Below are 57030 nucleotides of genomic sequence, written 5' to 3'. Positions count from 1 at the left end.
GGGCCGTGTTCGGGGTTCGCGGGGTGCTGGCGCCCAGCCGCACCGACGGCGAGCACGGGCGCCTGTTCCACCTCGACGCCGACTGGCCATGGGCGATGTGGGTCGCGGGCGCGGACTGCCTGCTGTTCCCGCTCCTCGAACACTGGCAGGTCACCGGGGACGACGAGTTCCTGGCCGACGTGCTGGCGCCGTGGCTGGTCGAGGCGGCGCTGTTCTTCGAGGACTTCCTGGTGCGCGAGGACGAGCACGGCTGCAAGGTGCTCGTCCCGTCCTACTCGCCGGAAGCGGGTCCGGGCGGGCGCGCCGGGGTGGCGGCCGTGAACGCCACGATGGACATCGCGGCCGCCCGGCACGCGCTGTCGGCGGCCGTCGAGGCGTGCGCCCTGCTCGGTACGGAGGAAGCGGCGGTCGCGCGCTGGCAGACCCTGCTGAAGCAACTGCCGCCCTATCTCGTGGACTCCCGCGGCGCGCTGGCCGAGTGGGCGTGGCCGGGCCTCGCGACCCCGGAGGACCACCGGCACGTCAGCCACCTCTACCCGGTCTGGCCGCTGCACGAGATCACCCCGGACGGCACGCCCCAGCTGGCCGCGGCCGCACGTCGGGCGCTGGTGCTGCGCGGCGACGAGAACCTCTCGGCACACGGGAGCCTGCACCGGGCCCTGTGCGCCGCCCGGTTGAAGGACGCGGCCCTCGTCGAGCAGAACCTGGGCAAGATCCTGGGCAACGACATGGTCTTCCGCTCGCTGATGACCTCGCACGACCCCGGGCGGGAGACCTACAACGCCGACGCGGCGCACGCGATCCCGGCGGTGGTCCTCGAGGCGCTGGTCGACTCGCGCCCGGGGCTGATCGAGCTGCTCCCGGCGCTGCCCCGTCGGTGGGCGCGCGGCCGCGTCGGCGGGGTCCGCTGCCGGAACCGGGTCACCGTCGTCGAGTTGGCGTGGGACCTCGAGCGAGCGCGCGCGCACGCCGTCCTGCGATCCGAGGTCGACGTGACGGTGTCGGTGCGGTGCGCGGGAGCCCTAGGGTCGATCCGTCGGGGTGAGCCGCTGTCGGTGAGCGCAGGCGAGCCGGTGCGTGTCGAGTTCGAGCTGGAGGAGCGAAGTCCTTGAAGATCACTCAAGTGCTGCCGTGGCTGGTCGAGTCCGAGGGCACGGGATGGGGCGAGTACCTGTTCGTGGAGGTGCGCACCGACGAGGGGATCAGCGGCTGGGGCGAGATCACCACGACCACGCCCACGGCCAACCGCGGCATCGCGGCCATGGTCAGGCAGATGACCGACCTGCTCGCGGGCGACGACCCGGCGCGGATCGAGGACACCTGGCACAAGATCTTCCGGGCGTTCACCTACACGGGCAGCCGCGGAGCGGGCACGAACGTGGTGAGCGCGGTCGACATCGCGCTCTGGGACATCCGCGGCAAGGTCCTCGGCCAGCCGATCTGCGAGCTGCTCGGCGGCCGGGTCCGGGACGACCTGCTGATCTACACCCACCCCGACCAGCGACGGTTCAGCACCCCGGAGGGGGTGGCCGAGGAGATCCGCGCGATCGTCGACTCCGGTCACACCGGCATCAAGTTCGACCCGTTCCCGAGCCGGCCCGGCGTGCCGACGGCCGACGACCGCTACCTCGACGGCGGGATGAGCCGCGCCGACGAGCGGCGGGCGATGGAGCTGACCGCGCTGGTCCGGGAGGCCGCGGGACCCGACGTCGAGCTGCTCATCGATGCCCACGGCCGGTTCGACGTGCCGACCGCGATCCGGATGGGCCAGGCGCTCGACGATGTCGGCGACATCCACTGGTACGAGGAGCCGGTGCCGCCGGAGAGCTACCACGCCCTCGCGCAGGTGCGTGAGCGCGTGCGCGTCCCGATCTCGGTGGGCGAGCGCCTGCACACCCGGTGGGACTTCGTCCCGGTCCTCGAGAACCGGCTCGCCGACTTCGTGATGCCCGATGTGACCTGGACCGGCGGGATCTCCGAGCTGAAGAAGATCGCCACCATGGCGGAGGCCTACTACGTGCCGATCTCGCCGCACGACGCGGCGGGCCCGGTGAACCTCGTCGCGGGCGGACACGTGATGGCGACGGTGCCGAACTTCTACCGGATCGAGTCGAGCCGTCACGACCTGAGCAGCTACAACCAGTTCCTGACCGCCCCGCTGGACAACAGCGGCGGACGGCTCACGCTCCCCCCGGGGCCCGGGCTGGGGCTCGACTTCGACGTGGACCACCTGCGCGCCAAGGCACGGGACGGGTTCCACGGCTGATCCGGGCGGCCTCGCATCAGGCCTGTCGGATGGAACGAACCCGATCCTCGCGGGTGACGCGCTCGAACTCGGACTCCTGCGCCGGCCGCTCCACGGCCCCGTCGGGCAGCCGGCGGACCGACTCGAACGTGTGGAAGGACGCCAGCTCGGCGAGCGCCGGGTCGACCTGCGCGAGCAGGTGGCGGAACCGTCGGGCCGCCGGTTCGCCGAGCTGGTCGTAGATGTCCGTGCAGCACTCGCGGGCACGGGCACGCGGCCAGTCCGGCGGGAGCAGCTCTGCCGGCAGCCGGGGGTCGGTCAGCTCGGCGCGGCGCCACTCGGCGGTCAGCTCCGTCCGCACGCGCAGGGCCTCGCGCGGCGCCAGCTCTCCCGCGTGCACCCGCGCCCGCAGCGGTTCGTACCGGTCGGCGAAGCTGCGGTAGCGCTGTGCCGGATCGCTCAGGTCGAACGCGCGCGCGACGATCGCCTCGGGCGACAGGCCGTCCAGCTCCGCCCGGAAGACCGACCCCGCATCCACCGCATGCCGCTCCAGCGCGGCGCGGGCCTGCGCCCGTCGCTCACGGGGCGAGACCCACAAGCCGTCGAAGAGCGGGCCGAAGCCCTGCAGCCGCAGGTCGTCGCGTAGGTTGCGGCGCGACTCCCGCTCCTTCTCGGGCACCGAGAAGGCCACGCCCGTCCAGCGGCCGTCCCACGGTTCGTCCTGGTCGGCGTCGAAGAGCGCCCTCAGCCGGGCCACGATGACCGGGCTCGGTCGCGGCGGGATGCCGTAGGACGTGGTGCGCCCGACCTTGGTCCGTTGCACCAGCCCACGCCGGGTCAGGCGGCGTATCGCCACCCGCGCGCTCGCCGGGGTGATCGCGAACTCCCCGAGCACGGCGATCAATGCCTGCGACGGGATCGGTTCCGCACGCCAGTACCAGTAGTCGCCGAGCACGATGATCAGCAGGCGCTGGGGTTCGGGGCCGAGCCGAGGTCGCGGCGGCGTGCGCGGGGCGGTGTCCTCAGCCACCCCGGGAACCTACCGGTCGCGGGCACGGGGCCCCGGTCACGGCGATACGAAGCGGAGGTCGGCGGAGACGATGCCGAGCTCGGGCATGCGTGCCCCTTCCCGGGCGCCGACCGCGGTGAAGGACCGGGTGCGTGCGAGCAGCTCCTCCACCGCGATCCTCAGCATCAGCCGCGCCATCGGGGCACCGGGGCACCGGTGGCGGCCCCGGCCGAAGGCGAGGTGGTCGGCGATGTTCTCCCGGTCCAGCCGGAAGTCGTCCGGGGCGTCGAACACGGTGGCGTCCCGGTTGGCCGACGCGTAGGTGAGCGTGACCGGCTCCCCCGGGAGGATCTCCCGGCCGAGCACGACGGTCGGCTCCACGACGGTGCGCGCGAAGCCCCGGTAGGGCGCGTAGAGGCGCAGGAACTCCTCGAGAGCACCGGGGACGAGTCCCGGTTCGGCGCGCAGCCGAGCCTGCAGCTCCTGGTCCGTGCCGAGGTGGGTCGCGATCGAGCCGATGACGATCGGGGGCGCGACCATGCCGACCACGAGCGACTGGCGCAGCGCGCCCACGATCTGCTCGGTCTCCAGCGGTTCGCCGTCGGCGCGTTCGGCGAGCAGCGAGCTGGCCGGGTCCTCCTCGACGGGGCGCGGGTGCGCGCGGCGGTCCGCGACGAGCTCGCGGGCCATCTCGTACATGCGCTCGCTCATGGCGTTGACGACCGGTCGGTCCTGCTGCCGCCACGCGCGCACCCAGCGGGCCGCCGTCTCGGCGAGCAGGGGGGCGAGCTCGGGGTCGAGGTTCAGCCACTCCGTGGTCACCCACGCCGGGAAGAGGGCCCCGAACTCCTGCGCGATGTCCCCGGAGCCCCGCTCGAGCATCGGGGTGAGCACCCGGACCGCGTGCGCGCGCAGCACGGGCTCCAGGCCGGCGATCCGGCGACGGGACAAGGCGGCGTCCAGCGCCCTGCGGTAGGGGGTGTGGCGGGGCGCGTCGAAGTTGAGCGGCGGGCGGCGCAGTCCCCGCGGGTCGCTGGGCACCACTGCTTTCACCGACGAGATGTAGCGGGAGTCGTCGAGGGCCGCGGCCCTGATCTCCGGGTAGGTCGTCAACGCCCAGAAACCGCCGTGGGAGTCGGTGTGGGCGACCGGGCAGCGGGTGCGCAGGTCCCGGTAGAGCGCGTGCACCTCGTCGGGGTCGTCGGTCGCGCCGGGGTCGAAGTCTTCCAAGATGTGCCGGTCGGGATCGGTCATCGGGTCCTCCGGTCGAGGGCGGCGGGTGTCGGCAGCGGCGGTCGGCTCCACGGGGCGTCCGCGAGCTCTGCCGCGGTCTCGGCGAGCCAGCGCTCGGCGTCCACCGCGAGGTAGTGGCCCTGGCCGACCAGCCGGTGCAGGTGCCCGCGCGCCGCGGCCAGGTACGCCGCCGCGTCGCCGTAGCGCGCTCGCAGTGCGGCCACCGACGCGAACTCGTGGCCGTGCAGCCACTCGGAGCCCGGGGAGATCACCGCGATGCGCGCCAGCGGCAGCTCGACGGCGGGCAGCCGCAGGCCGCCGCGCGCGTGGCCCGTCGCGTCGCGGACCAGCAGTCCGCGGGTGTCGGTCTCCAGCAGCGGGGCCGGCACCGGCTCCCGTCCGTCGCGGAGCCAGGTGACCAGCGCCTCGAGCGCCGCGTGGACGACGTGGGCGTGCGGGAAGCGGCTCCAGCGGGAGCCGGGCGGCGGTGGGACCGCGGGTGCCCGCTCGCGGGTGCCGATGTGCGCCATCCCGGGCACCTCGTAGCACCGGTACGACGGGCTGCGGCAGTCCCGGTGCGCAAGGTCCCGCCCCTGGCCGGGGAGGCCGGCCGCGGACCGGACCGACTCGATGTCCGACTCGGCCAGCAGCTCGACGGTCGGCAGGTCGAGGTCGTCCGGCAGCGCGGCGCCGCCGCTGTGCAGCGCCAGCAGGCCGTCGGGCCCGACGGTGCCCGCCAGCGGGCCGCCGGGGGCGGCGAGCGCTGCATAGCGGCGGACGACGCCGCCGGTCTGCGACGCGCCCGCGAGGACCACCACCTCCGCCCGCACGTCCGGGACGCCGCCGTCGCGCAGCAGCGCGAACACCGAGCCCAGGATCCCGAAGAGCTGCGGGCTGGTGGCCCACCACTCCCGGGCGAACGCGTCCGACGCCCGGCGCGGGTCGGCGCCGGGCGCGATCTCCGGTCGCCGGTCGGACGGCGTGCCGGCGAGCCGGACGCGCGCGTACCGGTGCGGGTCGCTCGCCACCATCCGCCGGTACGCGGGCGTGGTCTGGCAGGCGACCTCGATCCAGGTGTGGCCACCGCGCAGCAACTGGGCGTGCGCGTGGTCCCACACCGGCCGGCCGCCCGCGAAGTGCATCGGCTCCACCACGACCACGCCGCCGGCCCGCTCGTGCTCGGCGGGCCTGCGCAGGAGGAGCCGGGTCCGGAACGGCTCCCCGGCGGCGGTACCCGCGAGGAGGTACTCCTCCTGGACGTAGCCGGCCGGGGCGAGCCCGTCGACGCCGACGTCGTCGGCCCCGAACGCCCGCTCGGCGCCCGGCAGCGCCTCGATGTTCTGCTGCCCGGTCATCCGGCGGTTGTCGCCGCGAACGCCCGCCCCCACGGATCGGTTCGCCCGGAGGTCGACACCCCGCGCCACCAGCCGACCCGGTCGTCGACGATCCGGCTGGTCGCCTCGAACCCGTCGTCGCCGAAGCGCAGCTGGGTACGGGCGGTGGGCTCGTACGCAGGCCACTCGACCCCCGTGGCGGCGAGCCCGTCGTTCGGGTCGCCCGTGCGGGCGAAGGCGGCCAGCGCGCCGCCCATCACGGCCGCGGCGCGGTCCAGGGCGGGCCCGGCGGCGGGGATCGGGCCGATGCCGACGTTGCGGAAGAAGACGGGGACCTCGATCCCGTGGAACGCCCCGAGCGGCTCGGCGTGGTCGAGGTCGCACAGGTAGCTGTGGACCGGGCCGCCGCCGGCTCGGTGGGCGTCGGCGAGCCGCGCGGTGCGCACGGTGAACTGGTCGCTGAGCGCGTCCATCAGGACGTCGACGGCATGCGTCCCGCCGGCGGCCCTGGCCCGGTAACCGGCGACGAGGCCCTCGGCCGTACCGGCGTCGTCGACGCCCCCCGCGACGAGACGGATCAGGGTGGCGTCGTCGATGTCGACGTCCCGCTCCAGCCAGCGTGGCCGGTCGGCGATCATGAAGCGCGCCTCGTCCAGCGCCGTGCCGGTCAGCAGCGGGATGCCCGCGGCGACGCCGGCGGCGAGCGACTCCTCGGGGTAGGCGGGCACCGAGGGCGTGCCCACGACCGGCGCGAACCGCATGCTGTGCTCGGTCGGCCCCCGGCCGACGCCCAGGCGGCCCTGCACGTCGAGCAGCCGGTCGAGCGGGACGTTCTGCAGGGCCGTGGGATCGGCGCGGTCCAGGTCGAGCATGTGCAGCGCCTGCTCGGCGATGAGCGTGGCGCGGCCCGCGTCCTTCAGGCCGAACGGTGGCCCGCCGAGGACGCCGGCCCGGCTGAACAGGCCGCGCGCGGCCGGTGAGGTCAGCAACGAGGTGACCTTGCCGCCCCCACCGGAGTGGCCGAAGATCGTCACGTTGGAGGGATCGCCGCCGAACCCCGCGATGTTGTCGCGCACCCACTCCAGGGCGGCCACGAGGTCGAGGAGGCTGGGGTTGGCCTCGAACCCCCAGTCCGCCCCGCCCAGCTCGGCGAGGTGGAGGAAGCCCAGCAGGCCCAGCCGGTGGTTCAGCGACACCACGACCACGTCCTCGCTCTGGGCGAGGGCCGTCCCGGCGGTGTGCGGTGCGTAGCCGGTGCCGGTGAAGAACCCACCGCCGTGGATCCACACCAGCACCGGCCGGTCGCCGGTGACGGCGGGCGTCCACACGTTGAGGACCAGGCAGTCCTCGGCCGGCTCGGCCAGTGGCGTGCGGCCCGGCACGGCGAACTGCGGCGCGATCGGACCGGGGGCGACCGCCTCCCGGACGCCGGTCCAGGGCGTCGCCTGCTTCGGCGGCAGGAACCTGCCCGATCCGCTGACCGGGGCGGCGTAGGGGATGCCGAGGTAGCGGAGCGCGCCGTCCTCGACCGTTCCGTCGACCTTGCCCGATGTCGTCTCGACGATGGTCATGCCGCAGGCCTCCAGGTGTGCGTGCCGGTGGGGTCGATCACCGAGAAGTAGGTGGGGACCTTCTCGTGCAGGCTGACGTTGCCGACCCCCGTGGAGAACACCAGCGCGTGCGGGCGGGCCACCGGGGCGAACCAGCCCTTCTCCGCCAGCAGCCGCACCAGGTCCCGCCAGGCCGGTCCCACGGTGTCCCCGGCCGTGAGCTGCGCGAACGCGGCATCGATCTCCGGGTCCACGGTGTCGAAGGGGTTCGCCAGCACGTTCTCGCGGGTGAGCCCGTACGCCGTGCGGAACGCCGGGCCGCCGGACTGGAACAGCACCGCGGGTGCCTCGCCGCTCGCGAACTTCTGATTGAACGCCGAGACCTCCGCCACCTGGTCGATCGTCATGGTGATCCCGACGCCCGCGAGCGAGCCCGCGATCGTCTCGGCGTACGGGCACGTGCCGAGCGTCGAGCTGCAGGTCACCTCGAAGCTGAGGCCATCGCCGTAGCCGGCCTCCGCGAGGAGCTGCCGGGCCTTCTCCGGGTCGTAGGGGTAGATCGTGTCCAGTGCCGGGTCGAAGCCCTCCTGCTGGGGCACGGCCATCTGGGACGTCGGGTCGGCGAAGCCGTCGGGGTTGAGCGCCGCGACGATCGACGCGCGGTCGATGGCGTAGTTGATCGCCTGCCGGACCTTCACGTCGGCGAGCGCCGGCGCGTGCGTGCCGTCGCGGTCGAGCAGGAAGAGCCCGACGACGCGACCGGGGGCGGAGCGGACCTCGATCCCGGAGTCCTCGGCGGCCCTGGCGGTGCTCGGGCTGCCCAGCGCGATGTCGAGCTGTCCCGACGACAGCGCCGACAGGACCGTGTTCGCATCCGAGATGGTGTGGACGACGACCTTCTCGTAGACGATCCCGTTGGGGTTCCAGTAGTGCGGGTTCGGCACGTAGGAGTAGTGGTCACCGGTGACGGTGTCGGCCGGGTCCAGCATGTACGGGCCGGTGCCGATCGTGGCGGCGTCCAGCGATCCTGGCGTGTTCATACCGGCCGGGGCGGCGACGAGCCCGCCGGGGAACTGCTGCGACAGCAGCACCGGGAGATCGGGGCTCGGCTCGCTCAGCGTCATCCGCACCGTCGTCGCGTCGACGGCCACCGCCTCGGTCAGCATCGCCAGGGTGCCGCTCAGGGTGGACTTCGCGTCCCTGAAGTAGTGCAGCCACTGCGCGACGCCCTCGGCGGTCATCGCGGTGCCGTCGCTGAACTTCACCCCCTGGCGCAACGTCAGCTCGAAGACCTGGTGCTGGTCGTCGACCCACTGCCACGACTCCGCGAGATCCGGGACCAGCGTGCCGTCGGGCTGCACGAAGATCAGCGAGTCGTAGGCGAGGGTGCTGTAGATCAGCGATCCGCCACCGCCGGACTTCGCGGGGTCGAGGCCGGTGATCGGTGGTCCGGAGAACTGGACGTCCAGCGTCGTGTCACCGCTCCCCGCGGCCGCTCCGCCGCAGCCGGTGAGCGCGGCGACGGCGAGACCGAGTGCGGCAAGTGCCAGCGCGGGCCGGCTCGTGGACAACTTCATCGTGGCAACTCCACCTGTGATGCGGCGGCCCGGGCGCGCCGTCGACGTTGGGCAGCGGGGTCCGGGAGCGGGGCGGCATCGACGAGCGCCCTCGTGTAGGGGTCCTGCGGTGTTCGGTAGACCTCGTCGGCGGGTCCCGCCTCCACGATGCGGCCGCGGTGCATCACGTACATGCGTGCCGCGAGGTGGTGCACCAACGCCAGGTCGTGGCTGATGACCAGGTAGCTCATCCCGTGGCGCTCCTGCAGGTCCATCAGGAGGTTGGCCACCTGCGCCTGCACGGACAGGTCGAGGGCGCTGGTCGGCTCGTCGGCGATGAGCAGCCGAGGGCGGACCATCATCGCCCGCGCGATCGCGATGCGCTGGCGCTGGCCGCCGGAGAACTCCCGCGGGTAGCGCTCGGTGATCCGGGGGTCGAGCCCGACCTCGTCCAGGACCGCGCGGGCGCGCGCGTCGACCTCGCGGCGCGGCAGCCGGAGGTGGACGGCTGCCTCGGCCAGGATCGCCCGGATCGGCATCGCCGGGTCCAAGGAGCTGTAGGGGCTCTGGAACACCGCCTGCGCCCCGGCCGCGACGGCGCTTCCCCGGTGCGCCGGGTCGATGCGGCGGCCGTTCACGAGGATCCGGCCCGCGCTGGTTGCGACGACGCCCAGAGCGGCCATCGCGATCGAGGTCTTGCCCGAGCCCGACTCCCCGACGAGCCCGACGGTCTCGCCTGCGGCCACGGTGAGCGAGACGTCGTGCACGACACGGGTCCGCCGCTTCGTCGAGCCGTAGTCGATGCAGACCCCCTCGATGTCGAGGGCCAGGTTGTCGAGGGCCGGGTCAGATGTCGGCACGTGCGGCCTCCTCCCAGTGGATGCAGCGCACCTGGCGCCCGTCGGCACAGGTGGTGAGCGGGATGGGGCCGAGGCCGCACTCCTCGGTGGCGAAGCGGCAGCGGTCCTGGAAGCGGCACCCGGTCGGCCACTGCGTGGGGTCGGGTACGCGGCCGGGGAGCGTGGTGAGGCGTTCGCCGGGCCGGCCCGCGGCCGGGTTCGCGGCCATGAGACCGCGGGTGTACGGGTGTCGGGCGCCGGCGAACAGGTCGTCCACCCCGGCGACCTCGACGACCTGGCCCGCGTACATCACCACGCAGCGCGTGGCGATGTCGGCGACCACGCCCCAGTCGTGGGTGACGAACAGGATGCCCAGCCCGGAGCCGGCCTGCCGCTCGCGCAGCAGGTCCAGCACGCCTTCCTGCACGGTGACGTCGAGCGCCGTCGTCGGCTCGTCGGCGATGAGCACCTTCGGGTCGCCGGCGAGCGCCCGGGCGATGCAGACGCGCTGCGCCATGCCACCGGAGAGCTCGTGGGGGTAGCGCTTCAGCACCGCGGCCGCGTCGCGGATGCCGACCTGCTCCAGCAGTTCGAGCGCCCTGGCCCGGGCCGTCGCGCGGTCCGCTCCGGTGTGCCTGCGCACCGACCCGGTGAGGACGGTCTCGACGGTCAGCGAGGGGTCCAGCGCCGCGACCGGTTCCTGGAAGATCACCGCGATGCCCGCGCCGCGCGGCAGCCGGTCGCCCCGCTCGACCAGGTCGTGGGGCGTGCCGTCGAAGACCACCGTTCCGGCGTCGACGTGCGCGGCGGCGGGCAACAGCCCGGCCGCGGCCCGCGCGGTGACGCTCTTGCCGCAGCCCGACTCCCCGAGCAACGCCACCGTCTCGCCGGCCGCGATGCTCAGGGCGACGTCCTGGACGACCGGGGTGGCGTCGGCGCCGTCGCCGAAGCTCACCGTCAGCCCGTCGAGCACCAGGACCCCGGCATCGGCCGGAGGGGCCTGCGTCCCGGCCCCGTCGGGCCGCCGTCCGGTCGGGCGAGCGGTTCCCTTCCGGCGTCGACGGGTGGTGGGCGCGGGCTGCCACCGCTCGGCGAGCGCGTCGCGCAGACCGTCGCCGACCGACCACAGCGCGAGGACGACGAGCGCGATCAGGCCACCGGTCGGCATCAGCAGCCAGGGCTGCTGGTGGATCGCGTCGGCGGCGGTGCTGACCAGGTTGCCCCAGGTCGGTGTGGGCGGCTGCGGGCCGAGGCCGAGGAACTCCAGGCCGCTCTGGGCGAGGATCGCGACGCCCGCCACCAGCGTCAGCTGGACCACGACGACGCCGGCGAGCTTGGAGCGCACGTGCCGCCACATGATCCCGACGTCGCCGATGCCGCTCACCCGGGCGACGTCGATGTACTGCTCCGCGCGCACGCCGAGCACCACCGACCGCACGACCTTGGCGACCGGAGGCGAGATCAGCAGGCCGAAGAACGCCATCGCCACCACGAGGTCGTGCGGGAAGACGGCGAGCACGGCGAGCAGGAAGATCATCGAAGGGACCGACATGACCCCGTCGAGGACCCACCCGACGATCCGGTCCAGCCGGCCGCCCCTGAAGCCCGACGCCATGCCGACCGGCACGCCCACGACGCCGGCGATCACCACCGCCAGCAGCGCGGGGCCGAGGGTGTGGGCGCCGCCGTGGAGCAGCCGGCTGAAGATGTCGTAGCCGCGCCGGTCGGTGCCCAGCCAGTGCGCGGCCGAAGGGCCCGACGACGCGTCCGCCAGCACGGCCTCGCTCGCACCGTAGGGCGCGACGACGGGCGCCGCCAGGCACGCGAGGGCCAGCAGGACGAGGAACACCGCGGCGACGACCGCGCCCGGCTTGCGGAGGAACCGCCGCAGGAGGCCGGAGCGGCGGGTCGGAGCCGGGTCAGCGGCCTTCTCCGGCACCTGCTGCGCTGCGCCGATCACGGTGTCGGACGTCGGGGCGTTCACCCGACCACCACCTTCGGGTTGATCCGCCGGTACGTCAGGTCCAGCACGAGGTTCACCAGGACGACCAGGATCGCGAAGTAGAGGACGACGCCCTGGATCGTGGGGATGTCGTGGGTGGCGGTCGAGGTCACCGCGAGCCCGCCCAGGCCGGGTAGCCCGAAGATGCTCTCGACCAGGACGGTCCCACCCAGGGCACCGACGAAACCGAGACCGACGATCGCGATGATCGGGGCGGCCGAGTTGCGCAGGACGTGCCGGTAGACGATGGTGCGCTCGGCGACGCCGTCGGCGCGGTGGGCCAGGGTGTACTCGGCGGACAACCCGGTGAGCATGGCGTCGCGGGTCTGTTTCGCGGTGCCGGCGAGCCCCCCGATCACCATGCTGAGCACCGGGAGCGTGATCGAGCGCACCCAGCCCGGCGGGGACTCGGTCAGCTCGACGTAGCCGATCGCCGGGAAGACCGGGAACGTGACCGCGAGCAGTGTCACGACGATCAGCGCCACCCAGAAGTTCGGCAGCGCGTTGCCGACCACCGCCGCGAGGTCCACGAGCCGGGCGAGGGCGCCGCCGCGGTGGGCGCTGACACAGCCGATCAGGATGCCGAGCAGCGAGGAGAGGACGATCGCCGGCACGACGATCGACAGGGTCACGCCGAGGCGCTGGTTGAGCGCCTGCGCGACGTCCTGACCGTTGACGATCGACGTCCCGAGGTCGCCCTGCAGCGCCCCGGAGAGCCAGTGCCAGTACTGCACGACGAACGGGTCGTCGAGACCGAGCTGCGCGCGCAGGGCCTGGTACTCGGCGGGCGTCGCCTCGGGGCCGGCGAGCACGCGCGCGGCGTCGCCCGGCGCGATCGCGATCAGCGTGAACGTCACCAGCGAGACGGCGAACAGCAGCGGGATCGCGAACACCAGCCGCCGGAGCACGATCATTCCCACGGGCGCGACCTCCTTGTCGGACGGGCGGGACGGGTCATCGTTCGAGGAAGTTGACGTGGGTGTCACGCCGGACGAACTCGGCGGACAGCCCGGCATCGGCCGTGATGCGTGCGACGTACTCGATCGTGGGATCCGCGTCGGCGCCCCGCAGCGGCACGGGGATCGCATCGGTGTCCAGGTGGCAGGGCACGAACCCGGCCTCGACCAGCCCGTCGCCGTCGACCGTGACCCGGGCGATCATCGTGTGCCGGGAGTCCCGGGGGAACGGGAAGGGCGCCCGCCCGGTGTCGGGGGTGAAGAAGCCGAGGCTCGGGGCGTTCCTGGGGCGCGGCCGTGAGCCGTGGTGACCGAGCGGGTCCGTCTCGTCGGTGTACGCGGGCACGAAGTGGTTGATCCCGTGGAAGATCGGGCGCCCGCGGTGGACCTCCACGCCTCGCAGGATGTGGGCGTGGTGCCCGATCACGACGTCGGCGCCCGCGTCGACGGCGGCCCGCGCGAGGGGTCGCTCGTAGGCCGCCAGCGCGGCGTGCACGAAGCCCATTCCCTTGTGGATCGAGACGCACACGATGTCGACGCGTGCCGCGAGCGCCGCGATGTCCGCCCGCATCGCCTCCTCGGACTCCTGCTCGAGGCTGGTGAACTCCGCCGGCGCGCTGCCCGGCGAGGCGACGTCGAGCTCGTAGTGGTTGACCACGCGGACCGGGGCGACCCCGGCCTTGACCGGTGTCGCCCACGACTGCCGTGGCCCGACCGCGTTGTAGCTGAGGAAGCCGAAGGTGATCCCGCCCCGTTCCACGACCGCCGGTCGCCGCGCCTCCGCGATCGTCATGCCCGCTCCGACCGGTTCCATGCCGCGGGCGCGCAGTGCGGCGACCGAGTCGGCGACACCGTGCGGCCCCTGGTCGAACATGTGGTTGCCCGCCAGGGTGACCACGCCGAACCCGGCATCCGCGAGGGCGTCGAGGTGGCCCGGCGGGTTCGCCGGGGCGGGGATGTCCACCACGCACACCTGACCCCGTTCGGTGTGCGGCCACTCCAAGTGGCCGACGGCGAGGTCGGCGCCGGCGAGGATCTCGCGCGACGTGGCGAAGAACCTCTCCGGCTCCGGCGCCGAGAGCATCAGGTCCCCGACGAACAGCACTTCGACCGGCATGGTCACCAGCTCTCGATCTCGGTTTCCGGGAACAGGCTCACGAGCAGGGTGCGCACCGAGGGCGCCGCACCGATGTCCAGCAGCTGCGTGGCGACGCGCTCGGGAGAGCCGACCGAGTGCAGCGCGTGCCCGGCGCAGTCGATGAACTTCTCCACCAGCCGCGCGGTGCTCATCGGCGCGTCCGGCCCACCCGGTGGCCGGGCGACCTCGAGCGTCCGCTCGCGCCCGTCGGCGAGCCGGACGCAGAGCCGCCCGGAGGTCATCCGGGCCGGCGTGTCCCAGGTCGGCTCCGGGCGGAAGGCCACCTTCCGGGCCACGACGAGCAGGTCGGGGCGGACCAGCCGGTCGGGGGCGAAGGAGCCGAGCTCGACGACGCCGTCGACGAGCGCGAGCGCCACGGTGAACGGGAGGCTGAACTTCGCGTCGATGGCGGTGCGGGGAGCCCGCTTGGCCGCGAGCGGCTCGGCGAGCATCCGGTTGACGGGCGCGCCGACGAGGTCGATCGCCGCGACGGCGTCGAGGTCCACCTCGGTCCGCAACCGCAGCGCGGCCTCGATGAAGGAGTGGGTCCCCCGGCAGCTCGGCCACGCCTTGACGCTGACCTCGGTGCCCCAGAAGTCCTGGCCCAGCCCGTCGACGAGCGGGGCCGGGTCGAGGTCGGCGCCCGCGTAGGTGGCGAGGAAGCCGGCCCTGCCCTCCAGCGGGGCCGCGAACCCGCGGATGCCCCGGCCCGCGAGCTGCACGGCGCGGACCGCCGCGTGCGCGGCGAACGCGTCCCGGACCCCGCGGATCAGGCTGTCGGGGCTGTGCTTCACCTCGCCGCTGGCCGTGGTCTGCGACACCGCCAGCGACAGCGCGTCGAGCACCTGCGCGGTGTCCAGCCGGGCGAGCATCGCCCCTGCCACCGTGGCGCCGATCGCTCCCGCGATGGGCGGCGGGTACCACCCGCGCGCGGACATGCGCTCGCCCGCGAGATCGGCGACCCGGCAGGTGATGTCGCAGCCGACGGCCATGCTCGCCAGCAGCTCGGCCCCGGTGGCGTCGTACTCCTCGGCGAGCGCCAGCGCCGCGGGGACCACCTGCGCGTTCGGATGCGCGGCCAGGCCGTCGACGGCGTCCTCGAAGTCCAGGGCGTGGGCGAGGGCACCGTTGGCGAAGGCCGCAGGAGCGGCCGGGAGCCGGGTGCCGTCCCACAGCAGGGTGCTCGCGCCCCGGCCGGACTCCTCCTGGGCCAGGTCGGCGAAGGCCGCGGTGCCCTCGCCCAGCCCGGTCGCGGCCAACGAGACCCCGACGGCGTCGAGCAACGAGCGGGCCGCGGCGACCGTTGCGGCCTCGGGCACCTCACGCCGCGCGAAGCCCGCCACGTACTCGGCGAGACGCCAGGAGACGCCCTGCACGGTGTCCACGCCCATGTGGCAACCCCTCAGCAACGAGTCGATGCTCCGCCTATGTATCAGGAACCCTGATACAGGTTGCCGGTGTGTAAACGTGGTTGTCAACGGTTCGACCGGACGAACTTCTGTCGCCTATCGTGATCCGGCCATGTGCCGACGCAGTGGGGTCGGGAAAGATGCCGACCTTGGTGGCCGCTGTCGCGGCGGCCGGGCACTCCATAGAGTGGGTTGCGTCACGCGAGGGGGAGGGGCGACGAATGGCACGGGTGCTGGTCCTGACGGGCGATGCCGCCGAAGAGCTCGACTCGATGTACCCGGTGTTCCGGCTGCGGGAGGGCGGCCACGAGGCGGTGGTCGCCGCGCGGACGTCGCGCGCGGTGAAGCTCGTGGTCCACGACTTCGAGCCCGACTGCGACGCCTACACCGAGAAGCCCGGCCACCGGCTCCCCGTGGACGTGGTGTTCGGTGAGGTGGATCCCGCGGACTACGACGCGCTGGTCATCCCGGGAGGGCGGGCGCCGGAGTACATCCGCGCGGACCCCGACGTGGCGCGCATCGTCACGTACTTCTTCGACCGGGGCCTCCCGGTCGGCACGATCTGCCACGGCGCCCAGGTGCCGGCTGCGTTGGGGCTGCTGCGCGGCCGCTCGACGGCAGCGTTCCCGCCGTTGAAGGCCGACATGGAGCAGGCGGGCGCCACGTTCGTCGACGCGCCCGACGTCGTGGACGGTCCGATGGTGTCCTGCCGTGGCTGGCCCGACCTCCCCGAGTGGTCGCGTGCCTTCATGCAGGTGCTGGAGCGCGCGAGCGTCCCCGCTTGACCGGCTGCCTCCCGATCAGCCCGGGTAGGGCCGGTTGAACGCCGGCGGGGTGAAGCGCAGGTACCGCGGGTCGGTATCGGTGCCCAGCTCGCGCGCGCGGGTGTTCATCGCGCGCTCATCGGTGGCGGGCCAGCCGCCGGTGTCGAGGCGTTCGACGATGACGCGCAGGGCGGCCTGCTGCTCGGCCGGTGAGAACGTGCAGTGGCCCACCGACTCGACGTAGGTCTGGCGCAGCAGCGCGTTCTTCCCGGCGCGGCGCACGGTCTCGCCGTAGGCCTGTTGTTGGGCCACGGTGGAGATCTGGTCGCCGGTGCCCGAGACCGTGAGCACCGGGATGCGCAGGTCGCCGTCGAAGACGAGGCCTTGCGCGAAGCGTTCGACGGCGGCCTGGTCGGCCGCGATCCGCGGCTCGGCGGCCAGGGCGTCGAGGTCGGCCCGCAGGTCGAGACCTGCCGTGTCGTACAGGGCGTGCACCGCCCGTAGCAGCGCGGGGTCGGCGGCCCGCAGCTGCGCGGCGTAGTCGACACCGGTGTTCCACGAGGGGTTGCCGCCCGCGACCTCGGTGAGCCGGCCCCTGCTGCTCATCGCCTGCCCGATGTAGGGCAGGCTCCCGCCGGCGAGGGCGAGGTAGGCACCTTCCTGCAGCGCCGTCGCGTCTCGCCGGTCCGGTAGCGGGGTGGGCGAGCCGTCGGGGTTCGTGCCCCACGCCGGCACCTGTCCGATCGCGGCGGCGAGGGCGACGCGAGCGCGTCCTTCCGGGGTCTGCTGAGCCCGCGTCAGCGCGTCGATCCAGGCCTGCTGGGCGCCCGGGACGTCGGCCGGGATGTCGATCACGGGCTGTCCGGGGGCGACGAGCCGTTCGAGGACGAAGACGGTGTCGAGCTTCTGGTTCCACTGCCCGACGGACCCACCGAGCCCGCCGCAGAACGGCACGGCGGCGTCGAACACGTCCGGGTGCAGCTGGGCCGCGCCTGCGGACACGAAACCGCCCATCGAGCTGCCCGAGGCGATCGCGCGCCGGGCCGGGCCGTAGGCCTGCTCGAAGCGGGCGAGCGCCTCGGCCTGGTTGTCGATGGCGTCGCGGATGTGCCACCCGGTCACGGTCCGGGTGGTGCCGCCGCGCGCGACCCCGTCGGCGAGCAGTCGCTCCGTCAGGGGCTCGGAGTCGCCGCCGTCGGCGTAGTCGAGCGCGACGACGACCGCGCCGTTCCAGTCGGCAGGCACGGCGAAGGCGTACGGCGTGCCGTCGGCGAGGCTGCCGGAGATGCAGGTGGGCCGGGCGGCGGAGTCGGGCATGCAGGGTTCCCCTCCCGGAGAGGCGGCCACGGCGACCCCGGCGCCGGCGAGCGTGGTCAGGGCGACCACGGCACCGATGGCGATACGGGGGATCACAGCACGGGGGATCACAGCACAGCCCTTTCGACGATGGTCAGGCCGAGACGATCGGGAGATGCACGAGCGAGGGCCGGGTGGCGTCGGTGAGCACCTCGACGCGCGCGCCGCGGGCGTCCGGCAGCGGGGCGCTCGCCCGGTGGTCCGCGCCGGTGACGGTCAGCTGTATGCGGTGCCCGGCGCGCACGAGGTAGGAGGTGGGGAGGAGTCCGAAACGCAGCCGGGCGACCTCGCCCGCGGCGAGCGGGGCCGCGTCCTGCGCGTGGGCCCGGTGCCAGGGGACGCCCTCGGGCAGTGCGTACGGGGACGGGTGCTCGGCCCGCAGCGACGCCGCCACCCTGCCCTCGGTGATCACCGTGACCGCGCCGTCGGGGGCGACGTCCTCGAGGTAGGCGAACACGTGGGCGTCGGGCCGGTCGACGCGGACGTGGAGATCGGCGACGGGTGAGCCGGTCAGCTCGGTGTCCCGATCGAGCACCGGGCCGGTCCAGGCGGCCCCCGCGCCCGGGACGTGGCAGGGCTGGGCGAACGGCCCCGTACCGGAGTCCGGGCAGATGACGTCGGCGCCGACGGTGAACGCCCTCCCGCCCGCGGCGTCCGAACCGAGGACGCCGTCCCCGCCCAGCGGCACGGGCGTGGGCGTCACACCCGCCGGGGGCCAGGTGCCCGCGGTGCGCCACGGCAGGCCCGTCGCGTCGGGAACATCGGAGTCCGGGGTCGCGTAGTGCACGCGTGGCTGCGCGTCGAGGCCGGTGTCGAGCCCCTTCATGTGCTGGTCGAAGAACCGGTGCGCCTCCTGCACGAGGGCGAAGCCCGCGTTCTCGCAGTGCTGCCACGGCCCGACGAGCAGCCGGGAGCCGGGCACGTTCAGCAGCGTGGCGACGCCCTGCCCGCGCAGCTCGTCGCGCCAGCCGCCGACGACGTAGAGCGGCACCCCGGACGCGCGGATCTGGTCGGAGTAGGAGCCGGCACTGCCCTCGGACCAGAACCGGGACTGCACCAGCGGCGAGAAGCTGTCCCGGTACGGCATGCCGCGCCACATCTCGGCGAGCGGGGGTGAGAGCTGGTGCTCGAGCGCCGCCTGGTGCAGCAGCTGCTTGCCCTCGTCCCCCTGCACGGGCGCGTTGGCCATGTCCTGCTCGACCGTCCGGGACGGGCCGACGCCCCACTGGGCCGCGATCCCACCGACCCGCCACGCGTCGTACTTGTCCCAGGAGAAGCAGCCGGCGAAGGCGGCCGCGAGGTGCGGCGGGCGCACGGTGAGGGCGTGCATCGCCGCGTCGCCGGTGTTCGAGCAGCCGTAGATGCCGACCTTGCCCGTCGACCACGGCTGCGTGGCGAGCCATTCGGTGACCTCGTAGGCGTCGTGGGCCTCGATGCGGTCGTTGTAGCCGCGGCGCACGCCGAACGACTGGCCGTTGCCGCGCCGCGCGACCTGCGCGACGACGTACCCGTGCCCGGTCAGCCCCGGGATGGCGGAGAAGCCGCCCGCACCCGGGCCGGCGCCGTCCTCGGGCTTGCTGTCGATCGACAGCGTGTGGTGCCACAGCACCGGGAACGGGCCCGGCGCCGCCGCCCCGTCGACCGCCGGCCGGTCCAGCCGCACCGCCAGCCTGGTGCCGTCGCGCATCGGCAGGTAGAAGGTCTCGGTGGTGTGTCCGGTGAACGCCGGTACGGGCCGGTAGTTCCCGAACGACGCCTCGATTGCGGGGGGACCGGCGGGTTCGCGCAGTGGCGCGGTCAGCAGCGTGGCGGCCACCGCGACGACCGCGAGCGCCGCGGCGGTAACGCCGACGTGGACAGGTCGGACCATCGGGATCCTCCGGGCGACGGGACGGGTAGCGGCGCTCAGCGGCCGCCGGCCGCGCGCGGCGCGACCACGGAGTCGAGCCACTCGCGCACGTGCCGGTCCAGCGTGTCCGGGTCGCTGGCGCGGGCGTCGACGTTGTCGGCGTGCAGTTCGAGCACCGGGAAGCCCGCGGCCTCGAGGCCGCGCGTGGTGAACCAGCTGCCCCGCGGGTCGTCGGAGACGAGGTGCACGACCCCGTCCACGCCGTGGTGGCGGGCTTCCTTCACGTACCACTCGACCGACCAGGGCGGGGTGTAGAGCTGGTCGGAGAACGTGGCGAACCGCGCGGCGAGGGCGCGCAGCGGGTCGTCGCCGTAGCGGAGGTAGCCGTCGGCGGCGATCGCGAGGTACATGGACCAGACGAACACCGCGCCGTGGCTGTCCTGGAACCGCCGGTAGAAGTCCAGGTCGAACCACAGCCCGCGGCCGATCCACATCAGCCGGGCCCGCTCGTCGACGCCCACCCCCGTGCCTGCCGCGACGCGTTCCGCGACCTCGTCGTGGAACGCCTTCGCCGCGTCGACGCCCCACGCGGTGCCGCGGTGCCACTGCGGCACCATCACGCTCGGGATGCTGTCGGTGACTTCGATCGGGCACGGCCGCGCCGCCGCGACGAGGTCGCGCGTGCGCCGGTTCCACTCCTCCTGCTCGTTGACCAGGTCCATGACCTCCCGGAACCGGGTCTCGGAGAACACCCGCCCGGTGGTCGTCTCCAGGAACCGGATGAGCCCTTCCAGCTCCCCGACGAGCAGGTCGAGCCGGTCGGAGCCGATGGCCTCCTCCCACCGGTGCGGCATCAGCTCCCACCAGTTCGCCGGCACGGCGTTCTCGGCGGCGCTCTCCAGCGCGTAGAACGTGGTGCCCGGCTGCTCGTCCCAGACGTCGAAGACCTTGCGCGAGGCGTCGCCGGTGGTCTCGCCGAGCACGATCGTCGGCCGGGGGAGCCCGCCCCACGGCTCCGAACCCGGGTCGGGGTGGAGCACGCCGGCGAGCGGCAGGGCGTTGTACTGCTCGCTGTCGTCGGGGTAGCCGTGGGCGCGGACGCGGCGGAGGTGGTCCTGGCCCAGCCGCTTCGCGGTGATGATCGAGGCCCACCACTGGTTGACGACGTACGGGATGCCCATCGCCCGGAAGATCTCCTGGGGAGCGTCGGCGTTCACCAACGCGAGCGGGAGCCCCGTGTCGACCTCGGCGCGCAGGTCCTCGAACCACTGCCGCTGGTGGCGGGTGGCGCGGCGGGCGCTGTCGAGGCGGGTCATGCCGCCACCCCGGGCGTGCGCAGCGCGGCGAGTGCGCCGAGGTCGATCCGTCCGTAGGGCTGGCGGTCGACGAGCGCGGCCGGGAGGCCGGTGGCGGCGCGCTGGGCGGGGGAGTCCCAGCGCGGGGCGTCGTCGTGGACGCGGACGTAGGACAGCAGTGCCTCGGCCCCGCACGTCCGGGCCGCGGCCGCGGTGTGGGCGGCCCGCTGCCGGATGGACGCGGCCGCCGCGCCGGGCCCGTTGTGCTGGTACCGCTCGGCGAGCGCGAGCTCGAGCAGCGCCGGGTCCGGCGGCGGGGCGACGGGGCGGTGGTGCAGGAGGTCGCCCCAGTCGTGGTCCTCGCCGACGACGAGCAGCCCGGCCTCCTGCAGCGCGGTGTAGACGCCGGGGTGGTCGTGGCTGCTGCCGGTGAGGAACACCCGCCTGCCGGTGGCCTCGGGCAGGTCGCCGGCCTCGGCGAGCAGCCCTTCCAGCAGCCCGGCCGCGCGTTCCGGGGGCAGTGCGGTGGTCGCGGCGACGACGGTGAGCGCCTGGGTTCCCGTGAGGTGCGCCGGCCGGGTCCGGCGCAACGCCGCGACGCGCCCGAGCAGCGACCGCACCCGGTCGTGCGCCGCGACGGCCCCGGCGAGGTCCTCGTCGGTGACGGGGCCGCCCGCCCAGCGCTCGACCTGCGCGCGGAACTGCCGGATCTTCGCCAGCACGTAGCGCGTGGTGCTCCGGTGCGGCAGGTGCAGCACGTCGACCAGGTGCACCGGGGGCAGCCCGTTCCCCGGCTCGGTGCGGTGCAGCTCGCGCACCGCGTAGAACAGCCGCAGCGACGCCTCGCAGTCGTGCGACACGACGAGGGCGTCCAACCGCCCGTACGCCCCGGCGAGCAGCCGGGTGAGCACGGAGCGGGCCACCGGGTCGAGGCCGCGGCCGAGGTAGCGGTCCCCGGCGACGGGGGGTGCCACGGGGTCGCCGGTCAGCCGGACGGGCAGGAAGCCCGCGGCGGTGAGGACCTCCACCGGGACGTCGGCGCCGACGTAGCCGGCCACGGGCCGTCCGGCGGCCGACCACTCCTGGGCGACGGCGGTGCGGTCGGCGGCGAGCGCGGTGAGCTCGGCGAGCGCCGCCATCAGATGACGGCCTGCTCGGCCAGTTCGGCGAGCTCCTCGGGGCTGTAGCCGAGCAGCTCGCGGTAGACGTGGTCGTTGTGCTCCCCGAGCCCGGGTGCCGGTCGGTCCAGCGTGGCGCGCGCGGCCGAGAACCGGATCGGCACCCCGGTGGCCACGATGTCGGTGATCGCACCGAGCTGGGGGTGGACCAGCGGGACGACCTCCTCGCGCTGCTGCACGAGCGGGTCGCGGACCGCCTCGGCAGGCTCCCGCACGGGCGCCGCGGGCACCCCCTCGGCGGTGAAGGCGGCCACGATCTCCTCCACGCTCCGGTCCCGGCACCAGTCGGCGATGAGCGCGTGCAGGTCGTCCGCGTTCCGGACGCGGGCATCGCGTTGGCGGAAGCGGTCGTCGTCGCCGAGGTCGGGGCGGCCCATCGCGCGGAACACGCCGGCCGCGAACGTGTCGGTGGGGGCGCAGAGCGCGAGGTGCCCGTCGGCCGCCTCCAGGATCCCGAACGGGGCCAGCCGGGGCACCATCGACCCGGTGCGCTGGGGGAGACCGACGGCCTCGAGCGCGTCGAAGGGCTCGCACGCCATCAGGGAGGTGAGCGCACCGAGCATGGAGACGTCGACGTGCTGCCCCTCGCCGGTCTGCTCGGCCTGCAGCAGCGCGGACACGGTGCCGACCACGGCGAACAGCGGGGCGAGCAGGTCGCCGATCGGCAACCCGAAGCGCACCGGCCCCTCCCCGGGCTCGCCCGCGGTCATCATGACCCCGGACAGGGCCTGCACGATGGAGTCCATCGCCTTGCCCGAGCCCGGTCCGCCCTGGGCGCCGAACCCGCTGATCGAGGTGTAGACGATCCGCGGGTTGATCTCGCGCACCGCGGCGTAGTCGATACCGAGGCGCTGCGTGACGCCGGGGGAGTAGTTCTCGACGACGATGTCGGCGTCGCGGACGAGGTCGGCGAACACGGCCCGGGCTCGCGGTTCCTTGAGGTTGAGCGTCACGGACAGCTTGCCGCGGCCGCGCACCAGCATCGACAGGCTCATGTCGTCGGCGTGGGTGCGGTCCAGCGCCAGCCCGCCCGGCCCGTAGTAGGGGGAGTTCGTGCGCGCGACGTCCCCGCCTTCGGGCTTCTCCACCTTGATGACGGTGGCGCCGAGCCCCGCCAGCAGGAGGGTGGCGTAGGGGCCCGACAGCGCGGTGGTCAGGTCGATCACGGTGCGGCCGGCGAGGGGCTGGTCGGTCATGCGGTGCTCTCCTTCGTGGGGCCGACTTTGGTGGTCCCGACGCCGGCGACGAGGACCTCGGCGCCGTGGCGGACGAACTCGCCGTTCAGCCCGGCGGTGCGGGTGATCTGCGCGACGTACTCGGCGACGCGCCTGTTCTCCGGCCCGTCGGGCAGCGGGACGGGTCGCCCCGCGTCGTCGATCCAGCAGGGTGCGAAGCCGGCCTCGACGAGGCCGTCCGCGTCGAAGCGGCACAGCGCCACGATCGTGTTGCGGCTCTCGGGATGGAACGGGTAGTAGGGCATCGTCGGGTCCGGGGCGAAGCCGTAGAGCGTCTTGCGGCGCTCCGCCCACGCCGCGCGCTCAGGGCTGTCGGCACCTTCGCCCGGGGTGAGCGCACGGGTGACGGTGGCGAAGTTGCCCAGCCCGTGGAAGATCGGACGGCCGCGGTGGACCTCGATGCCGCGCATGATGTGCGCGTGGTGGCCGAAGACGGCGTCGGCGCCCGCGTCGATCGCCGCGCGGGCCACCGGCTTCTCGTACATCGCGACCGCCGCCGGGGTGTGGCCGATGCCCTTGTGCAGTGACACCAGCACGACGTCGGCCCGGGCGCGCAGCTGCTCCACGTCCGCGGCCATCGCGTCGAGCGAGTCCGGGGCGGCGAACGTGTAGATCGTGGGCGGGCTGCCGGGGGCGGCGACGTCGAGCTCGTAGTGGCTCAGCACGTGCACGTAGGCGCAGCCCGGTTTGCGCGAGGTCGCCCACGACTCGCGGGGCCCCACGCAGTTGTAGGACAGCACGCCGACCCGCAGCCCCCCGCGCTCGACGACGGCGGGCGTGCGCGCCTGCGCCAGGTCGGCCCCCGCGCCGGTGGGCACGAGCCCGGCGGCCCGGGAGTGCGCCACCGTGTCGAGGACGCCGACCGGTCCGAGATCGGCGATGTGGTTGCCGGCGAGGGTGACGATGTCGAAGCCGGCGTCGGCGATCGCCGGGAGCGCCGCCGGATCCGCGGGTGGCGCCGGGACGTCGGTGCTGGCCTCCGTGCCGGCCGTGGTGTGCGGGACCTCGACGTGCCCGATCGTCACGTCCGCGGAGCGCAGCAGGGAGGCGGCCGGGGCGAGGAACGCGGCGGGATCCGGCTCGTCGAGGATCAGATCTCCCACCGAGGCAACGGTGATCATGCCCTTGGTCACGCAGGGCTCCTTCCGGATGCGGTGTGGCGGGACAGGAATGCCTGCAGCCGTGAGCTGCGGGGGCGGCCGAAGAACTCCTCCGGCGGGCTGGTCTCCACGACCCGGCCGGCCTCCATGAACACGCACCGGTCGGCGACCTCGCGGGCGAACGCCATCTCGTGGGTGACGACGACCATGGTCATCCCGTCGGCGGCGAGACCCCGCACGACGGCCAGCACCTCGTCGACGAGCTCGGGGTCCAGGGCGCTGGTGGGCTCGTCGAACAGCATGACCCGCGGCCGGGTGGCGAGCGCGCGGGCGATGGCCACCCGCTGCTGCTGGCCGCCCGAGAGCTGGCGCGGGTAGTGGTGGGCGCGGTCGCGCAGGCCGACGCGGTCGAGCAGTTCGAGGGCTTCGGCCTCGGCGTCCGCGCGGCGGCGCCCGTGCACCCGCACCGGCGCCTCGGTGACGTTGCGCAGCGCCGTGAAGTGGGGGAACAGGTGGAACTGCTGGAACACCATGCCGATCCGGCGCCTCTGCGCGGCGGCGCCGCGCTCGGTGAGCGGGCGCAACCCGTCGCGGTGGTGCTCGTGGCCGAGCAGCTCCCCGTCGAGGTACATCGCACCCGCATCGATGTTCTCGAGCTGGTGCACGCACCGCACGAGCGTCGACTTCCCCGATCCGGACGGGCCGACGACCACCACGACCTCGCCCTCGGTGACCTCGAGGCCCACGCCGTCGAGCGCCGCGTGGCCGCCGAAGAGCTTGCGGACCTCGTGCAGTGCCAGCACGGGCACCTGCGCGGGGGGAGCGGCTCCCGTGTCGCGGGTGGCCATCACGTCGCCGGTCATCGTGCCGCCTCCTCGTCAGGTGCCCCCCGGGCGGGAACGACGTGCCGCTCGTGCCCCCGGGCGAAACGCCGTTCCAGCCGCCGCTGCCCGGCCGTGAGGAGCGTGACGAGCGCCAGGTACCAGATGCAGGCGACCAGCAGCAGCGGGACGATCTGGTAGGTGCGGTTGTAGATCACCTGCACGGCGTGCAGCAGGTCGGACATGGCGATGACGCTCACCAGCGCCGTGCCCTTGAGCACGCTGATGAACTGGCTGCCGCTCGGGGGGATGATCGTCCGCATCGCCTGGGGGAGGACGATGCGGAAGAACGTCTGCACGGGCGTGAAGCCCATCGCACGCCCCGCCTCGCGCTGGCCGATGTCCACGCCGAGCACCCCGGCCCGGATGATCTCGGCCATGTACGCCGACTCCACCAGCGAGAGCCCGATGACCGCCGCGGTGAACGGGGTGATCACCTCGTTGGCGTCCCACGACACCAGCGACGGACCGAACGGGATGCCGATCGAGATGCGGGGCAGCAGGTAGGCGAGGTTGAACCAGAAGATCAGCTGGACCAGCGGGGGGATCCCGCGGAACACCCCGAGGTAGACGGTGGCGGCCCAGCGCAACGGTCCGAAGTCCGACAGCTGGGCCGCGGCGAGCACCCCGCCCAGCAGCGAGCCGATCACGATCGCCAGCACGGCGAGCAGGACGGTGGTCCCGACCCCGGCCAGCACGCTCGGGTCGAACAGGTACTGCGCGACGACGTCCCACTCGAACCGCCGGTTGCCCACGAGGAACACCAGCAGCTGGACGGCGACGACCGTGAGCACCGCGGCCGTGACCCACCTCCACGGACGCAGCCTGCGGTGCGCGCGCGCGACGTCGTCGCCGCCCGCTCGTGCCGGTGCGGCCGGCACGGCTGTCGATCGAGTCATCCCGCGCCCTCCGCCGTGCCGGCGTTGAGGATCGGCTCGGTGACCGCGACGTCGGTGAGGTCCCACTTCTGCATGATCTGGGCGTAGGTGCCGTCGGCGAACAGCTCGCGGAACGCGTCCAGCACCACCGGGCCGAGCCCGCCGTCCTCGGGCACGAACAGCGCGAGGTTGTCGGTCGTGGCTCCCTGTTCCTCGGTCTGCGTGACGTAGGTGAACCGGTCCGGCGCCTCGGTCTTGACGTCGATGGCCGCCGCCTGCGTCATGCCCGCCGCGTCGGCACGGCCGGACTCGACGGCGAGCAGGGTGTCGTTGGTCTCGGAGAGCGCGAGCGACTCCGCGGCCGGCCGGCCGATCGTCGTGCAGTACTCCGACAGCTTGCGCAGCTGCTCCTCGGTGATGCTCCCGGTGGTCACCGCGACCCGCTTGCCGCAGAGGTCCTCGGGCACCGTGATCGCCGCGGCCGAGCTCGTCGGCACGATGTAGGAGGAGCGCGTCGTCATCCAGGTCACCGTGTCGAACTGCTGCTCGCGCTCCGCGGTGGCCTTGACCGGCCCGTTGAAGGCGTCGTAGCGGCCCGCGAGCATCCCCTGCAGCGCGGCGGGGAGGCCGTCCACGACCACCGTCTCGGTGCGGACGCCCAGCACCCGGCCCAGCGCGTCCTGGAAGTCCTTGTCGATCCCGGTGACGGAGCCGTCGGAACCGATGGTGCGGTACGGGGGGTGCGAGTCGCCCGCGAAGCGCAGGACCCCGTCCTCCCTGACCTCCGACGGGAGCGCGGCGTAGAGCGCGGGTACCGCGCCCGCGGGCGGTTCGCCGCTCGGCTCCGCTGCCGGCTGGCCGCCGCAGGCGGTCAGGGCGAGGAGCGGGGCGAGCACTGCGGCGGCGAGGCCGCGGCCCGCTGTTCGGTGCGCACGGCGGGGGTGGCGCATGGCGGTCTCCCTGCATTGGGTCCGGCCGAGACGGTGCGAGTTCGGTTCGTCGCGAACGATGACGAGCGTCGAGTAAACTGCCGCCTATGTCAAGACTGCGGTCGCCCCGTCCGAGGACGGGTCGGCCGCCCCGGTTCCCCTACGATGGGCAATCGACCGAGCGAGCGGTAGGACGGGCGGCATGTATGACGGCGATCGAACTCCCTCGTGCCCAGAGAGGGGCCGAACCGCAGCTCCTGCTGACGTCGTTGCTCGGTGACTTCTGGTACTGGCGCGACGAGCACATCCCCTCGACGGCGCTGGTCCGCGTGCTCGCCGAGTTCGGCATCACCCCCGACGGCGCGCGGTCGGCGATGCGGCGATTGGCCTCGCGCGAGCTGCTCACGGTGGCCCGCAGCGGTCGCACCACCTCCTACGGCATCCCGGCGCGCACGTCCGAGGTGGTGGTCCAGCGCACCCACCGCATGCTCACCTTCGGTGCATCGGCTCCCGCGTGGGACGGCCGGTGGACCGTGGTCGCGTTCTCCGTCCCCGAGCAGGACCGTGAGGTCCGCACGGCCTTGCGGACCCGCCTGCGGGTGCTCCGGTTCGCCGCCCTGTACGACGGGGTCTGGGTGTCCCCGCACGACAGCGCGACCGCGGCGCGCGAGGTGCTCGACGAGCTGGGTATCGCCACGGCCACCGTGCTGCGCGCCACCGATGTGCCCGGCAGGTCGGGCACCGGCGACCCGCGTGCCGCGTTCGACCTCGAGTCCCTCGCGCAGGAGTACCGGGAGTTCGTCGAGCGGTACGCGCCGGTGCTCGACGCGGTCGCCGCCGGCCGGATCGGGCCTGCCGAGGCCCTGCGCCTGCGGACGACGCTTCGCGTCGACTGGCGGCGTTTCCCGGAGATGGATCCCGACATGCCTGCCCAGCTGCTGCCCGAGGGCTGGCCACGCGCGTCGGCGCAACACGTGTTCGTGCAGATCTACGACCGCCTCGGCCCGCTCGCCGAGCTACGTTTCCGAGAGGTTCTGGCCAGAACCGATCCGGAACTGGCCGCCCTGGCCCGCCACCACGACTCGGCGACCGTGGCCGAGCTCTACGCCGGTCTCGGCGAGCGGATGCCCCGCGGTGACACCCCGTTCGAGCGCGCCGCCGAAGCCCGCAGGCTGGCCGACTTGGAGCCACCTGAATGACCGGCGCGTGCGGGTCCCGCCACCTGCGACTGTGAGGCTGGGGCGGTGATCATGTCCGCGCCTTCACCAACGCGGTCTCGCTGCACATCGGCTGCGGCAACGCAGGCGGAGGTGGGCGCGGCCTGGGCATGACCACGATGACGCGCCGTGGTCAGTCCTGCACCGCGACGCGCGAACGGCGGCTCTCGGGTCCGAGGGCGGGCCCGTCCCGGTACCGGCGACGGGCCAGCGCGATGACGGTGACGGCCGCGACCAGCATCGGTATGGCGAGCGCCCCGAACAGCTGTGCCGTGGACCAGTCGGCGGCGACCGCGAACCCGACGACGATCGGTCCGAGTATGCCGCCGATACGGCCGATCCCCAGTGCCCACGCGACCCCGGTGGAGCGCATGTCCGGTGGGTAGAACAGCGACGCGAACGCGATCACGCTCTTCTGACCGCCGCTGACGCAGCAGCCCACCATGAACGTCACGCACAGCAGCAGCCAGAGCGAGGCCCCGAAGGCGACGCCGAGCACGCCGACGAAGGCCGCCCCGACCAGGTAGAGGATGCCGAGCGTGGGCCCGGCGCCGAACCGGTCCATCGCCGGCCCGGTGATCAGCGCAGCCGCTATGCCCCCGACGGTGGTCAGCGTGGTCGCCGTGACGACGGTGCTCGTCGGGTGGCCGAGGTCGTCCAGGATCGTCGGCAGCCAGCTCTGGAGGGCGTAGAACTCGGCGAGGTTGATCGCGAAGACCAGCCACAACAGCAGCGTGCCGAGCAACCACCGGCGCTCGAACAGCCGCACGAGCGGGATTCGCGCACCAGAATCCTCCTGGCCGGCGATGTGCACCACCGCGTCGGTGGGCAAGGACCGGTCGAGTCGGCGCAGGACCTGCGCCGCCGGGCGTCCCCGGCGCGCCAGGTACGCCGGTGACTCGGGAAGGAGGCGCCACAGCAGCGGCACCAGCGCCAGCGGCACGATGCCGCCGACCAGGAACAGCGAGCGCCAGCCCAGCACCGGCATCAGCGTCCCGGCTGCGGCACCCGCGGCGACGAAGCCGAGCGAGAACCCGCAGTAGATGACGAGCACGAAGGTGGCCCGCCTGCGCCGGGGGGCGAACTCGCTGGTGAGGGCGATCGCGCTGGGTGCCGCCGCCCCGAGGCCGATACCGGTGAGCAGGCGCGCCGCCAGCAGGATCTCCACCGAGGGGGCGAAGGTGGTCAGCACGGTCAGCACGCTGAACGACGCGGTCGCGGTGATGATCATCGCGCGGTGGCCGAAGCGGTCCGCCAGCGGGGACAGGACGAGGTAGCCGATCATCAGACCGACCAGGGCGGAGGAGAAGACGGGTCCCATCGCCGACGGCGAGAGGCCCCACTCCCGTGCGATGGACGGGGCCATGTAGCTGATCGCCTGGGTGTCGAACCCGTCGAGGAACATGACCAGGCCGCAGAGGGCCAGCACGGTGTACTGCAGCCGTCCGATGGGGCGGTCGTCGATGAATCGGGGCAGGTAGACGGTTCGGGGGGCGTCGGGCACGCTCGTCACCTCGCTGTACGGCGTCGCAGGTGGTGGGTGGGTCCGGGTCAGCCGGTCGGTGCCGGGGTCGGGGCGGCGTCGACCGGGACGAACGCATCGGCGAGGAAGCGCTCCTCGGCCAGTCCGGTCGTGGTGGTCAGCAGCTCCCGGGCCTCGCGGGTCATCTCCGGGTTGCCGCAGGCGTAGACGGTGTGCCCGGTCAGGTCCGGGTGCCGGGCGGCGGCCGCCTCCTGCACGTGGCCGGTCGTCCCGTGCCACGTCCGGTCCGGGCGGGAGAGCACCGGGTGGACGCTCAGCCAGGGAAGTGCCCTCGCCCAGCGCAGCACGGTGTCGAGCAGGTAGAGGTCCGACTCGTCACGACCGCCCCAGTAGAGGGTCGTCGGTCGGGCTGCGCGCCGGGCGACCTGGTCCAGGATCACCGAGCGCACCGGGGCGAAGCCGGTCCCGGTCGCGAGCAACAGCAGCGGGTCGGTGCCCGGCTCCACGGTCGTGTCGCCGTAGGGCGCTTCGACGGTGAGCAGGTCGCCCGGGCGCAGGTGCCGGGCGGTCCGGTCGGAGAACCGGCCGTCCGGCTCGATCCGCACGTGCAGCTCGGCCATGTCGTTGTCCCGGGGCGGGTTGGCCAGCGAGTACGGCCGGGACTCCCCGCCGGGCAGCCGTACCTCCAGGTACTGCCCCGCGCGGAACGGGATCCGGCGCCCGATCGGGTACCGCAGCTCCACGACGACGACGCGCGGGGCCGGCCGCCGGACCCGGTACACCCGGGCCGTCAGCTCGCGGCGCCGCGGGGGGCCGGAGTGGGTGATCCGGCGCGGCCGGATGCCGACCGGACCGTCTGGCACGGCCTGGCAGAGCAACGCATCGGCGTCGGGACCGTCCGGCCGGCCGCTGCGCCGGTCGCGCACGGTGCCACTGACGATCGTCCCGATGCAGCTGGTGCAGGCACCGCGCCGGCAGGAGTACGGGATCGTCCAGCCCGCCGCCTCGGCGGCGTCGAGCACGGTCTGGCCGGGGACGCAGTCGAATCCGACGTCCGTGTCCGCCACGGTGATCCGGTGGGCCGCCGTCATGCCGGCACCGCCTCGCGCCGGGCGTCGACGGTCTGCAGGGCCCGGACCAACGCCGCGGGGTCGGCGCGCCCGGTGCCGGCCAGGTCGAACGCGGTGCCGTGCCCGACGCTGCAGAACGGCACGCCCACGCCGATCGAGAGAGCCACGGCGGTGCGTCCTGCGAGCAGTTTGACCGGGACGTGGCCCTGGTCGTGGTAGGCGGCGACGTAGCCGGCGTGCTCGTTGGCCGCCAGCAGCACGTCGGCGCCGGTCGGTCCGTCCACCGGCAGCCCATCGGCACGCAGCCGGGCGACGGCCGGTGCCGTGACCCGCTCGTCGTCGTCGCCGAAGAGCCCGCCCTCGCCTGCGTGCGGGTTGATTCCGAACACCGCGATGCGCCCGGGCACGCCCAGGTCGCCGAGGGCGCGGTGCAGCGCGCGCCCGGCGGCGGCGATCCGATCGACGTCCAGCGCGGCCACGGCATCGGCCAGTCGCTGATGCAGCGTGGCGTGCGCGATCCGCAGCCCGCCGCCGACGAGCAGCAGGAAGACCCGGTCGGCGGGGACGCCGGTGACCTCGGCGAGCAACGACGGGTATCCGGTGAACGACTCCCCGCCCGCCCGGACCGCGGTCTCCGAGTGCGGTGCCGCGACGACGGCCCGGTAGCCGCCCGCGATCGCCGCCCGGATCGCGGTGCGCGCGTACTCCAGGGTCGCGCGGCCTGCGTCGGCGTCGATCGTCCCGGGCCGGTGCGCGCCCGCGGGCAGCGCGCCGACGTCGATCAGGTCCAGCGTGCCGGGCTCCGGGGCGGCGCCCGGCCGGTGGCCGCGGACGGTCTCCGTCCCTCCGGTGACCCGCACCGCCCACTCGACGACGGCCCGGTCCCCGACCAGGACCGGTGCGCAGCCGGCCGCTCGCGCCGCGGCGACCGCGATCTCCGGGCCGATCCCGTTCGGATCGCCCGTGCTGAGCAGCGTGCGCGCGCCGGTCACAGGGTCGCCGGTCACAGGGGCACCGCCAGCAGCGTGTCGATCCGCGAGCTGTCGCAGACGACGACCCGCTCGCACAGCAGCGCGCGGTCGTCGCCGACCAGGTACCGGTCGATGTAGCGGCCGCTGGCGAACAGATCCGTCGGCCCGTCCCCGGTGATCCGCACGACCAGGAACGAGGTCTCGCTCCGCACGTCGACCGCCCCGTCCGGTGCGGGCTCCGCCGACAGCACGCCCGGTGTCGGCTCCGCCGACAGCACGCCCGGTGTCGGCTCCGCCGACAGCACGGCAGGCGCCCCGAGCAGGTGCCGGTAGCTGTGCCGCTCGTAGATGTTGGCCTCACGCAGCGCGGACACCCGGTCGACGAGCATCCCGCGCGAGTCGGCCCAGACGATCCCCGCCGGGAGCCCGCGGCGGTGGTTGTCGGCGGTGGTGATCCGGTAGTGGCACTCGTCGACGAAGAAGCCGGGCCAGTCCTCGAGCCGGTCGTCGTCGATGCAGCGCACGTAGTGCCCCTGGGCCTCGAGGATCGCCCCGTGCACCCGGAAGGTCAGCGCAGGGCTGCTCATGCGTCCTCCAGAGTGAATCCCATGCCGGCGCGGTAGGCCTTCCAGAACCCGCGCACCGATGCCTCGGTGACCCGGCTGCTGCTGGAGACCGCCTCGGAGCCGCCCATCTGCAAGGTCGCGAACTCGTCGCCCGCGCCCGCGATGCCGCGCTGGACGAACCCGCCGATGCAGCCGTCCTCCATCGAGACGTAGCCCGCCGGGCCGACCAGGTTGGACTGCTTGAGCCGGACCAGCCGCTGCGCCTCGGTGTCGTCGGTGAACCCGAGGTAGGTCCAGTTCAGCCGCGTGCGGTCCACGCCGATCGGCAGGATCTGCCGGACGGCGACCGCGTTCTGGATCTGCTGGAGCACGAACCCGGGGAACACCGAGAGGATCTGCAGGGTGGTGTCGTCACCGACCTCGGAGAACCCGTCGAGCATGCTCGGGTCGCGGAGCCGGTACTCGCTCTCCGAGCGGATCTTCTGGTCCCGGTACCCGTCGTCCTCGGTGGCGGAGCGGTCGATCGCCGACCAGCTCACGTGGTGCGCGCCGTCCTCGCTGACGATGATCCCGCCACGCTGCGACAGCTTGTTGATCCCGAACGTGGTGAAGAACAGGTGCAGGATGCTCGCGTGGTAGGAGTCCTTGACGTTCTCCACGTAGAGCTTCCAGTTGTTGGGCAGCTCCTGGGTGAACCGGCCCAGCACCACGGGCGTGCGGCCGCCCAGGAGGCGCTCGATCCGGGCGACGATCTCGTCGCCGAGGTACTCCTGGAGCGGCGGCACGTCGTTGGAGAGGCTGCCGAACACCAGGCCGTTCAGCACGGCCGTGCGCAGCTTCCGCGGGCCGTGCCGCTCCATGCAGAACTCCGGCGGCATCCCGCCCGCCCCGCCGATGCCGTCCTGGAACGCCACCGCGGTCAGGTCGCCCTGCAGGTTGTAGGTCCAGGCGTGGTACACGCAGGTGAAGTCCTTCGCGTTGCCGTGCTCGGCCATCGCGATCAACGCCCCGCGGTGCGCGCACCGGTTCTCGAAGGCGTACAGCTCCCCGTCGACGTCCCGGGTGACGAGCACGGGCTGGTCGCCGATGAACGTGGCGCAGAAGTCGCCGGGCTCGGCGAGCTCCGCCTCCAGGCAGAGGTAACTCCAGTACGGGCCGTGGAACACGCGCCCGAGCTCGGTGCGCAGGACCGCCTCGTCCTGGAACACCCAGTAGGGGACCTGCGTGAGCGACGCGGGCCATGCCCGGCCCGACAGCGGCTCGGCCTGCGGGCCGTCGAGGCGATCCATCCACCCTCGCTTCGTTGTTCGGATATCGAACGGTGATCCGTCCAGCGAACGCATGGAAGCCTGCGGAGTTCGCGGGAGTCAAGCCGCACGCGTTGACTCCCGCGAACTCGGTTCGTATAACGAACACGTGCAGGATCATGAGCGACCCGATCACGGCCCGACGCGGGCTCCGGAGGGTATGGCCGGGCTGGCGAAGGGCCTCGCCATCATCGAGCTGTTCGGCAGCACGTCGTCCCGGCTGTCCGTGGCGTCCGCCGCCGAGGGGATCGGCGTCGCCAGGGCGACGGCGCGTCGCTGCCTGCTGACCCTCGTGGACCTCGGCTACGTCGAGCACGACGGGCGGTACTACCGCCCGACCCCCCGGATGCTCCGGTTGGGCAGCGTCTACCTGGAGGCGTCGTCGTTGCCCGGGCTCGCCGAGCAGCACCTGACCGACGCGCGCGACGAGCTCGACGAGTCGGTATCGCTCGCGGTCTGGGAGCATGGCTGGTCGATCTTCGTCGCCCGGGCGGAGGCCCAGCGGATCGTGAAGACCGGAGTGCGGGTGGGAGCCCGACTCCCGGCGCACTGCTCGGCGACCGGGCGGGTGCTCCTCGCCGCGCTCGACGACGACGACGTCCGCGAGCAGCTCGCGGGTGCCGACCGGCAACGCCGGACACCGCACACCGTCACCGATCCCGACGCGTTGCTGGAGATGGTCCGGCACGTCCGCGAGGAAGGGTTCGCGATCAGCGATGAGGAGTTGGAGCTGGGGATGCGGGCCATCGCGGTCCCGGTGGCCGACGGAGTGGGCAGGATCGTCGCCGCGATGAGCGTCAGCGCCTCCGCCGCGCGGGTCTCCGCGGAACGGATGCGCCGTGAGTTCGTTCCTGTGCTGCGTCGGGAGGCGGGTCGGCTGGGTCGGAAGCTCTGAGCATGCCGAGCATGTGTGCGCGCATCGTTCCTGCTCGCCGGTGACCGCGACACAAGTGTGACCAGCGCCCAACTGGCGGCCGTCAGGCCCCGACTCGCGGGGTGCGGCGATCCCTTCGAGTTGCGCATCGTGGAACCCGTTGACCTATCTGGCACACCGCGCGTACCGTCCTCGCACGCTGCGAGGACAACGGAAATCCGGTGCGGTGATCCTCGTCGGCGAAGGTTGGCCCGGGACAGCACGGGAATTCCGCCGTTGCTGTCATTGATCCATTGATTCGGAACCGATGGAGCCGTAGATGACGAACGGTGCCGTTGCAGCCTCCTCCCACCACAACCGGCCCTCGGTTGACCAATCCGACCGCCTCGTGCCGATCAACCTGCGCCAGACCGGGCCCACCCGCGTCGAGCTGCTGATCTCCACGAGGATCCGCAAGTCGCCCTACTGGCACCTGTCGATGGCGGCGGGGTGCTGGCGGGCGGAGGTGTACAACCGCGTGTACCACCCCCGTGGCTACAGCCGTCCCGAGGACGGCGGCGCGATGGCGGAGTACGAGGCGCTCGTCAACGACGTCACGTTGTGGAACGTGGCGGTGGAACGGCAGATCAGGGTGAAGGGCCCGGATGCCGAGGCATTCGTCAACTTCGTGATCACGCGGGACGCCACGAAGATCCCCGTGATGCGCGCCCGGTACGTCATCCTGTGCAACGAGAACGGTGGCATCCTGAACGATCCGGTGCTGTTGCGGATCGCGGAGGACGAGTTCTGGTTCAGCATCTCCGACTCGGATCTGATGTTGTGGCTGCAGGGTGTGAAGGTCGGGCAGCCCTTCGACGTGGAGATCGCCGAGATCGACGTGGCGCCGGTCCAGATCCAGGGTCCGCGATCGGCGGACCTGATGATCGATCTGGTCGGGGCGCAGTTGGCCGACCTCCCGTCGTACGGGCTGATGGAGGCCACGGTCGCCGGGCTGCCGGTGATCATCTCGCAGACCGGGTTCACCGGTGAGAAGGGCTACGAGATCTACCTCCGCGATGCCACGCTGCACGCGGAGGAGATGTGGAACGCCGTGATGGAGGCGGGCCGTCCGCACAACCTCAAGGTCATCGCCCCGGCGCACCACCGGCGGGTGGCGGCCGGGATCCTGTCGTGGGGCCAGGACATGGACGCGGAGACCCTGCCGTTCCAGGTGAACCTGAGCTACCAGGTGCCGCGCAAGAAGGAGGCCGACTACATCGGCAAGGCCGCCCTGGAGCGCGCCCGCGAGCTGATCGACGCCGGCACCCCGCCGTTCCGCATGGTCATGGTGGGCATGCGCGTCGGCGGCCGGCCCATCGACGAGTACGCACCCGATTTCTGGCTCGTCCGCCCCGGGACCGGCGGCGACCCGGTCGGCTACCTGACCTCACCCTGGTGGTCGCCGGAGCTCGGCATGAACATCGCGCTCGGCTACGTGCCGGTGGAGTGGTCGGCGCTGGGCACCGCACTGGCCGTCGACCTGCCGGCCCGGTACGCCGACGTGCCCGGTGAACCGGTCGGCGCGGAGGTGGTCGAGGTGCCCTTCCGGCCGTCGGTGAACCCCAACACGCGCGAGCGGCTGAAGGCGCGCGGGCTCGACAGCGCCGTCTGATCGCGGCCGGTTCCGGTCGAGCGGCGCGCGGCCGTCCCGGCTAGCCTGGCGCGACCTTCGGCTCAAGGGTGGTGAGCACCGATCTCCGGCGTTGTCGCGGCGTACGGCCCGTTCGACCCGCTCGAAGGGTCGCGGATGCTCGATCGGCTCACCCACCGCGGACCCGACGGGGAGGGAACCCGCGAGTTCGAGAACGCCTGGCTCGGACACCGTCGGCTGGCCATCGTCGACCTGGTGGGCGGCGCGCAGCCGCTGCGCGATCCGGGCGGCGAGTACTGGCTGGTCGGCGACGGCGAGGTCTACAACTACCAGCGGCTGCGTCGGGAGCTGGAGTCGCAGGGCCATGAGTTCCGGACCGGGGCCGATCTCGAGAGCGCGCTGCACCTGCTGGAGGAGCACGGCCTGTCGGCGCTCTCCCTGCTCTGGGGCCCTTTCGCGCTGGCGGGGGTGAGCGCCGACGGGCGGTTCTTCGCGGCGCGCGACATGATGGGGATCTGCCCGCTGTACTGGGCGCGCCACGACGACACGGTGATCTTCGGGAGCGAGCTCAAGGCGTTCGATCCGGACCGGCGCGCGGTCATCGAACCGTTCCCGCCGGGGCACGTCTGGACGCCGGCCGACGGCCTGCGTCCGTTCCGCAGCATGCCGACGGTCGAGCCGGTCGGCCCGGCGGCGAGCAGCGATCCGGAGGCGGAGCCCTCGGAGGAGGTGCTGGCCGCCATCCGCGATCGGCTGATCGGCTCGGTCGAGCGGCTGATGGCCGCCGACGTCCCCGTCGGCGCGCTCCTGTCCGGCGGGCTCGACTCGAGCATCGTCACCGCCATCGCGGCCCGGCACGCGCACCGCAACGGGCGGCAGCTGCGCACCTTCGCGGTCGGGCTGCCCGGCAGCGACGACATCCTGGCCGCGCGCCAGGTCGCGGCCGAGCTCGGCACCGAACACGTCGAGCGCACCTACACCGAGGACGAGCTCATCGACTGGGTCCCCGAGGTCATCCGGGTGATCGAGTCGTTCGACCCGCAGCTGGTGCACAGCTCCGTGCCGAACCTGCTGGTCTCCAAGCGCGCCGCGCGGTCGGTGAAGGTTGTGCTGATCGGCGAGGGTGCTGACGAGCTGTTCGCCGGCTACAGCCACTACGCGCGGATCACCAGCGAGGAGGAGCTGCACGAGGAGCTGCTGGCCACGATCCGCGGCTTGCACATCGGCGGCTTGCAGCGGGTCGACCGGATCGCGGGCGCCACCGGCCTGGAGGCGCGCACGCCGTTCCTCGACCTCGACGTCGTCGAGTTGGGGCTGAGCCTGCCCGCGCAGTGGAAGCTGACCAACGGCGGCCGCATGGAGAAGTGGTTGCTGCGCAAGGCGTTCACCGGCTGGTTGCCCGAGCAGGTGCTCTGGCGCCGCAAGGCGCAGTTCGGCCAGGGCACCGGCGCGCGCGACGTGCTCGGTGAGTACTACGGCTCCACGGTGTCCGACGACGAGTTCCAGGCCGGGCGTGACGTGCTCGATCCGCCGTTGCGATCCCCGGAGGAGCTCGCCTACCACCGGTTGTTCCAGCGGGAGCTCCCCGGTGTCGACGCCCGGCACCTGATCGGTCGCTTCGCCGAGTGGTAGTGGCAGGCTGGTGGCCGAACGTGGAGGTGCGGATGTCCCGGAAACCTGACGAACAGGAACTCGAGCGCGCTGCCGAGGCGGTCGGCGGGCTGCTGATGGAGGCTGTGCAGGCCACGATCGCCGATCGGACGCCGGATCCGTCGCGGGAGTGCGTCGCGGAGTTCCTCTCGATCGACGACAAGGTGGCCCCCGAGGACGACGGCGGCCCCACGGAGCTGGTGGCCACCCTGACGCTGGTCCAGTGGCTGAGCGCGGCCCGCAACGAACTCCTCGACCGGCCCGGGCGCGTGGAGGAGGCGCTCGGGTGGATCGAGGACGCGATGGGGCGGCGGTACCGGTCGCGGGCCCGCTACACCTGCGGCGCTCTGGAGAGCGCGGACGGTGCCCGCGAGAGCATGGAGTACGCCGCCGCGCTGCAGGACGACTTCCTTCCGTCGATGATCTGGTTGGTCGCCGGCGTGGTCGCGGTCCACGGCGAGGGCGATGTCACGTGGCTTCGCCGGCTGGCGGGCCCGGAGCAGTTGCTGAGCGGGGTTGCGGCGGATCTGTTCTGATCCTCGGCCCCGCGGGTCGCTTGAGGGCGAGGACGGCAGCGGCGGAGACCAGCACCCCGGCGGCGATCGCCACGACGAGTCCGAGCGGGTGACCGACCAGCGGGAGGACGAACAACCCGCCGTGGGGTGTCGCGGTCGACGCGCTCAGGGCCACCGAGAGCGCGCCTGCGGTGGCGGAGCCGGCCATCAGCGACGGGATCACCCGCAACGGGTCGGCGGCCGCGAACGGGATGGCGCCCTCGGTGACGTAGGTGGCGCCGAGCAGCCAGGCGGCGCGGCCGTGCTGCCGTTCCGCAGGGGTGAAGCGGCGGGAGCCGACGGTGCTCGCGAGGGCCATCGCGAGCGGTGGCGTCATGCCCGCCGCCAGCACTGCCGCCATGATCGTCGACGCAGCCGGCGAGCCGGTGGACAGGCCGGTGACGGCGAACGTGAAAGCGGTCTTGTTCAGCGGCCCACCCAGGTCGGCGGCCATCATCAGGCCCAGGCCCGCGCCGAGGAGCACGACGCCGCTGCGCGACAGGTCGTCGAGCCCGGCGTCGAGGGCGCTGCCGAGGGCGGCCAGCGGCGGTCCGACCGCGAGCAGCATCACCGCGCCGGTGACGAGCGTCCCGACCAGCGGGAGCACCAGCACCGGGCGGATGCCGGCCACCGGCGCCGGCGGCTGCCAGCGGGCGAGCCCGCGGACGACGGTGCCCGCGAGCACGCCCGCGACGAGCCCGCCGACGAAGCCGGCCCCGGTCTGGACCGCGATCGCGCCACCGACGAATCCGGGGACGAGCGCCGGCCGCTCGGCCAGGGCGTGGGCGACGTACCCGCTGAGCACCGGGACCAGCAGCCCGAACGTGAGGGTGCCGAGCTGGAACAGCAGCGCCGCCCAACTCGCGGACGAGAACCAGTCGAAGCCCGCGCTCACCGGCTCCGCCGCGCCGCTCCGGTCGCCGCCGAGGCCGTAGCCGAGCGCGATCAGCACTCCTCCGGTGACGACGAAGGGGACCGCGTGGCTCACGCCGCTCATCAGCGCGTCGCGGATCTGCACGCCGGAGGCCCGGCCTTCCCGGGATGCGGGCGCCGCTGTCGTGGTCGTTGCCAATGTCGTACCTCGTTCTCCTACGCGGGCCGGCGCGGTCAGGCGGGGACGGCTTCCAGGCCGTGGTGGGTCGGCCTGCCGGTGGGCGGGTGGGCGAACTGGGCGTGGAGCACGTCGAGGCTGTCGCAGTGCCGCCGTATCGCGGTCCCGACCAGTCGGAATCCGGGCGCGGTCGCGTGCAGTGCCTGCCGGAGCAGGCCCTCGGCGGTGGCCGGCCGTGGCGCGGAACGCGGCCGGACCAGCGCGGCCACGCCCGCAGCCACCGCGGCGAGGACGGCGACCGCCGCGAACGCGACGCTCAGCCCGACGGCCTCGGCGACGATCCCGAGCAGTGGCGGCGCACCGAGCAGCCCCGTGTAGCCGATGGACGACGCGCGCGCCACCCCGGCCGGTCCGGCGTGCGCTCCTGCGCGGGCGATGGCGACCGGGAAGACGTTGGCGAGTCCGAGACCCATCAGCACGAAACCGGCGAGCCCGACCGCGACGACGGGCACGATGGCGACCGCTGCCGCCCCGGCGGTGGCGAGCAGCGCCCCGCCGGTCACCACGTTGGTGGGGCCGAGGGTCCGCAGCAACGCGTTCCCGGCCAGACGTCCGAAGGCCATCGCGACCGAGAAGGCGGCGAAACCGGCCGCGGCGAGGGCCGGCGAGGCGCCGATCTCGTCGAGGTGCAGCGCACCCCAGTCGGTGACCGCGCCTTCCCCGAACGCGGTGCAGCCGGCGATGAGCCCCAGGAGCACGACGAGGGTGCCCCCGGAGCCGCCTGGTGCCGCGCCGGGGTGCTCGCGGACCGGCTCGGCGTCCGCGGCGAGCAGGATCGGGGCCGCGGCCGCCGTGGCGAGGATCCCGACCGCCGCCACGACGAGCAGGTGGGCGGCGATGGAGGTCGTCGCGGCGACGAGGCCGGCTGCGGCGGCCCCGCCGAGCCCGCCGAAGCTGACCCCTGCGTGCAGCGAGGGGAGGACGGGTCGTTGCGCCGCGGCCTCCACCCGGACACCGACGGCGTTCATGGCCACGTTCAGCACGCCGGTCGCGAGTCCGAAGACCAGCAGCGTGACCGCGAGCTCGCCGACCGACGTGGAGAGGCCGGGCAGGGTGAGCGTGCAACCGGTCAGGACGGCGGCGCCCGAGGCGACCAGGCCGGGACCCAGCCGGCGGCACAGCGCTCCGGTCAGCTGCATGCCGGCGAGGGCACCGAGCGAGATGCAGAGCAGGGCCAGGCCGAGCGTCGCCGGGCCGGCGCCGACCTGGGCGGCCACATCGGGAATGCGGGCGGCCCAGCTGCCGAAGACGGCGCCGTCGACGACGAACAGAACGGTGGCGGCGATGCGGAACGCGCGCACGGTCGGAGCGCGGCTGCGCAGCAGCAGCGGCCGACGGCGCACGGCAGCGAGGAGGAAGGGCATGAGCGGGGGCCTCAGGTGTGATCGGGAGCGTTACTCACGGGCACGCGGCGACGCGCGGCCAACTCGAATTACGAACAAGGCCCCGAGGCCGAATCGATCCAGTTGATCGCGTGTGTCCGCTCACAGGCCACCCGATCACGGGTTCACGCGGCAGGCGGCCGCGCGTTCTCCTCGCTCGCGACCAGGTCGCGGAAGCGGTGATCGGCGATCCGGGCGACCTCCAGGACCGCGGCGTGGCGTTCCTGGGCGGGGGCGTTGGTCAGCCGTTGTGCCCCGTGCTCCAACACCTCCTCGAGGCGTGGCTGCTCACCTGCGCTCATGACCATGGGGAAGCCGAAGCGCTTCCGGTACGCGGCGGCGAGCTCGCCGAGATCGCTCGGCCCCTCCGGATCCGGGTAGTACGACAGCAACCGCTGCAGCTCGTCGTCCGTGGAGGCGAAGTAGGCCTCCTGGAGGGCGTCCCTCAGGTCGTCCGTGGTGGCGAACGGGCGCCTCTCGTAGGTACGGGCGATCGCCGGGGTGGGGCCGTGGAACAGCGGTGCGAAGGTCGCGCCGAACTCCTCGTGGCTCATGGCGTTGACCTGCTCGAGCGGCAGGGCCGCGGCGTCCGGTGTCGCAGCCTCCGGGCGACGCCGACGGCCGAGGTGGTGGAAGAGCAGGTTCAGCACGATCGCGGTGAGGGCGCCCAGCGTGATCCCGCTGCCGACGAAGATCTGTGCCCACTCCGGGACGGCCCCCGACACCTCGGGGACCGCGGTGACGTACATCGCCATCCCGATGCTGGCGGCGACGATCAGCGAGTTGCGGTGGTCGTGGAAGTCGACCCGGGCGAGGATCTGGAAGCCGACGACCGACACCATGGCGAACATGGCCAGGGAGGCGCCGCCGAGCACCGGCGCCGGGATGGCGGTGACGACGGCGGCGAACTTCGGCACCAGGCCGAGCAGGATCATGAAGAGCCCGGCGGCGCTGATCACCCAGCGGCTCTTCACACCGGTGAGCCGCACCAGGCCGACGTTCTCGCTGAAGCAGGTGTAGGGGAACGAGTTCAAGGTGCCACCGACCGCCACCGACAGCCCGTCGGCCCGCATCGCGCGCGTGATGTCGTCCCCCCGGACGCGTCGCCCGACGATCTCCGAGACGGCGAACACCGAACCGGTGGTCTCGACCGCGGTGATCAGCATGACCACCATCATCGAGAGGATCGCGCCGATCGAGAGCTGCGGTGTGCCGAACTGGAACGGCGTCGACAACCCCACCCACGAGGCGGTGCCCAGCTCGGTGAAGTCGGTGTCGCCGAGGAACCAGGCGACGAGGGTGCCCAGCGCCAGCCCGAGCAGCACGCCGATCGTGGACAGGAAGCCCCGCGACACCTTGTGCACGAGCACGATGACGGCGAGCGTGCCGAGCGCGTAGGCCATGTTCCGGGCGCTGTCGGGGTGGAACGAGGGGCCGTCGCCGCCTGCGGCGCTCGCGGCGGCCACCGGGAGCAGTGCCAGGCCGATGATGGTGATGACCGATCCCGTGACGACCGGGGGGAAGAAGCGCACCAGGCGGCTGAAGACGGGTGCGATGGCGAACGTGATCAGGCCGCACACGATGACGGCGCCGTAGACCGTGCGAAGCCCTTCCGTGCCGCCGCCGGCACCGAGACCGATGGCGATCATCGGCGACACCGCCACGAACGCGACGCCCTGCAGCAGCGGGAGCCGTACCCCCACCTTCCAGAAGCCGACCGACTGGACGATCGAGGCGATCCCGCACGTCAGCAGGGCGGCGTTGATGAGGTGGACGAGGTCGCCGCCGCTCAGGCCCAGCGACGACGCCACCAGGATCGGGATGACGATCGCGCCACCGGCGAAGAACGCCAGCACGTGCTGGAACCCGTAGACGGCGAGCTTGCCCGCCGAGGGCACCTCGTCCACGGGATGGCGACGGGCACGGTCCAGGACGCTCATGCCGGACGGCCGGCGGCCGCGGGGAAGATCCCGGACATCAGGGGGAACCCCGGCACGCGTTTGACCCGGTCACACCAGCGCCGCACGGCGGGGTAGTCCTGCCGGGACACGCCGCCCTCCTCGCAGAGGGCCACGTCGCCGAAGCACGCGATGTCGGCGAGGGAGAACGCGCCGGCGAGGAAGTCCTCGCCCCGCTGCTCCCCGAACCACAGATGACGGTCGAGCACGCGCAGCAATCGGTGTGCCTCCTGTTGGGCGGGTGGCAGGTCCAGCGGCTCGCCGAACGACTCGTGGCGCCGGGCCGCTCCGGCCGAGGTCGTGAGCCCGCGTGCGAAGACGAGCCAGTCCAGCACCGCGGCGAGGCGCGCCGGCTCGTCGGGGAGCAGGCCGTGCTCGCGGTCGTGGACGCGGGCCAGGTACAGCAGGGCCGCCGTGTCGTCGTGCACCACCGCGGTGGGGTCGGCCTGCTCGTCGACGAGCACCACGGCCGGCCGCTCCTCGTCCGGGCCGACCTCGTACTCCTGCACCGCAACCGCACGGAAGCCCAGGCCGAGGACCCCCAGCGTCGCGCGTACCCGGTAGCACTGGGCGGACGTCTCGTCGTCGTAGAGAGTGATCATCGCCGTTCTCACAGGTCGAGCGTCAGCCGGGGGGTGAGCGACCGGGAGACGCAGGTCATCACCGAGGCGCCGGCCGCCCGCTCCGCGTCGTCGAGGTAGACGTCCTGGTGGTCGGGCCGGCCGTCGATCACCGTCACCAGGCACGTGCCGCACGCGCCCTGCTCGCAGGAGGACGGCACCACCACACCGGCCGCGCGGACGGTCTCGAGGATGGTGCGCCCCGGCTCGACCGTCAGGTTCAGGACGGACCGGGCGAGGACGACCTCGAAGCGGCTGCTGTCGTCGATCTCGTGGTCGTTGCGGAAGTACTCGAAGTGCACCTCGTCCGGCGACCAGCCGGAGCTGCTCGCGACCTCGCGCGCCACGTCGAGCATCGGTGGCGGCCCGCAGAAGTAGACCTGCGCGTCCTCGTGCGCCGGGGCGAGCAGCCGTTGCAGCTCGGCCCGGGTGGCCGCGGGATCGAGGCCGGTGACGGTGCGCACGTTGCGCAGTGCCGCCAGGCGGTCGCCGAAGGCCACGGCCGCGTCGTCGGCGGCGAAGTAGTGCAGCTCGTAGTGCAGCCCCTGGTGCTGCAACGCCTGTGCCATCGCCAGCAGCGGCGTGATCCCGATCCCGCCGGCGACCAGGAGCGTCCGGGTGCGGTCCTGCCGCAGCGGGAAGCCGTTGCGGGGCAGCGACACCGCGAGCACGTCGCCCTCGCGGACCTGCTCGTGCACGGCCACCGAGCCGCCCGCCGAATCGTCGGTGCGCTTCACGCCGATGACGTAGCGGTCGGTCTCACCGGGCCCGTTCACCAACGAGTACTGCCGGACCACGCCGCCGGGCAACGCGACGTCGAGGTGGGCGCCCGCCTGCCCGCTGGGCAGCGGACGCTCGCCCACCGGGCCCAGCTCCAGGCCCCTGACGCCGGCGCCGGCCGTCCACGTCCTGAGCACCTGGACGCGCGTGGGCAGGTCGTGGTGGTCGGTGCTCTCCGGCAGGGACGCCAGTTCCTTCGGGACGGGTTCGTAGCGGGGCAGGAGCGGTTCCGGGGCGGTGTCGCCGGTCGCCCGCTCCTGCGCGGTCTCCCGCAGCCGGGTCAGGGCCCGGTCGAAGTGGCGCAGGAGCGGCAACCGGTCCTGCGCCGGCACCGGCCCGTGCAGCACGCCCCGCACGACCGCGCGGGCGGAGTCCATCGGCTGCACCACGAGGGCGCCCACGCCAACGAGCTCGACGAGGAAGTCCCCGTGTCGCCTCGCGTCGGGCGGCGCGGAATCGGGGAGGGCGGGGGGTTGCTCGAGCAGCAGGGCCACCACGGCCGAGGGCACCGCCCGTACCGGCATGGGACGCAGCACGAGGCCCGCCCCGAGCTCGGGCGGCTCGTCGGTCGGTTCGCCCACCGCCGTCCAGATCATCCCGCCGCTGACCCGCACCGGGTAGGTGCGGTTGCAGATCGTGCGTGCCGGGGCGTCCGCGGGGTGGGCCGGGATGTAGGTGCACGCCGCGGTGCGGTTGGCGTAGCGCCAGCCGTGGTACTGGCACTTCAGCTCGCGGCCGTCGTTCACCGCGATCGACAGCCGCACCCCGCGGTGCAGGCACCGGTTCTCCCACACGTTGACGTGGTCGTCGTCGGCCCGCCACAGGGCCAGCTCCTGGCCCAGCAGCTGGCCGTGGAACACGTGCCGGTGCACGAGTTCGCTCTCGGACGCGACCGGGTGCCAGGCGTGCTCGGCGCGTCGGAGCAGATCGGTGCGCGTCATGCGGGCATCACGCGGCACCGGGGAGGACGCCGTACCGGACACCCAGCTGGCCCAGCCAGCGGCGGTACGCCACCGCGGACTTGTCGGCCCGGATCGGGGTCTCGGCCCGGGGGTCGAGCGGCAGCCTGCGGGGGACCTGGTTCTCCAGGATCGGCTTGTCCTGACCGAAGATCGACACCTGGAACCGCCGCAGGGCCCAGTCGGGCTGGTTGTCGTCGAGCAGGCACAACCACATGTGGGCGCGGATGTGCTCCTGGTCGATCGCCTGCACGAACAGGGCGATGACATCGAGGCGCCCCTCGTGCCCCGGGCTCGACTTGTACAGCACCGAGCAGTAGGGGTGCGGGACCCGGTACACGTAGTCGACCTCGGCCCCGCCCGTGCTTTCGAGCGCGGCCTGGGGCTGGTAGAAGACGCAGTCGGTGGCCAGGATCTCCTGGTCGGGCACCGAGACCCGGACGTTGTAGTCCTTCACCTCGGTGTGGGGCTCGGCGCCCAGGACGTCGGTGTGGACGAACGGGAAGTGGCCCATGTCGAGGAAGTTCTCGATGCTCCGCGGCGCCGAGGTGTGGACCATGACCGACGCGGCGTGGAGCAGGCGCCGGTCGGGCTCGTCGGCTTCCGGGATGGCGAACAGCGGCCGCGGGGTGCCGAGCGAGGTCCACACGTGGCCGTACCGCTCGATCGTCGGCAGGAGCGGCGCCACCGGCCCGTCAGCGGGCCACACCTGCGACGGGGAGTCGCCGTCCCGGCGCCGCCACGCGGCGACCTCGCCGTCGGGGGAGCGGCCCACGGTCAGGGGGACACCGAGGAGCTGGTCGCCCCGGACGCGGCCCCGGGGGAACGCCTCGACGGCTCCCACGGGTTGCCAGAGATCGAGCAGAACCCGGTCCTCGCACGGCTGATCCGGAGAATCGGTGGTCAGCGGAGGCACCCGGGGATCCTACGGGAGCTGTTCGGGCCGATCGGAGCCGTGGCGATCGTGTGTGCAGTGGATCGAGCTCACCGGCTGCGTACCAGGACGAACTCGAACTTGTCCTCGACGAACCAGGTTCGCGACCACGTGATCGGCGCGCCGCTGGGCAGGTAGTGCACCTGGTCGAGGCACACGTACAGCGGCGTTTCCGGGCGCACCGGGCCCCATCCGACCGACGCGTCGTGCACGGCGTGGACGCGGGCGACGGCTTGGGCCGGCAGGAGGCCGAAGGGTTCGAGGTGGTCGAAGACCGAGCCGGTGATGTCGGCGGGGTCGGCGGTGTCGGGAAGGGCCTCGGCGTTGATGAGGTCGTGCTCGAACGCGACGACCTCGCCGTCGGCCAGGAAGCTGCGCTGCAGGGCGATGACCCGCAGGGGGCCGGTGCTGTCCAGGCGGCGCACCTCGTCCTCGGTGGCCTGCCGGTGTTCGCGCAGGCGGTAGACGACCTGGCACGTGTAGCCCTGCTCCGCGATGATGCGGCTCGTCGAGCGGAGGTCCTGCAGGCCCGTCCGGATCCCGTCGCGGTGCGAGGTGACGAACGTGCCGGCCCCCTGTCGCACTCGCAGGAGGCCGCTCTCGGCGAGCCGGCGCAACGCGCTGCGCACCGTGGCGCGGCTGACCCCGTACTCGTCGGCGAGCTGCTGCTCCGACGGCAGGCGATGACCGGGCTCCCAGTCGCCGTCACTGATGCGCTGCCGCACCTGGTCGGCGAGCTGGACGGGGAGCGGCCGCGCGTCGCGGAGCCGGCGGGTTGCCATGTACGCCCTCCGGGGCTCGACGCCGACGACTACCCACCGTGTGGTGGCCGCTAAGCTACCAGAGAATAGACGTCAGACGACTTACAGGAGCGGTCATGTCTCCAGCGCGCAGGCGCCTCGTCGCGGGCGCGTCCGTCGCGCTGTGCGCGGCCGTTCTCGCCGGCTGCAACGCGAACGCCGACCGCGGACCCGCCGCCGCCGAGAACGGCCGGTCGCTGATCCTGGTGACCCCGGAGCCGGTGGGGGTGAACCCCTTCCTGCAGCTGGCGGTGACGGGCATCGAGGACGCGGCCGCACAGGCGGGAGCGTCCTCGAAGGTCTTCCAGAGCCAGGACGCGACGACCGTCCAGCAGGAGGTCGAGGCGGCTGTCGCCGAGCAGCCCGACGTCCTCGCCGTCGTCGGCTTCGAGTTCGCCGATTCGATCGCGGCCGCGGCCACGGCCAATCCCGAGCAGCAGTTCCTGTTCGTCGACGCGTGCACCACCGAGCAGTTCCCCAACGTCACGTGCGCCGTGTTCCGGGAGCACGAGGGCACGTTCCTCGCCGGGGTGGAGGCCGGGATGCTCACCACGACGAACCACGTCGGCGCCGTGGTGGCGCTCGACACCCCGCAGATCCGCCGGTTCTCCGACCCCTTCGGGGCCGGTGCGAAGCACGTGAACCCGCAGGTCGGCTTCACCCCGCTCTACGTCGGCGGGCCGAGCCCGTTCAACGACCCCGCGCGGGCCAAGGAGCAGGCGCTGTCCCTCGCGGCGCAGTCGGTCGACCAGGTCATCGCCTCGAGCGCCGCGGGTAACCTGGGCGTCTTCGACGCGGCGAAGCAGAGCTCGTTCGCCGCCTTCGGCGTCGACGTCGACCAGTGCGGGCTCGCGCCGGGCAAGGTCGTCGACAACGTGATCAAGGAGGTCGACCGCGTCACGGCGGACGGCGTCGCGAAGATCCTCGCAGGCGAGGGCGGCACCACGGTCTCCTACGGGTTGGCCGAGGGCGGCGTGACGCTGACCGGCCTGGAGGAGGGCCTCGCGGAGACCGAGTGCGTCATCGCCCAGCACCCCGAGGTGCAGGCCGAGCTCGCGAAGGTGCGCGACCAGATCGTCGCCGGCGAGGTGCGGGTCGATGACCCGGCAGGGGAGTGACGGCGGCGGCTCCGGCGAGCCCGAGGTCGAGATGTCGGGCATCGTCAAACGGTTCCCGAACGGCGTGCTGGCCAACGACCAGGCCGAGCTGAGCCTCGCGCCCGGGGAGGTCCACGCCCTCGTGGGCGAGAACGGCGCCGGCAAGTCGACGCTGATGTCCGTGCTGTACGGGCTCGTCGCACCGGACGCGGGCGAGGTGCGCGTGCGCGGGGTGCCCACCCGGTTCCGGTCGCCGATCGACGCCACCGCGGCCGGGATGGGCATGGTGCACCAGTCCTTCCGGCTCTTCCCGTCGATGACGGTGGCCGAGAACGTGGTGTACCGGGCCGAGCCGCACCGGCTGCCCGGTGTGCTCGACCGCAAGGCGGCGGTGCGCGCGGTTGCCGACCTCGCCGAGCGCCACGGGCTGCAGGTCGACCCGCGGGCCCGCGTGGCGTCCCTGTCGGTCGGCGTCCGCCAGCGCGTCGAGATCCTCAAGGCCCTGTACCGCGACGCCCGCGTCCTCATCCTCGACGAGCCCACGGCGGTCCTCACACCGCAGGAGGCCGCGCTGCTGTTCGACGTGCTGCGCACGCTGCGCGCGTCCGGGCGCACCGCGGTGATCGTCACCCACAAGCTGGGCGAGGTGCTCGCGATCAGCGACTCGGTCACCGTGCTGCGCGACGGGAGGACCGTCGCGCGCCTGACGACGGCCGACACCGACGCCCACGAGATCGCCCGGCAGATGACCGGCCGGTCGGTCGACCTCGACGGCCGGTGGGTTCCCGGCCGCCCGGCAGCACCCGTGCTCGAGGTCGACCGGCTCACGGTGCCCGGCCCGGCCGGCCGCCCGGTGGTCGACGACGTGTCCCTGCAGGTGCGTTCCGGTGAGATCGTGGGCATCGCCGGTGTGGCCGGCAACGGTCAGATGGAGCTGCTCGAGGCCATCGCCGGGTTGCGCGCTGCTGGACACGGCAGCGTCCGGGTCGACGGGACGAGCCTCGACGCGCTGTCGGCCGGGCAGCGGCGGCAGGTGGGGATCGCCTACATCCCCGAGGACAGGGCGGCCACCGGGTCCGCGGTGGATGCGCCGGTCGGCGACAACCTCTGCATGGGCTTCCACCGGCGCCCGCCGCTGCGGCGCGGCTGGACGATGGACCGCAAGGCGGCCCGCCGGCACGCCGACGAGATCGTCGGCGCGCTCGGCATCAAGGTCCGGTCCGCGGCCGTTCCCGCCGCGACACTGTCCGGGGGGAACCTGCAGAAGCTGATCGTCGGGCGCGAGATGGCCCACGACGCGCCGGTCCTGCTGGTGGACCAGCCGACGCGCGGCGTCGACATCGGCGCCATCGAGAACATCCACGCCCGGCTGCGCGCCTACCGCGACGCCGGCCACGCCGTGCTGCTGACCTCGGCCGAGCTCAGCGAGCTCTTCGCGCTGGCCGACCGCCTGGTCGTGATGTTCGAGGGGCGCGTGGTCGCGGTGGTCCCTCGCGAACGCGCAACCGAGGAGGAGGTGGGCCTCGCCATGTCGGGGATCGCACCGGGGGACCGCGAGCCCGGCGGGGACGACGAGCGGTGACGGTCCTGCAGACGGCCGGCCGCGGGCTCCTGGCCTCGCCGGTGGCACTCGCACTGCTCGGGTCGCTCCTGGTCGGTTCGATCATCCTGATCGGGGCGGGTGGCAACCCGGTCGAGGCCTACGCGGCGATCGTGGCCGGGGCGTTCGGCGGCCCGAGCCAGTGGCGCAACACGATCTCGGTCGCGGTGCCGGTGGTCGCCATGGCGCTCGCCGTGGCGATCCCGTTGCGGGCCGGGGTGGTGAACCTCGGCGGCGAGGGGCAGATCGTCCTGGGCGGGATCACCGCGGTGGCCGTGGGCACCGTGATCGACCTGCCGATGCCCGTGTCGTTGCTGGTCGCGCTCGCGGCAGGGGCTGCGGCGGGCGGGCTCGTCGGATGGGTACCCGCCCTGCTGGAGAACCGGTTGGGGGTGCCGCTGCTGGTCAGTTCGTTGTTGCTGTCCTACCCGGTCGTGGCCTTCGGCTCCTACCTGGTGCGGTTCCCGCTGCGCGATCCCGGCACGGGGCTGCCCCAGACACCCACGCTCGCGGAGGCCTTCCGGATGCCGACGGTGTTCGGCGTCGGAGCGGGCCTGCTGATCGTCGTGGCCGTCGTCGTGGTGATCGTCATGATCGACCGCAGGACGCCGTTCGGGTACGAGGTGCGGCTCACCGGGCTGAACCGTCGGTTCACCGAGTACGCCGGCGTCGACGTCCCCCGCATGGTGACGCGGGTGATGGTCGGCGGCGGGGCCGTCGCCGGCCTGGTCGGGGCGATCGTCGTGACCTCCTTCCCGCACCGCTTCATCGACGGAGCCCTGATCGCCCCGAGCTACACCTGGACCGGGCTGCTGGCCGCCATGCTCGCGCGCGCCAACCCGCTCGGCGCCGCGGTGGCCGGCGCCTCCTTCGCGGCGCTGCAGGTGGGCGGGTTCGGCATGGAACGGGCGACCGACATCCCCCGTGAGCTGAGCTCGGTGCTGCAGGCCGTCGTGATCGTGATCCTCGCGGCGAGCATCGGCGTGGCGGGGCGGCGCACCCGGAAGAACGAGGTCTGAGCATGTTCGCCGACATCGTCGACATCTCCCTCGTCTCGTCGGTCCTGCGCGCTCTCACACCGGTCCTGCTGGCCGCCCTGGGTGGGGCGCTGTGCGCCAAGGCCGGCGTCTTCAACGTGGGTCTCGAAGGGTTCATGCTCGTCGGCGCGTTCGCCGCGGTCGCGGGGAGCTGGTTCGGCGGGAGCCCGTGGATCGGGGTGCTGGCGGCCGTGCTCGCCGGAGCGGCGATGGCCGCCGTCCTGTCCGTGGCCTCGATCCGGCTCGGCGGCGGCGAGATCATCATCGGTATCGCCCTGAACCTGCTCGCGGTGGGGCTCACCGCGTTCCTGCTGCGCACCACCTTCGGCGTCCAGGGCACCTTCACCGACCCGGGTCTGCAGGGCCTCCCCACGGTGGGCGGGCAGACCCCGCTGACCTACCTCGCCTGGGTGCTGGTCCCGATCCTGTCGCTGTTCCTGCGCCGCCACATCTGGGGGTTCCGGCTGCAGGGCGTCGGCGAGGCGCCCGAGGCGGCCCACAGCCTCGGCGTGAACCCGGCCACCTACCGGCACGCCGCGGTGCTGGCCAGCGGTGTGCTCTGCGGACTGGCCGGCGCGCAGCTCGCGCTCGGCAACGTCATCCTGTTCTCCGAGAACATGACGGCAGGCCGTGGCTGGGTCGCCGTCGTCGCGGTGATGCTCGGGCAGGCCGCGCCGTTCGGGGTCCTGCTCGCCAGCGTCCTGTTCGCCACCACCGAAGCGATCGGGTTCCGCCTGCAGGGTCTGGGCCTCCCGTCGCAGGTGGCCTCGGCGGCCCCCTACGCCATCACCCTCCTGGCCCTGATCGCAGCGAGCCTGCGCGGCCGGAGCCTGCTGTCCACCCGTCGGCCGCGGCCGCCCGGCGACCGAGCATCGCAACACCACCAGGAGAACGTGTGACCCCGACCGGCACCGACCCCGTTGCCGTCCCCACCCTCATCAGCCAGAACGTCCTCGTCGACGACGACGCCGTCCACATCCTGGACCGGCGGGTGTTCCCGTTCGAACGGAAGTGGGTGACGTGCCGCGACCACGAGGACGTGGCGCGGGCCATCGAGGAGATGGTCACCCAGAGCAGCGGCCCGTTCTTCGCGGCTGCCGCCGGGATGACGCTGGCCGCGCGGGCCGCCGACCGGCTCGCCACCACCGGGGAGCGTCGGGAGTTCATGGTCGCGGCCGGCCACCGGCTGATGGCGACGCGACGGACGAACAACCAGATCCGGGACGTCGTCACCGCACTGCTCGAGGTCGCCGAGAACGCTGTGGCCGCCGGGGAGGCGCTCGCACCGGTGACGGAACGCAGCGCCCGCGACGCCGGTGACCGCTACCTCGCGCGCAGCCGCGCGCTGGGCGAGCATGCGGCCACGCTCATCCCGGACGGCGCGACCCTCCTGACCCACTGCTGGGCGGAGTCCTACCTCACCGAGACGGTGGCCGCGGTCGTGGCCTCCGGCAAGCGGATCGACGCGATCTGCACCGAGACCAGGCCGTACCTGCAGGGCGCCCGCCTGACGGCGGAGAGCCTCGCGGAGATGGGCGTGCCCACCCGCCTCATCACCGACGGCATGGCCGCCCACCTGATGAGCCGGGGCGACGTCTCCGTGTTCGTCACCGCGGCCGACCGAGTCACGATGGACGGCCACGTCGTGAACAAGATCGGCACGCTCCAGATCGCGGTGTCCGCGCACGCGTTCGACGTCCCGTACGTCGCGCTCGTGCAGGCCCCGGACCGCCAGGCGCCCGACGCCGCGTCCGTCGAGCTGGAGGACCGCGACGGGGACGAGGTCCTGCACTGCCTCGGCAGGCGCACCGCATCCACGAAGGTCACCGGGCTGTACCCCGCCTTCGACATCACGCCCCCGCGGTTCGTCAGCGCCGTGGTGACCGACCGGGGCCGGTTCTCGCCCCACGACATGGCCTCCTACCACCGCGACTCCGACGAGGTACAGCGATGAACCGTCCAGATCTGCTCCCGGTCACGCGCATCCCGCGCACCGGCAGCCCGCAGCGGGCGCTCGTCGTGGGGGACCCGTTCCGGGCGCAGCGCATCGCCGACGTGCTGGACGACGCGTCCGAGGTGGCCCACGCCCGCGAGTACCGCACCTTCCGGGGGCGCTGGAAGGGCGTCGAGGTCCTCGTCTCCTCGCATGGCGTGGGCGGCCCGGGTGCGATCTGCCTGTTCCAGGAGCTCGCCGACGCCGGGGTGAGCACGATCATCAGGCTCGGCACGGCGGGCGCGCTGCAGCCGGGGATCGAGGACGGTGACCTGGTGATCGCCGATGCCGCGGTCCGCGACGACGGGGTCACCGCGCAACTCGTGCCGGCCGAGTTCCCGGCGGTCTCGAGCCCGGAAGCGGTCCTCGCCCTGACGGGCGCCGCGGTCGAGCACGGGGCCCCGCACCACCGCGGGCTGGTCTGGACGCGGGCCGCGTTCTACCCCTCCCACCTGGAGCTCCCGCTCCGGATGTACGTGGACGCCGGCGTGCTGGCCATCGAGATGGAGCTCTCGGCGCTGCTCGTGCTGGGCACGTTGCGCGGCCTCACGTGCGCGGGCGCACTCGTCATCGACGGCGCGGCGGCCGACGAGCTCATGGACACCACGGGCTACGACCCGCACCGTGCGGTGGTCGACGCCGGCGTCGAGCGCGGCATCCACGTCGCTCTGGACGCGCTCACCCGCCTCCCCGTCCCTCGACCGGCGTAGTCGGCGTCGACGTCGACCCTCCGGCCGCGATGCGACGATACGTTCGCTGCAGCGGTTCACGAGGAGGAGCGCGATGGTCAGCCACGACGAGGCGAGGGTCGTCCAGGAGCAACTCGAGGACCTGCACCGCCGCCATCTCGCCATCGGCGACGATGACGTGGTCAGCTTCTACCCACCCGAAGCGGTGTCGGAGCGTCACCGCTTCGGTATCGCGACGAGCAACGTCGACGGCACGACCTGGGCGATCGGCGACGCCGACCACAGGTTCCCGCTGCACTCGATCTCGAAGGTCTTCACCTACGGCCTGGGCCTCGAGGACAACGGCCGCGAGGCCACCCGCGAGCGCGTCGGCGTGGAGCCGAGCGGCGACCCCTTCAACTCGATCAGCTTCGACGAGGTCAACAACCGCCCGTTCAACCCGATGATCAACGCAGGTGCGCTGGTGGCGGCCAACCTCGTGGCGGGGAAGGACGGGGAGGAGAAGGTCGCGCGGCTGCTCGACCGGGTCCGCCGCTATGCGGGCAACCCCGACCTCGAGATCGACCAGGACGTCCTGGCCGAGCAGATGGTCTCGAACGACCGCAACCTCGGCCTGAGCTACCTCATGCGCAGCCTGGGCATGCTCCACGGCGACATCGAGGAGAACATCCTGGTCTACCTGTCCGTCTGCTCGGTCACGGTGACCGCACGGGAGCTGGGCGCGATGGGCGGCACGCTCGCCAACGGCGGGGTCAACCCGCACACCGGCGAGCGGGCGATGGCCAGGGAACACGTCCGGGACGTGATCAGCGTGATGTCGACCTGCGGCATGTACGACGCTGCCGGGCAGTGGGCCTCGGACGTCGGCATCCCGGCCAAGAGCGGCGTCTCGGGCGGCATCATGTTCGCTCTGCCGGGCTACTTCGGTGGCGGCGTCTTCTCACCCGGTCTGGACGTTCACGGCAACAGCGTCCGCGGGATCAACCTGTGCCGTGAGCTGTCGGAGCAGTTCGGCCTGCACGTGTACGCCGATCCCGCCGAGTCCCGCTTCGGACGCATCGCTACCCCGGACCGTCGTCGTCGATGAGGACGACGTCGCGGCCGGAGCGGGCCAGGAGGCTCGCGGCGATGGAAGCGCGGTACCCGCTGGCGCAGTGGACCCAGACCCGCCCGTCGGGCACCTGCTCCATCCGATGGAGCAGCGCGTGCAGTGGGATGTGGATCGACCCCGGGATGTGGCCTGCCGCCCGTTCGTCGTCGCGGCGGACGTCGAGCACGACGGCGTCGCGCGACGTCCGCAGGTCGCCGAACGTGGCGCACCCGTAGCTGCCGAGCGGGCTGCCGTCGCGCATCGCCTCGACGCTGCCGGCGGCGGCTCCGGCGGGCCGCTCGATCCCGATGCGGGTGAGCTGCCGCTGCGCATCGGCGATGGCGTGCGCGCGCTGCGGAACTGGGCGCGGGTCAGGGCGTCGGTGCTCGCGCTGCCGAGCAGGTCGGTGCGCCCGACGCTCCCGTAGAGCAGCGAACCGCCGGTGAAGGCGCCGACGCGGTCGTCGCCGGCCGCGGTGACGACGTAGGCGAGGTGGTTGTGGGTGTGCCCGGGCGTGGCGACGACGCGCACGGTCAGCCCTCCGTAGGCCAGCGCGTCGCCGTCGGCCACGGCGCGGCGGGCGAAGCGCACCTCGTCCGCGGCGGCGAGGAGGTAGTCCGCGCGTACCCGCCGAGCCAGCTCGAAGCCACCCGTCACGTAGTCGTTGTGGGTGTGGGTCTCGGCGACGGCGGCAGGCGTCACCCCCCGTTCGGAGAGCAGCGCATCCACCCGGCCGAGATCCCGCTGGGGATCGACCACGATCGCGGTGCTGCCGTCGTGGGCGACGTAGCTGCGGTCACCCAGCTCCCCGGTCTCGACGACGTCGATCTGCAGCACCGGAACCACCTCGCTCGCTCGACGACGGCCGGATCGGGCACCCGTACCGGCTCCCGGCTGTGGACTCGTTCGCGACGCGCATCGCGTTGCAGGAGGCGGGTGAGGGCGCGGCGGCGTCCGAGCCTAGGTTGGCGGGGTGAAGGCGATGCTTCTCGAGAACATCCACCCGGTCGCGGCAGCGGCGTTCGAACGTGCAGGCTTCGAGGTCGACGCGCGCTCCGGTTCGCTGAGCGAGGACGAGCTCGTCGCGGCCCTGCCGGGCGTGTCGGTGCTGGGGATCCGCTCGAACACGACGGTGACGCCGGCCGTGCTCGAGGCCGGGAAGGACCTTCTGGCGGTGGGGTGCTTCTGCATCGGGACCAACCAGGTGCACCTCGACGATGCGGCGGCGCGCGGCCTCGCCGTGTTCAACGCGCCGTTCTCCAACACCCGCAGCGTCGTCGAGCTGGTGCTCGGCGAGATCGTCGCCCTGGCTCGCCGGCTCACGGAGAAGACCCAGCGCATGCACGAGGGCGTGTGGGACAAGTCGGCGAAGGGCAGCCACGAGTTCCGCGGGCGCACACTGGGCATCGTCGGGTACGGCAACATCGGCACGCAGCTGTCCAACATCGCCGAGGCCATCGGCATGCGGGTGATCTTCTTCGACACCTCCGACCGCCTGGCGCACGGCAACGCGCGCCGGGTCGGGACGCTGGAGGAGCTGCTGGCCGAGGCGGACGTGGTGAGCATCCACGTCGACGGCAGGCCCGGCAACGCGGGCCTCTTCGGCGCCGAGCGGTTCGCGATGATGAAGCCCGGGGCGGTGTTCATCAACGCCTCCCGCGGCATGGTGGTCGACGACGCCGCGCTGCGCGACAACATCCTGTCCGGGCACCTCTCCGGTGCGGCCATCGACGTCTTCCCGCTCGAGCCGAAGGCGCAGGGCGACCCGTTCGAGTCGCCGCTGCGGGGACTCGACAACGTCATCCTCACCCCGCACGTCGGCGGCTCGACGCAGGAGGCGCAGGAGGAGATCGGCCACTTCGTGGCGAACAAGCTGCTGGGGTTCGTCGGGGCGGGGAGCACGGAGCTCTCGGTGAACCTTCCGCAGGTGTCCGCGCCGCAGCCCCACGGCACGTTCCGGATGGGGTACCTGCACGAGAACCTGCCCGGTGTGCTCGCCGAGATCAACCGGTTGCTCGCCGAGACCGGGGCGAACGTGATCGGCCAGTCGCTGTCGACCCGCGGTGAGCAGGGGTACGTCCTCACCGACACCGACGCCGTGCTGTCGGAGGACACCCTGTCCGCCCTGCGCCGGTCGGCGCAGACGATCTGGTTGCGGTCCTGGCAGCTCTGACGGCCGCTCTGCCCGCTCACCCGCTCCGGTCGAGCGCGATGAGCGCCAGGCCCGTCTCCTCGTCGACGCGCTTGCGAAGGTGGGCCGGCGACTCGGTGACGATCACCTCGAGCGTCGGCCACACCACCGCACGCTGCAGGTGTCCGCCCACGGTGGAGCCGTCGCGCAGGCCGAGCACCGCGTGCGCGTGCACTGCGGGCTTCTCGTCCTTCGTCGCGACGTCCCCCACCAGCGAGAGGATCTCGGCCTGCGCGGTGACCGGGATGTCCTGGTACCGCATGACGTCCGGGTCGAAGTAGCCCAGCGTGGCCTCGCGGCACGCACCCACCGCGGTCAGCGCGGCGGCGGAGATCTCGTGCTCCTGGGCGAACCGGGCCAGCTCCTCGGCGGCCTCGTCGCCCTTGGCCATGACGACGGCGAACGTGCGCAGGCCGTCGGTCTCGTGCAGCAGGGTGCTCTTCATCGTGTTCCTCTCGCGTCGTCGGTCAGCAGCAACGCCATGTCCCTACCCGCAACTGTTGCGCGTACGCACCCGATCCCACTCCCGTGGCCGGCCGGTTCAGCGCGCACAAGGAGTCCTCACCGCGCCTGTTCGGGAAATGCGGTCGCGTCACGGGTTCCGGCGTGGCTTCTGTTCCGGGTCGGTAACTAGTCAGGTCATTGGGGTGCGGGCAGCCAGGGCCGTCCCTCGGCGAGCATGACGAGGGTGTCGAAGAAGTGCCTGCCGTGTTTGGCGGCGGTGGAGAGGT

General features: G+C 73.0%; 49 protein-coding genes (1 of these 49 only partly in view). 16 read left to right on the top strand and 33 right to left on the bottom strand.

Annotation, left to right across the window (positions count from 1 at the left end; genetic code table 11):
* On the top strand, positions 1-1112 hold the end of the coding sequence (locus tag CFP66_RS43135; protein ID WP_094931163.1) for a glycoside hydrolase N-terminal domain-containing protein. Its footprint begins 1192 nt before the window's first position; the window shows 1112 of its 2304 coding nt (coding positions 1193-2304); its start codon lies beyond the left edge, outside the window; its stop codon occupies positions 1110-1112.
* Positions 1109-2266: a mandelate racemase/muconate lactonizing enzyme family protein gene (locus tag CFP66_RS43130; protein WP_094931162.1), complete on the top strand. Its 1158-nt coding sequence runs from the start codon at positions 1109-1111 to the stop codon at positions 2264-2266. The genes CFP66_RS43135 and CFP66_RS43130 overlap by 4 nt, the downstream gene beginning before the upstream one ends.
* Positions 2267-2282: 16 nt before the next feature.
* On the opposite strand, the gene CFP66_RS43125 is transcribed toward CFP66_RS43130, so the two are convergent.
* Genes CFP66_RS43125 through CFP66_RS43080 form a run of 10 tightly spaced genes read right to left on the bottom strand, consistent with a single transcriptional unit; the run spans position 2283 to position 15253 of the window.
* Entirely contained in the window at positions 2283-3275 is a 993-nt protein-coding gene (locus tag CFP66_RS43125; RefSeq protein ID WP_094931161.1) for a PaaX family transcriptional regulator C-terminal domain-containing protein, read from the bottom strand.
* Positions 3276-3311: 36 nt separating this feature from the next.
* Positions 3312-4508 carry a cytochrome P450 gene (locus tag CFP66_RS43120; protein ID WP_094931181.1) on the bottom strand — a complete coding sequence of 399 codons (1197 nt, stop codon included), beginning with the start codon at positions 4506-4508 and terminating at the stop codon, positions 3312-3314.
* Positions 4505-5842: an alpha/beta hydrolase domain-containing protein gene (locus CFP66_RS43115; RefSeq protein ID WP_143517594.1), complete on the bottom strand. Its 1338-nt coding sequence runs from the start codon at positions 5840-5842 to the stop codon at positions 4505-4507. The genes CFP66_RS43120 and CFP66_RS43115 overlap by 4 nt, the downstream gene beginning before the upstream one ends.
* Complete coding sequence (locus CFP66_RS43110; protein WP_094931159.1) at positions 5839-7392, bottom strand: carboxylesterase/lipase family protein; 1554 nt, start codon at positions 7390-7392, stop codon at positions 5839-5841. Before CFP66_RS43110 ends, CFP66_RS43115 begins: the two co-directional genes overlap by 4 nt.
* Positions 7389-8948 carry an ABC transporter substrate-binding protein gene (locus CFP66_RS43105; protein ID WP_094931158.1) on the bottom strand — a complete coding sequence of 520 codons (1560 nt, stop codon included), beginning with the start codon at positions 8946-8948 and terminating at the stop codon, positions 7389-7391. The genes CFP66_RS43110 and CFP66_RS43105 overlap by 4 nt, the downstream gene beginning before the upstream one ends.
* Entirely contained in the window at positions 8945-9787 is an 843-nt protein-coding gene (locus CFP66_RS43100) for an ABC transporter ATP-binding protein (protein WP_094931157.1), read from the bottom strand. Before CFP66_RS43100 ends, CFP66_RS43105 begins: the two co-directional genes overlap by 4 nt.
* Entirely contained in the window at positions 9774-11750 is a 1977-nt protein-coding gene (locus CFP66_RS43095; RefSeq protein WP_094931156.1) for a dipeptide/oligopeptide/nickel ABC transporter permease/ATP-binding protein, read from the bottom strand. The genes CFP66_RS43100 and CFP66_RS43095 overlap by 14 nt, the downstream gene beginning before the upstream one ends.
* Positions 11747-12682 carry an ABC transporter permease gene (locus CFP66_RS43090; protein ID WP_233160206.1) on the bottom strand — a complete coding sequence of 312 codons (936 nt, stop codon included), beginning with the start codon at positions 12680-12682 and terminating at the stop codon, positions 11747-11749. Before CFP66_RS43090 ends, CFP66_RS43095 begins: the two co-directional genes overlap by 4 nt.
* A gap of 40 nt (positions 12683-12722) precedes the next feature.
* A complete protein-coding gene (locus tag CFP66_RS43085) occupies positions 12723-13841 on the bottom strand; it encodes a CapA family protein (protein WP_094931180.1) in 1119 nt (372 codons plus the stop codon).
* A 2-nt stretch (positions 13842-13843) separates the two neighbouring features.
* Complete coding sequence (locus tag CFP66_RS43080) at positions 13844-15253, bottom strand: MmgE/PrpD family protein (RefSeq protein WP_094931154.1); 1410 nt, start codon at positions 15251-15253, stop codon at positions 13844-13846.
* A 239-nt stretch (positions 15254-15492) separates the two neighbouring features.
* On the opposite strand from CFP66_RS43080, the gene CFP66_RS43075 reads away from it, so the two are divergent.
* Complete coding sequence (locus CFP66_RS43075) at positions 15493-16056, top strand: DJ-1/PfpI family protein (protein WP_094931153.1); 564 nt, start codon at positions 15493-15495, stop codon at positions 16054-16056.
* A 15-nt stretch (positions 16057-16071) separates the two neighbouring features.
* Here the strand turns inward: CFP66_RS43075 and CFP66_RS48325 are convergent, their stop codons facing one another.
* From CFP66_RS48325 to CFP66_RS43030, 9 genes are read right to left on the bottom strand one after another with little or no spacing between them, the layout of a single operon-like run.
* The gene (locus CFP66_RS48325; protein ID WP_158228439.1) at positions 16072-17448 is read right to left on the bottom strand and encodes a S9 family peptidase; all 1377 of its coding nucleotides are present in this window, start codon (positions 17446-17448) and stop codon (positions 16072-16074) included.
* Between the two features lie 37 nt (positions 17449-17485).
* Positions 17486-19261: a CocE/NonD family hydrolase gene (locus CFP66_RS43065; protein WP_094931152.1), complete on the bottom strand. Its 1776-nt coding sequence runs from the start codon at positions 19259-19261 to the stop codon at positions 17486-17488.
* A 35-nt stretch (positions 19262-19296) separates the two neighbouring features.
* Positions 19297-20556, bottom strand: a complete 1260-nt coding sequence (locus CFP66_RS43060; protein WP_094931151.1) for a 2-hydroxyacyl-CoA dehydratase family protein — start codon at positions 20554-20556, stop codon at positions 19297-19299.
* A complete protein-coding gene (locus tag CFP66_RS43055) occupies positions 20553-21674 on the bottom strand; it encodes a 2-hydroxyacyl-CoA dehydratase subunit D (RefSeq protein WP_094931150.1) in 1122 nt (373 codons plus the stop codon). Before CFP66_RS43055 ends, CFP66_RS43060 begins: the two co-directional genes overlap by 4 nt.
* The gene (locus CFP66_RS43050) at positions 21674-22909 is read right to left on the bottom strand and encodes a CaiB/BaiF CoA-transferase family protein (RefSeq protein ID WP_094931149.1); all 1236 of its coding nucleotides are present in this window, start codon (positions 22907-22909) and stop codon (positions 21674-21676) included. The genes CFP66_RS43055 and CFP66_RS43050 overlap by 1 nt, the downstream gene beginning before the upstream one ends.
* Positions 22906-24081, bottom strand: coding sequence for a CapA family protein (locus tag CFP66_RS43045; protein WP_233160201.1), 1176 nt, complete (start codon positions 24079-24081; stop codon positions 22906-22908). Before CFP66_RS43045 ends, CFP66_RS43050 begins: the two co-directional genes overlap by 4 nt.
* Positions 24078-24911 carry an amino acid ABC transporter ATP-binding protein gene (locus CFP66_RS43040; protein WP_233160200.1) on the bottom strand — a complete coding sequence of 278 codons (834 nt, stop codon included), beginning with the start codon at positions 24909-24911 and terminating at the stop codon, positions 24078-24080. The genes CFP66_RS43045 and CFP66_RS43040 overlap by 4 nt, the downstream gene beginning before the upstream one ends.
* On the bottom strand, positions 24908-25828 hold the full coding sequence (locus tag CFP66_RS43035) for an amino acid ABC transporter permease (protein ID WP_094931148.1): 921 nt from the start codon (positions 25826-25828) through the stop codon (positions 24908-24910). The genes CFP66_RS43040 and CFP66_RS43035 overlap by 4 nt, the downstream gene beginning before the upstream one ends.
* Positions 25825-26757 (bottom strand): transporter substrate-binding domain-containing protein, encoded by a 933-nt coding sequence (locus CFP66_RS43030; protein WP_094931147.1) that lies wholly within the window; start codon positions 26755-26757, stop codon positions 25825-25827. The genes CFP66_RS43035 and CFP66_RS43030 overlap by 4 nt, the downstream gene beginning before the upstream one ends.
* A gap of 185 nt (positions 26758-26942) precedes the next feature.
* On the opposite strand from CFP66_RS43030, the gene CFP66_RS43025 reads away from it, so the two are divergent.
* Positions 26943-27935: a PaaX family transcriptional regulator C-terminal domain-containing protein gene (locus tag CFP66_RS43025; RefSeq protein ID WP_094931146.1), complete on the top strand. Its 993-nt coding sequence runs from the start codon at positions 26943-26945 to the stop codon at positions 27933-27935.
* Between the two features lie 151 nt (positions 27936-28086).
* Here the strand turns inward: CFP66_RS43025 and CFP66_RS43020 are convergent, their stop codons facing one another.
* Genes CFP66_RS43020 through CFP66_RS43000 form a run of 5 tightly spaced genes read right to left on the bottom strand, consistent with a single transcriptional unit; the run spans position 28087 to position 33332 of the window.
* On the bottom strand, positions 28087-29457 hold the full coding sequence (locus tag CFP66_RS43020; protein ID WP_094931145.1) for an MFS transporter: 1371 nt from the start codon (positions 29455-29457) through the stop codon (positions 28087-28089).
* Positions 29458-29504: 47 nt separating this feature from the next.
* A complete protein-coding gene (locus CFP66_RS43015) occupies positions 29505-30527 on the bottom strand; it encodes a 2Fe-2S iron-sulfur cluster-binding protein (RefSeq protein ID WP_094931144.1) in 1023 nt (340 codons plus the stop codon).
* Positions 30524-31513 carry a PdxA family protein gene (locus CFP66_RS43010; RefSeq protein WP_233160199.1) on the bottom strand — a complete coding sequence of 330 codons (990 nt, stop codon included), beginning with the start codon at positions 31511-31513 and terminating at the stop codon, positions 30524-30526. Before CFP66_RS43010 ends, CFP66_RS43015 begins: the two co-directional genes overlap by 4 nt.
* On the bottom strand, positions 31510-32064 hold the full coding sequence (locus CFP66_RS43005; protein WP_094931143.1) for a terephthalate 1,2-dioxygenase: 555 nt from the start codon (positions 32062-32064) through the stop codon (positions 31510-31512). Before CFP66_RS43005 ends, CFP66_RS43010 begins: the two co-directional genes overlap by 4 nt.
* Positions 32061-33332 carry an aromatic ring-hydroxylating dioxygenase subunit alpha gene (locus CFP66_RS43000; protein WP_094931142.1) on the bottom strand — a complete coding sequence of 424 codons (1272 nt, stop codon included), beginning with the start codon at positions 33330-33332 and terminating at the stop codon, positions 32061-32063. The genes CFP66_RS43005 and CFP66_RS43000 overlap by 4 nt, the downstream gene beginning before the upstream one ends.
* 178 nt (positions 33333-33510) lie before the next feature.
* Here CFP66_RS43000 and CFP66_RS42995 point away from each other — a divergent pair, with 178 nt between their 5' ends.
* The 4 genes from CFP66_RS42995 (at position 33511) to CFP66_RS42980 (ending at position 38040) form a co-directional block, all read left to right on the top strand.
* Positions 33511-34245 (top strand): IclR family transcriptional regulator C-terminal domain-containing protein, encoded by a 735-nt coding sequence (locus tag CFP66_RS42995; protein WP_233160198.1) that lies wholly within the window; start codon positions 33511-33513, stop codon positions 34243-34245.
* 298 nt (positions 34246-34543) lie between these two features.
* Complete coding sequence (locus tag CFP66_RS42990; protein WP_094931140.1) at positions 34544-35875, top strand: aminomethyltransferase family protein; 1332 nt, start codon at positions 34544-34546, stop codon at positions 35873-35875.
* Between the two features lie 135 nt (positions 35876-36010).
* On the top strand, positions 36011-37486 hold the full coding sequence (gene asnB / locus CFP66_RS42985; RefSeq protein ID WP_094931139.1) for an asparagine synthase (glutamine-hydrolyzing): 1476 nt from the start codon (positions 36011-36013) through the stop codon (positions 37484-37486).
* Between the two features lie 32 nt (positions 37487-37518).
* The gene (locus CFP66_RS42980; RefSeq protein ID WP_143517593.1) at positions 37519-38040 is read left to right on the top strand and encodes a hypothetical protein; all 522 of its coding nucleotides are present in this window, start codon (positions 37519-37521) and stop codon (positions 38038-38040) included.
* Here CFP66_RS42980 and CFP66_RS42975 read toward each other — a convergent pair.
* The 7 genes from CFP66_RS42975 to CFP66_RS42945 all read right to left on the bottom strand — a co-directional run bounded on the left by CFP66_RS42975 (position 37973) and on the right by CFP66_RS42945 (position 46584).
* Entirely contained in the window at positions 37973-39130 is a 1158-nt protein-coding gene (locus tag CFP66_RS42975) for a PTS fructose transporter subunit IIC (protein WP_233160197.1), read from the bottom strand. The genes CFP66_RS42980 and CFP66_RS42975 overlap by 68 nt on opposite strands.
* Before the next feature lie 35 nt (positions 39131-39165).
* The gene (locus tag CFP66_RS42970) at positions 39166-40533 is read right to left on the bottom strand and encodes an MFS transporter (RefSeq protein WP_198962069.1); all 1368 of its coding nucleotides are present in this window, start codon (positions 40531-40533) and stop codon (positions 39166-39168) included.
* A gap of 143 nt (positions 40534-40676) precedes the next feature.
* On the bottom strand, positions 40677-42491 hold the full coding sequence (locus tag CFP66_RS42965) for a solute carrier family 23 protein (protein ID WP_094931137.1): 1815 nt from the start codon (positions 42489-42491) through the stop codon (positions 40677-40679).
* Positions 42488-43111 carry a glutathione S-transferase C-terminal domain-containing protein gene (locus CFP66_RS42960; RefSeq protein WP_094931136.1) on the bottom strand — a complete coding sequence of 208 codons (624 nt, stop codon included), beginning with the start codon at positions 43109-43111 and terminating at the stop codon, positions 42488-42490. Before CFP66_RS42960 ends, CFP66_RS42965 begins: the two co-directional genes overlap by 4 nt.
* An 8-nt stretch (positions 43112-43119) precedes the next feature.
* Complete coding sequence (locus CFP66_RS42955; protein ID WP_198962068.1) at positions 43120-44850, bottom strand: Rieske 2Fe-2S domain-containing protein; 1731 nt, start codon at positions 44848-44850, stop codon at positions 43120-43122.
* 7 nt (positions 44851-44857) lie between these two features.
* On the bottom strand, positions 44858-45784 hold the full coding sequence (locus CFP66_RS42950; RefSeq protein ID WP_233160196.1) for an aromatic ring-hydroxylating dioxygenase subunit alpha: 927 nt from the start codon (positions 45782-45784) through the stop codon (positions 44858-44860).
* A 68-nt stretch (positions 45785-45852) separates the two neighbouring features.
* Positions 45853-46584 carry a GntR family transcriptional regulator gene (locus CFP66_RS42945; protein ID WP_094931135.1) on the bottom strand — a complete coding sequence of 244 codons (732 nt, stop codon included), beginning with the start codon at positions 46582-46584 and terminating at the stop codon, positions 45853-45855.
* A 95-nt stretch (positions 46585-46679) separates the two neighbouring features.
* On the opposite strand from CFP66_RS42945, the gene CFP66_RS42940 reads away from it, so the two are divergent.
* From CFP66_RS42940 to glsA, 7 genes are all read left to right on the top strand, one after another.
* The gene (locus CFP66_RS42940; RefSeq protein ID WP_094931134.1) at positions 46680-47720 is read left to right on the top strand and encodes a BMP family ABC transporter substrate-binding protein; all 1041 of its coding nucleotides are present in this window, start codon (positions 46680-46682) and stop codon (positions 47718-47720) included.
* The gene (locus CFP66_RS42935) at positions 47701-49281 is read left to right on the top strand and encodes an ABC transporter ATP-binding protein (RefSeq protein WP_094931133.1); all 1581 of its coding nucleotides are present in this window, start codon (positions 47701-47703) and stop codon (positions 49279-49281) included. The genes CFP66_RS42940 and CFP66_RS42935 overlap by 20 nt, the downstream gene beginning before the upstream one ends.
* Positions 49278-50318, top strand: a complete 1041-nt coding sequence (locus tag CFP66_RS42930) for an ABC transporter permease (protein WP_233160195.1) — start codon at positions 49278-49280, stop codon at positions 50316-50318. The genes CFP66_RS42935 and CFP66_RS42930 overlap by 4 nt, the downstream gene beginning before the upstream one ends.
* 2 nt (positions 50319-50320) lie before the next feature.
* Positions 50321-51235: an ABC transporter permease gene (locus CFP66_RS42925; RefSeq protein WP_233160193.1), complete on the top strand. Its 915-nt coding sequence runs from the start codon at positions 50321-50323 to the stop codon at positions 51233-51235.
* The gene (locus tag CFP66_RS42920) at positions 51232-52290 is read left to right on the top strand and encodes a s-methyl-5-thioribose-1-phosphate isomerase (RefSeq protein ID WP_094931132.1); all 1059 of its coding nucleotides are present in this window, start codon (positions 51232-51234) and stop codon (positions 52288-52290) included. Before CFP66_RS42925 ends, CFP66_RS42920 begins: the two co-directional genes overlap by 4 nt.
* Entirely contained in the window at positions 52287-53039 is a 753-nt protein-coding gene (locus CFP66_RS42915; protein ID WP_094931131.1) for a nucleoside phosphorylase, read from the top strand. Before CFP66_RS42920 ends, CFP66_RS42915 begins: the two co-directional genes overlap by 4 nt.
* A 73-nt stretch (positions 53040-53112) precedes the next feature.
* The gene (gene glsA, locus CFP66_RS42910) at positions 53113-54105 is read left to right on the top strand and encodes a glutaminase A (protein WP_094931130.1); all 993 of its coding nucleotides are present in this window, start codon (positions 53113-53115) and stop codon (positions 54103-54105) included.
* Here the strand turns inward: glsA and CFP66_RS50560 are convergent.
* Entirely contained in the window at positions 54080-54370 is a 291-nt protein-coding gene (locus CFP66_RS50560) for a rhodanese-like domain-containing protein (RefSeq protein ID WP_369805278.1), read from the bottom strand. The genes glsA and CFP66_RS50560 overlap by 26 nt on opposite strands.
* A 720-nt stretch (positions 54371-55090) precedes the next feature.
* Between CFP66_RS50560 and serA the strand changes: the two genes are divergently transcribed.
* Positions 55091-56281, top strand: a complete 1191-nt coding sequence (gene serA, locus CFP66_RS42900) for a phosphoglycerate dehydrogenase (protein ID WP_233160203.1) — start codon at positions 55091-55093, stop codon at positions 56279-56281.
* Positions 56282-56297: 16 nt separating this feature from the next.
* On the opposite strand, the gene CFP66_RS42895 is transcribed toward serA, so the two are convergent.
* Positions 56298-56744, bottom strand: a complete 447-nt coding sequence (locus CFP66_RS42895) for a PPC domain-containing DNA-binding protein (protein ID WP_094931128.1) — start codon at positions 56742-56744, stop codon at positions 56298-56300.
* Between the last annotated feature and the right edge of the window lie 286 nt (positions 56745-57030).

It is taken from the genome of Pseudonocardia sp. MH-G8 (genome assembly GCF_002262885.1).
Lineage (GTDB): Bacteria > Actinomycetota > Actinomycetes > Mycobacteriales > Pseudonocardiaceae > Pseudonocardia.
The sequence above is the reverse complement of the archived record's forward strand: the minus strand, read 5'-3'. Positions and strand labels throughout refer to the sequence as shown.

Excerpts from the sequence above, each read along its gene's own strand:
- CFP66_RS43105 (WP_094931158.1), bottom strand. The coding sequence starts at position 8,948 with ATGAAGTTGTCCACGAGCCGGCCCGCGCTGGCACTTGCCGCACTCGGT.
- CFP66_RS43120 (WP_094931181.1), bottom strand. The coding sequence starts at position 4,508 with ATGACCGATCCCGACCGGCACATCTTGGAAGACTTCGACCCCGGCGCG.
- serA (WP_233160203.1), top strand. The coding sequence starts at position 55,091 with ATGCTTCTCGAGAACATCCACCCGGTCGCGGCAGCGGCGTTCGAACGT.
- CFP66_RS43075 (WP_094931153.1), top strand. The coding sequence starts at position 15,493 with ATGGCACGGGTGCTGGTCCTGACGGGCGATGCCGCCGAAGAGCTCGAC.
- CFP66_RS42990 (WP_094931140.1), top strand. The coding sequence starts at position 34,544 with ATGACGAACGGTGCCGTTGCAGCCTCCTCCCACCACAACCGGCCCTCG.
- CFP66_RS42970 (WP_198962069.1), bottom strand. The coding sequence starts at position 40,533 with ATGCCCTTCCTCCTCGCTGCCGTGCGCCGTCGGCCGCTGCTGCTGCGC.
- CFP66_RS42955 (WP_198962068.1), bottom strand. The coding sequence starts at position 44,850 with ATGACGCGCACCGATCTGCTCCGACGCGCCGAGCACGCCTGGCACCCG.
- CFP66_RS42995 (WP_233160198.1), top strand. The coding sequence starts at position 33,511 with ATGGCCGGGCTGGCGAAGGGCCTCGCCATCATCGAGCTGTTCGGCAGC.
- CFP66_RS43110 (WP_094931159.1), bottom strand. The coding sequence starts at position 7,392 with ATGACCATCGTCGAGACGACATCGGGCAAGGTCGACGGAACGGTCGAG.
- CFP66_RS43035 (WP_094931148.1), bottom strand. The coding sequence starts at position 25,828 with ATGACTCGATCGACAGCCGTGCCGGCCGCACCGGCACGAGCGGGCGGC.
- CFP66_RS42935 (WP_094931133.1), top strand. The coding sequence starts at position 47,701 with ATGACCCGGCAGGGGAGTGACGGCGGCGGCTCCGGCGAGCCCGAGGTC.
- CFP66_RS43005 (WP_094931143.1), bottom strand. The coding sequence starts at position 32,064 with ATGAGCAGCCCTGCGCTGACCTTCCGGGTGCACGGGGCGATCCTCGAG.
- CFP66_RS42895 (WP_094931128.1), bottom strand. The coding sequence starts at position 56,744 with ATGAAGAGCACCCTGCTGCACGAGACCGACGGCCTGCGCACGTTCGCC.
- CFP66_RS43115 (WP_143517594.1), bottom strand. The coding sequence starts at position 5,842 with ATGACCGGGCAGCAGAACATCGAGGCGCTGCCGGGCGCCGAGCGGGCG.
- CFP66_RS42980 (WP_143517593.1), top strand. The coding sequence starts at position 37,519 with ATGTCCCGGAAACCTGACGAACAGGAACTCGAGCGCGCTGCCGAGGCG.
- CFP66_RS50560 (WP_369805278.1), bottom strand. The coding sequence starts at position 54,370 with ATGCGCGACGGCAGCCCGCTCGGCAGCTACGGGTGCGCCACGTTCGGC.
- glsA (WP_094931130.1), top strand. The coding sequence starts at position 53,113 with ATGGTCAGCCACGACGAGGCGAGGGTCGTCCAGGAGCAACTCGAGGAC.
- CFP66_RS43085 (WP_094931180.1), bottom strand. The coding sequence starts at position 13,841 with ATGCCGGTCGAAGTGCTGTTCGTCGGGGACCTGATGCTCTCGGCGCCG.
- CFP66_RS43000 (WP_094931142.1), bottom strand. The coding sequence starts at position 33,332 with ATGGATCGCCTCGACGGCCCGCAGGCCGAGCCGCTGTCGGGCCGGGCA.
- CFP66_RS43080 (WP_094931154.1), bottom strand. The coding sequence starts at position 15,253 with ATGGGCGTGGACACCGTGCAGGGCGTCTCCTGGCGTCTCGCCGAGTAC.
- CFP66_RS43025 (WP_094931146.1), top strand. The coding sequence starts at position 26,943 with ATGACGGCGATCGAACTCCCTCGTGCCCAGAGAGGGGCCGAACCGCAG.
- CFP66_RS43060 (WP_094931151.1), bottom strand. The coding sequence starts at position 20,556 with ATGACCCGCCTCGACAGCGCCCGCCGCGCCACCCGCCACCAGCGGCAG.
- CFP66_RS42945 (WP_094931135.1), bottom strand. The coding sequence starts at position 46,584 with ATGGCAACCCGCCGGCTCCGCGACGCGCGGCCGCTCCCCGTCCAGCTC.
- CFP66_RS43090 (WP_233160206.1), bottom strand. The coding sequence starts at position 12,682 with ATGATCGTGCTCCGGCGGCTGGTGTTCGCGATCCCGCTGCTGTTCGCC.
- CFP66_RS43055 (WP_094931150.1), bottom strand. The coding sequence starts at position 21,674 with ATGGCGGCGCTCGCCGAGCTCACCGCGCTCGCCGCCGACCGCACCGCC.
- CFP66_RS43030 (WP_094931147.1), bottom strand. The coding sequence starts at position 26,757 with ATGCGCCACCCCCGCCGTGCGCACCGAACAGCGGGCCGCGGCCTCGCC.
- CFP66_RS43065 (WP_094931152.1), bottom strand. The coding sequence starts at position 19,261 with ATGGTCCGACCTGTCCACGTCGGCGTTACCGCCGCGGCGCTCGCGGTC.
- CFP66_RS43015 (WP_094931144.1), bottom strand. The coding sequence starts at position 30,527 with ATGACGGCGGCCCACCGGATCACCGTGGCGGACACGGACGTCGGATTC.
- CFP66_RS43040 (WP_233160200.1), bottom strand. The coding sequence starts at position 24,911 with ATGACCGGCGACGTGATGGCCACCCGCGACACGGGAGCCGCTCCCCCC.
- asnB (WP_094931139.1), top strand. The coding sequence starts at position 36,011 with ATGCTCGATCGGCTCACCCACCGCGGACCCGACGGGGAGGGAACCCGC.
- CFP66_RS42940 (WP_094931134.1), top strand. The coding sequence starts at position 46,680 with ATGTCTCCAGCGCGCAGGCGCCTCGTCGCGGGCGCGTCCGTCGCGCTG.
- CFP66_RS42965 (WP_094931137.1), bottom strand. The coding sequence starts at position 42,491 with ATGAGCGTCCTGGACCGTGCCCGTCGCCATCCCGTGGACGAGGTGCCC.
- CFP66_RS42960 (WP_094931136.1), bottom strand. The coding sequence starts at position 43,111 with ATGATCACTCTCTACGACGACGAGACGTCCGCCCAGTGCTACCGGGTA.
- CFP66_RS42925 (WP_233160193.1), top strand. The coding sequence starts at position 50,321 with ATGTTCGCCGACATCGTCGACATCTCCCTCGTCTCGTCGGTCCTGCGC.
- CFP66_RS42915 (WP_094931131.1), top strand. The coding sequence starts at position 52,287 with ATGAACCGTCCAGATCTGCTCCCGGTCACGCGCATCCCGCGCACCGGC.
- CFP66_RS43050 (WP_094931149.1), bottom strand. The coding sequence starts at position 22,909 with ATGACCGACCAGCCCCTCGCCGGCCGCACCGTGATCGACCTGACCACC.